A 56,448-nucleotide genomic window follows, 5' to 3' on the forward strand; every position below is an offset into this window, starting at 1 on the left:
GCTCGAACGCTACAAGACGCAGCTCAATCCATTGATTTGCTTGAGGGAGGCGCTAGGGCGAGTAGCTATGCAACAACTAACTCAGACATAGCCAAGGGGTAAGTACGAGGTACGGCGAGCGCCAGCCGCCGGGTCTTTACTTCATCGAGCGGCTGTCTGTCGGGGGCTGCGCGCGAGGCTGCCCCATACCTGGGGTGCAACCAAGCGGCTCTGCGGGGAGTCTACAGGCTTTGACGGCATGCGCCCTGAGTGCGGCTGCGAGTGGCTGAGCCCCGCAGGTCCGCACCGTGCAAGGGCGGCTGTCTTCAGTGTCTTCATATCGGGCGAATCGAGCGGGTTGCTTCGCTTAAACCCACAGGAGAAAGGATATGTCCAGCGTCGGTTATCACGAGCCCATCGAAGAGCTTTCCGCCGAAACCCGCGACATGCACCGGGCCATCGTTTCGCTGATGGAGGAACTCGAAGCCATCGACTGGTACAACCAGCGGGTCGATGCCTGCCGGGACCCGGAGCTCAAGGCCATCCTCGCGCACAACCGCGACGAGGAGAAGGAACACGCATCCATGGTGCTGGAGTGGATTCGCCGCAAGGATCCCAAGTTTTCCGGCGAGCTCAAGGAGTATCTGTTTCGCGAGGGACCGATCAACCACGAGGACGACGCTCAGGCGTCCGGTTGAGCGCGCCCGGCGTGCAGTGGCCGATCGCAGGCCGGCTCCGTCCGGGGACAGGCTCGCGGCCGCCGGAGCCGGGCCTGGCGATCCCCTGCGCCCGGTGCGCCGGGTGAGCGCTCAGTAGTAGTAGTTCGCCTTCCCCTGGCTCTCGACTTTGGCTGTCGCCTCTTCCAGCTCCTGCGAGCGCTGCTCGTAGGCTGCGCATTCGTTGGGGAGCGCCTCGGCAGTGTCTTCGGGCTGCATTCTCCGCACTTCCCTGTAGATCTCCCTAGCTTTCTGCGGATCGCTCGCGGTGAGCATGTGCACGTTGGCGGCGAGTTCCCGCGCCTTGACGGAGATGTCATCCGGGGTGCAGGCGAAACTGGACAGGGAAGCCAGCAGGGCGCTGGCTGCGGTGAGTCCGAGCAGGGCTTTCATGGGCTTTCCCTCCGTTCGACGGGTTTTTCGGTGGATTGCCAACGTGTCGAAAAAGTTCAGAAGACGGCGCCGATCGCCGTCGAGCCGGAGTTCATCGTTTCGCTCGAACTCCGCTGGAAAGGGCCGGTCACCTGATAGGAGGGACGCACGTTAAGAAGGCTGTTTTTCCGACATTGCACCACCTCCTGCGCGGGACACGGGATCGGTGGCTTGCAGAGAAATCGAGGTGGACAAGATCATGCCCAGACCTACTGAGCGCACTCCACGATCCAACGGCCGCAAAGGCTTTCCGGCAGGCAATGTTTTCCAGGAGCTGCCTGAGGAGGCAGTCGATTCGCAGCGCAGCGAAGCCAAGCGGCAGGGCAGAAGCAGGGACCCTCTGGAAACCTATACCCAAACTGCTGCGGATGAGCTGGAAAAGATTGCCGAGGGGGCCCGCGCGGCGGCCTGCGAGCTCGAGGAACAGGACGAGCCGACGCTGTCGACCTATGTGCTGGACGCCGCCGATCACCTGTTCAAATTCGCCGATCAGCTGCGCGGCAAGAGTGCCGAGCAGCTGTTCCACGAGGCTGACCGCCTGGCCAGGGACAACCCGGCGTTGTTTCTCGCCGGCAGCGTTGCCGTCGGCTTCGGCCTGACCCGTTTTGCCCGCGCTTCCGGGCGCCGCTCCCTGCAGTCCGCCCGTCCGGCGGAAGGCGGACTGTTCCGGCCGGCCTCCGGCAGCGCCCTCGACCAGGCAGGACCCGGGCTTGGGCCGAGCGCTGGCCAGGCCGCCCCGGACCTCACCGGGACCACGGTTGCCGCCACGCAGGGCGGCACCGTCAGCACCGCCAAAACCCCCGGCAGAACCACCCAGCCGTTGTCGCCCGGCGACATCGGCCAAGGTAGCCAGGGGATGACCGGCACCGCCCAGGCAGGCGCCCATGAAAGCGCAGGTCCGGCCAGCCAACAAAACGACAAAGGCCCGAACGGAGGAACGAAGCGATGAGCGAATCGACCGGCAACCGGAGCTACCCGCCGAGCCAGGCCAGACCCGACGACATGACCACGCCCGAGACATCCCGGCCGGAAACCGTCCGGCCTGAGACGGCGCAAGCCAGGCCCGCACGGCCCGAGGCGATACGGCCGGACCCGGTGCAGCCCAGTGCCACCATTCACCCCCATACCGCCCGCACCGAGGCCGAGGCGGGCGGCAACAGTATCCTGGGCCTGCTTGGCCAGCTGGGCCGGGAGCTGCCCTCGCTGGTGACCAAGGAGCTGGCCCTGGCCAAGGTCGAGATCAGCGAATCGATCAACGCCACCAAGGCCGGCATCATGTCCCTGGCCGGCGGCGGCGCGGTGCTGCTGGCCGGCTTCATCATTCTCCTGCAGGCGGCGGTCTACGCCCTGAGCCAGGTGATGGACGCCTGGCTGGCGGCGCTGATCGTCGGTGTGATCGTGATGGCGGTCGGCTATGTGATGGTCCAGGGCGGCAAGAAGAGGTTCGCCCCGTCCTCGCTCAAGCCGTCGCGCACGCTGCACAGCCTGCAGAAAGACAAAGCCGCCATCCGGGAGGCAACCCCATGAGCACGCAGAGCAGAATCGACCTTGAAGCGCAGAAGGGACCGGAAACCCTGGAGCGGGAAATCGACCAGCAGCGCGCGGAAATCAGCAACATCGTGCATGCCCTGGAAAACCAGCTGTCCCCCGGCGAGTTGCTGGACAAGGTGCTGGGCTATAGCAAGGGACATGGCGGTGAGTTCATGTCCAACCTGTCCAGCACGGTCGCCGCCAATCCGCTGCCGACCGTGCTGACCTCGGTCGGGCTGCTGTGGCTTATGGCCAGCCAGCGGCGCACGTCGACGCGTCTGGTCCATGCCGGCGAGGAAGGGATGGAGCCGGGCGCTCCTTCCCTGACGGAGAAAGCCAGGCAGCGGGCCGCCGGCCTTCGCGAGAAGGCCGGGCATCTGGGCGAGGAGGTGAGCGACACGCTGGGCTCGGCACGGCAGCACCTGAGCGACTCCAGCCAGCATGTCGCCGAATCCCTGCGCCATCGGGCACAGCAGGCACGGGGCGGCTTCGACACCCTGATGCACGAGCAGCCCCTGGTGCTGGGGGCGCTCGGCATCGCGGTCGGGGCGCTGGTCGCCGGCGTGCTGCCGACCACCCGCCAGGAGGATAAACTGCTCGGCGAGGCCAGCGACCAGTTGACCGACACGCTCAAGGTCAAGGTTGAGGAGGGACGCGAGGCAGCCACCGAACTGGGCCTGGAAATGGCCGACCGGCTGCGCGAGCGGGTCGCCACGTCTCACTCCGGAACAGGGCCGCAGCAGCCCGGGTTGAGTGGTGGAGCTGTCTAGGCCGGAGACTTCCGCGCGACAGTGGCCGACTGTTAGACCTTGGTGCAATCCCGTGTCCAGCGGACTGTCGGATATAAAGGCAAGGTCCTGGATCAGGAGATTCGATCCAAGTGTTTTGTTTGCATTCCTAGTGGAATGATGGGCGGGCGACCTCGGGTCGCCCTCTTTTTTGTCCGCTTCCGCCACATCTCTCCGTCGTCTCGCGACTTCCCTCCTTCCCGTTTCGCCGATATTCCGCCGCCGAGCTTGCGATGCGCGGGGTGGCGCGCTTTGATCGTCCGGCGCGATCCCGGCTTCGGGCATCATGCATTTCCCATAACGAGAACAAGCGAGAGACCTCCATGCATCCAGCCCCCATCCGTTCCGCCCTGTTCGTCCCGGCCAGCCGTCCGGAGCGCATTCCCAAGGCGCTGGCCAGCGGTGCCGACGCGGTCATCGTCGATCTCGAGGATGCGGTCGAGGAAGACCTCAAGGCCGAAGCCCGCGCCAGTCTGGACGCCTTTCTGAGCGACCACCCGCAGGCCCGCCTGCTGGTGCGCATCAATGCCCCGGTCCATCCCCAGCAGGCCACGGATCTGGAGCTGTGCCGCCGCCAGCCGGGCATTCTCGGCGTGGTGCTGCCCAAGGTGGAGAGCGCGGTGCAGGTCAGCCTGGTAGCGGCAGCCGGCAAGCCGGTGTGGCCGGCCGTGGAGAGCGCCGCGGGGGTGAATGCCCTGCCGGCGATCGCCCGCGTTCCGGGCGTCGAGCGGCTGACCTATGGCGGCCTCGACCTGGGACTGGATCTGGGACTGGCCGCCGGCAGCGAGGGCGGCGAGCGGATCATGGATCAGGTGCGCTACGCGCTGCTGCTGCAGTCGCGCACTGCTCGCCTGGCGCCGCCGCTGGAAACCATCTTCCCGGCCATCCAGGACTCCGCCGGACTGGCCCGGCGCGCGCGCCAGGCCTGCGACATGGGCTTCGGCGGCCTGCTGTGCATCCATCCGGGTCAGGTCGCCGTGGTCCACGAGGCCTTCATGCCCGGCGCCGAGGAGCTGGCCTGGGCCCGGCGGGTCATGATGGCCGCGGCTTCCGGCGAGGGGGTGTTCGTGGTCGACGGGCAGATGGTCGACGCCCCGGTCGTGGGCCGGGCCCGACGCCTGCTGGAGCGGGCCGGCCAGGCGCCGGCCTGAGCGCCTGCGGGCGGTGGCTTTGCCTGGGGAGGCAGGCGATGGATCGGCTTCGCGCCGATCCACCTGCGGCCCGGCAGCGCATATGCTTTTCTTGGGGAGTTCGAAGGCCCGTTTCCCGCGGGCTGGAAGCGTGGCCTTGTCCGGCCCCGGTAGCTTCTTTTGGTCAATTTGCGTTAAGACCATTGTCGAATTTTGTAGCTAATGTCAAGAAGCTAGAAGAAGCTACTGTCAAGAGGCTAGAAGTTGCAGCCAATAAAAATAATTTTGTTTTTCGCGAGGAAAACTCCTTATGTGCGCCGCTTCCCTGTATCCGGTACGTCCTGAAGTTGCTGCCCAATCCTTTACCGACGAGGCCTCCTACAAGGCCATGTATCAGCAGTCGGTGATCAACCCCGATGGCTTCTGGCGCGAGCAGGCCAGGCGTCTGGACTGGATCAAGCCGTTCACCAAGGTCAAGCAGACCTCCTTCGACGACCACCATGTCGATATCAAGTGGTTCGCCGATGGCACCCTCAACGCCTCCTACAACTGCCTGGACCGTCACCTCGAAGCGCGTGGCGATCAACTGGCGATCATCTGGGAAGGCGACGATCCGTCCGAGCAGCGCCTGATCACCTACCGCGAACTGCACGAGGAAGTCTGCAAGTTCGCCAATGCCCTGCGCGGCCAGGACGTTCATCGCGGCGACGTGGTGACCATCTACATGCCGATGATTCCGGAGGCCGTGGTGGCCATGCTGGCCTGCGCCCGCATCGGCGCGATCCATTCGGTGGTGTTCGGCGGCTTCTCTCCGGATGCACTGGCCGGGCGCATCGCCGACTGCAAGTCCAAGGTGGTGATCACCACCGACGAGGGGCTGCGTGGCGGCAAGAGGGTTCCGCTGAAGGCCAACGTCGACGAGGCGCTGACCAATCCGGATACCTACAGCGTCAACAAGGTGATCGTCTGCAAGCGCACCGGCGGCGGCATCAAGTGGCACTCGCATCGTGACATCTGGTACGAGGACCTGATAAAGGTGGCCGGCAGCGTCTGCGCACCGAAGGAAATGGGCGCCGAGGAGCCGCTGTTCCTTCTCTATACCTCGGGCTCCACCGGCAAGCCGAAGGGCGTGGTGCACACCACCGGTGGTTACCTGCTGTACGCCTCGCTGACCCATGAGCGGGTGTTCGACTACCGTCCGGGCGAAGTCTACTGGTGCACCGCCGATGTGGGCTGGGTCACCGGCCACAGCTACATCGTCTATGGTCCGCTGGCCAACGGCGCCACCACGCTGCTGTTCGAGGGCATCCCCAACTACCCGGACGTGACCCGCATTTCCAAGGTCATCGACAAGCACAAGGTGAACGTCCTCTACACCGCGCCGACCGCCATCCGCGCCATGATGGCCCAGGGCAAGGCGGCGGTGGAGGGCGCCGATGGCTCCAGCCTGCGCCTGCTCGGCTCGGTGGGCGAGCCGATCAACCCGGAAGCCTGGCAGTGGTACTACGAGAACATCGGCCAGAAGCGCTGCCCGATCGTCGACACCTGGTGGCAGACCGAAACCGGCGGCATCCTGATCAGCCCGCTGCCGGGGGCCACCGCGCTCAAGCCGGGCTCGGCGACCCGTCCGTTCTTCGGCGTGCAGCCGGCGCTGGTGGACAACCTGGGCAACCTGATCGAAGGGGCAGCCGAAGGCAACCTGGTGATCATCGACTCCTGGCCGGGCCAGGCGCGCAGCCTGTACGGCGACCATGACCGCTTCGTCGACACCTACTTCAAGACCTTCAAGGGCATGTACTTCACCGGCGACGGCGCTCGCCGCGACGAGGACGGCTACTACTGGATCACCGGTCGCGTCGACGACGTGCTGAACGTCTCCGGGCACCGCATGGGCACCGCCGAGATCGAGAGCGCCATGGTCGCCCATCCGCAGGTCGCCGAGGCGGCGGTGGTCGGTATCCCGCACGACATCAAGGGGCAGGGCATCTACGTCTACGTCACCCTGAACGACGGGGTGCCGGCTTCCGAGGCGCTGCGTCAGGAGCTGAAGGCCTGGATTCGCCGTGAAATCGGCCCGATCGCCACACCGGACGTGATCCAGTGGGCGCCCGGCCTGCCGAAGACCCGCTCGGGCAAGATCATGCGCCGCATCCTGCGCAAGATCTCCGTCGGCGAGTACGACGGACTGGGCGATATCTCCACCCTGGCCGATCCGTCGGTGGTGCAGCAACTGGTCGACATCCATCGCGACATGCGGGCCGCCTGCGCCTGACCGGCCACGCCCGCTCCAGCGACGCCCCGCCCCGGCTCCCGCCGCGGCGGGGCGTGGCGTTCGATTTTCGGGGGGTACAGGGCGGGCAGGGCCGCGCGGTCGTTCGCCCGGTCCTGCTAGAATGCCGCTCGTCTTTGCCGGAGCCTGTGCTGCCGGCGAGGCTTGTTCAATGTCCGGCCCCCGGAAGCTTCGTCGCCCGCCATGACTGTCCATCGAATCGGTATTCTCCTCTGGCCCGGGACCCGGCCCCTGACCCCGGCCCTGGTCGAGGAGGCCCTGCAACTCGCCATCCATCTGCAGCCGCAGGTGCGCTACGAGTGGTGCTTCCTGCAGGCCGAGGTGCCGCAGGAGGGCGAATGGCGCCTGCCTGGCGTGCCCTGGGAAGGCCGCCTGGGGGGCTTCGACAAGCTGTTGCTGCTGGCCGACGCGCCGCCCATCCGTGTGGCGCCGCCGCTGGCCGCGGCGCTCAGGCAGGTGGCGCGCGAGGGCTGTCAGCTCGGCGGGCTGTCTGCCGGGGTCTATCCACTGGCCCAGCTCGGGCTGCTCGACGGCTACCGGGCGGCGGTGCACTGGCGCTGGCAGGAGGATTTCGCCGAGCGCTTTCCGCGGGTGATCGCCACTGCTCATCTGTTCGACTGGGACCGCGACCGTCTCACCGCCTGCGGCGGCCTGGCGGTGCTCGATCTGCTGCTGGCGGTGCTGGCCCAGGACCACGGCGCCGAGCTGGCCTGCACCGTCAGCGAGGAGCTGGTGGTCGAGCGCATCCGCGAGGGTGGCGAGCGCCAGCGGGTGCCGCTGCAGAACCGCCTCGGCTCCAGTCATCCGAAGCTGACCCAGGCGGTGCTGCTGATGGAGGCCAATATCGAGGAGCCTTTGACCACCGACGAGATCGCCCAGCACGTCTGCGTCTCGCGGCGCCAGCTGGAGCGCATTTTCAAGCAGTACCTGAACCGGGTGCCGAGCCAGTACTACCTGGAGCTGCGCCTGAACAAGGCCCGCCAGCTGCTGCTGCAAACCGGCAAGTCGATCATCCAGATCGGCCTGTCCTGCGGCTTCTCCTCCGGGCCGCATTTTTCCAGCGCCTACCGCGGCTTCTTCGGCACCACCCCGCGGGAGGACCGCAACCAGCGGCGTGCCGGCGGCCAGTTCGAGTCGACCGCGCCGGCCGAGCCGTGATCTGGAGCGCCATCGGCTCCCGGCCGGGGGATTTTTTCTGTCGAGCCGCTTTTTCCGCGGCGTACAGCGTTTAAACTGCGCCTCCTGATGCTTTCCGCGCTGTCGCCGGAAGGCGGGGACCCTGCAAATGGCGCCGCACCAGGTTGTCGTCTGGCGAGAATACCCGCCGCAGGGGCGTTTCCAGAATCCTTCTTCGCTAGCCTACCGTGGCAGGAGTTTCCCGATGTCCGTTGAGCATGCTCAGGTGCAACGCGCCGATTTCGACCAGTTGATGGTCCCCAACTATGCCCCTGCCGCCTTCATTCCGGTGCGCGGCCAGGGCTCGCGAGTCTGGGATCAGAGCGGTCGCGAGCTGATCGACTTCACCGGCGGGATCGCGGTGAACTCCCTGGGTCACTGCCATCCGCGGCTGGTGGCGGCGCTGACCGAGCAGGCCGGGAAGATCTGGCATGTCTCGAACATATTCACCAACGAGCCGACCCTGCGCCTGGCGAAGAAGCTGGAGGACGCCACCTTCGCCGACCGGGCGTTCTTCTGCAACTCCGGCGCCGAGGCCAACGAGGCGGCCTTCAAGCTCGCCCGGCGCGTCGCCCACGACCGCTTCGGGCCGCAGAAGTGCGAGATCATCTCCGCGCTGGACAGCTTCCACGGGCGTACCTTCTTCACCGTCAGCGTCGCCGGCCAGCCCAAGTACTCCGACGGTTTCGGGCCGAGGCCCGAAGGCATCACCCATGTCCCCTACAACGACCTGGCAGCCCTGGAGGCGGCGATTTCCGAGCGGACCTGCGCGGTGGTGCTGGAGCCGATCCAGGGCGAGAGCGGCATCCTCCCGGCCCAGCAGGCCTACCTGGAAGGCGCGCGCCGGCTGTGCGACCAGTACAACGCGCTGCTGATCTTCGACGAGGTGCAGACCGGCGTCGGCCGCACCGGCGAACTCTTTGCCTACATGCACTACGGCGTGGTCCCGGACATCCTGTCCACCGCCAAGGGGCTGGGCGGCGGCTTCCCGATCGGTGCCATGCTCACTCGCACCGACCTGGCCAGGCACTTCCCGGCCGGCGTGCACGGCACTACCTTCGGCGGCAACCCGCTGGCCTGCGCGGTGGCCGAGGCGGTGATCGACGTGGTCAACACCCCGGAGGTGCTGCAGGGGGTGAAGGACAAACACCAGCGCTTCAAGACCCGTCTCGAGGCGATCGGTGCGCAGTACGGCATCTTCAGCCAAGTGCGCGGCATGGGCATGCTGATCGGCAGTGTGCTGAGCGAGCCTTGGAAGGGCAGGGCCCGCGACCTGCTGGTCGCTGCCGAGCAGGAGGCCCTGATGGTGCTGCAGGCCGGCGCCGACGTGGTGCGTTTCGCGCCGAGCCTGGTGATCGAGGATGCCGACATCGACGAAGGGCTGGAGCGTTTCGAGCGGGCCATCGCCCGGCTGGTCCGCGGCTGATCGGCGCAAGACACGGGACGCTGCGCTCCAGCCCGTCCCCAAGGAGTGACGCCCCATGCTGGTGATGCGCCCCGCGCAAATGGCCGATCTGGCCGAGGTTCAGCGTCTGGCCGCGGACAGTCCGATCGGCGTCACTTCGCTGCCCGACGATCGCGAGCGCCTGCGCGAAAAGATCGCCGTGTCCGAGTCCTCGTTCGCCGCGGAGGTCAGCTTCAGCGGCGAGGAGCGCTACTTCTTCGTCCTCGAGGAGCCGGGTAGCGGGCGTCTGCTCGGCTGCTCGGGGATCGTCGCCTCGGCCGGCTATTCCGAAGCCTTCTATAGCTTTCGCAACGAGACCTTCGTGCACGCCTCGCGCGAGCTGAAGATCCACAACAAGATCCATGTGCTGTCGATCTGTCACGACCTGACCGGCAGCAGTCTGCTGAGCAGCTTCTATATCGAGCCGACGCTGGCGCACACGCCCTGGGCCGAGCTGATCTCCCGCGGCCGCCTGCTGTTCATGGCCAGCCATCCGGAGCGCTTCGCCGACGCCGTGGTAGTGGAAGTTCTCGGGCCGAGCGACGACCGGGGCGACTCGCCGTTCTGGGACGCGGTCGGCCGGCACTTCTTCGACATGAGCTACGCGGCGGCCGAGCGCCTGTCCAGCCTGCGCAGTCGTACCTTCCTCGCCGAGCTGATGCCGCACTACCCGATCTACGTGCCGCTGCTGCCGGATGCCGCCCAGGAGGCCATGGGCCAGGTCCACCCGCGTGCGCAGATCAGCTTCGACATCATGACCCGCGAGGGTTTCGAGACCGAGCATTACATCGATATCTTCGACGGTGGGCCGATCCTCCATGCGCGCACCGCCGGCGTCCGCTCGATCGCCCGCAGCGCCGTGGCGCCGGTGGCCATCGGTGCCAGCGAGCGTGCCGCCGGCCGGACCTACCTGCTCAGCAACGGCGGCCTGCAGGATTTTCGCGCCAGCCTGGTCGAGCTGGACTGGACGCCCGGCCAGCCGCTGACGCTGAGCGCCGAGACGGCTGCGGCCCTCGGCGTCGGCGAAGGCGACAGCCTGCGCCTGGTAGCCCTGTGAGCGGCCTTGCGCTCGTGATACTGGCGGAGGAAACATGATCGTTCGTCCCGTGCGCAACGCCGACCTGCCCGCGCTGATCGACCTTGCCCGCAGCACTGGCGCAGGTACCGGCCTGACCTCGCTGCCGTCCAACGAGGAACGCCTGGCACAGCGCGTCGCGATGGCCGAGCGGAGCTTTCGCGGCGAGGCCGCGAAGGCCGACGCCGACTATCTGTTCGTGCTGGAAACCGACCAGGGGCGGATCGCCGGCATCGCCGGGCTGACCGCCGCCGTGGGGCTGCGCGAGCCCTGGTACAACTACCGGGTCGGGCTGACCGTCAGCGCCTCGCGGGAGCTGGAGCTGTACCGGGAGATTCCCACGCTGTTCCTCGCCAACGACCTGACCGGCAATTCCGAACTCTGCTCGCTGTTCCTCCAGGCCGAGCACCGCAGCGGGCTGAACGGCCGCCTGCTGGCGAAGTCGCGTCTGCTGTTTCTCGCCGAATTCCGCACTCTGTTCGCCGACAAGGTGATTGCCGAATTGCGCGGCATGTCCGATGCCAACGCCCGCTCGCCGTTCTGGGAAAGCCTCGGCCGGCACTTCTTCCGCATGGAGTTCCGCCAGGCCGACTATCTCACCGGAGTCGGCAATCGTGCCTTCATCGCCCAGCTGATGCCGAGGTTTCCGCTCTACAGCTGCTTTCTCTCCGAGGAGGCGCGTGCAGCGATCGGCCGTGTGCACCCGCACAGCGAGCCGGCGCTGGCGATGCTCCGGGCGGAGGGCTTCAGCTATCAGGGCTATGTCGACATCTTCGATGCCGGTCCGGTGGTCGAATGCGAAACGGCGAAGATCCGTGCCGTGCGCGACAGTCAGACCTTGGTGCTGGCGGTCGGTACGCCAGGGGACGAGGCCGAGCCCTACCTGATCCACAATCGACAACGCCAGGACTGTCGGATCACCGCCGCTCCGGCACGGGTGGCGGCCGGTACCCTGGTGGTCGATCCGCCGACCGCCAGGCGCCTGCAGCTCTGCGCCGGAGCCCAGGTGCGTGCGGCGCCGCTCGCTGTTGCCCAGCCGCGCGGAGACGGGCGATGAATTTCGGCAGGCTGTCCTGGAGCAGCCTGGCTTTCCTGCCCGGGCAGAGGCCTTTCGATCCGGAGGCGGCCGCCCGCCGGACCCTGGCGAAGACGAAGGTGCTGCATGGCCTGGCCGATCCCCGAGTTGTGCGCCGAGTGCCGCGGACGAGCTGACGCGGCCCCCGGGATTAGGCCCCGTCTATCCTTTTCAAATCGACCGAACCCGCCGCCTGTGGCGGTCTACCCCTGGAGCTGAACAATGACCGATGCCCTGCAACTCGTTCTCGAAGACACCGATGGTACCCAGCTGGAAACCTCCTGCACCCGTTTCGCGGTGATCTGGCAGGGCCGCGAGCTCTGGGTTCAGCAGGTCAATGGCCAGCTCCTGATCGGCGTGGATGTGGAGGAGGGCGATACCGAGTACGCCAACCTGCTGCTGCGCCCGATGGCCACCAACCTGGTCAGTCTGCAGCTGGAGATGGAGCCGGCCGAAGCCGGTGATGACGACCATGTGCATGGTCCCGAGTGCGACCACTGACCGTCCCGTCGTTCCCCGGCCTGTGGTAGTCCGAGTCCGCCGACGGCAACTTCCGCGCTGGCGCAGGGCAGGCTGCTCGAGCTGACGCCTGGAAGGCGTTCCGCCCGCCTGCAAGAGCGGAGGCTGGATGCATTGCCTCGAGCCTCCGCTCCGCGGCGTGCATGCGGTTTATCCGGGCCATGCATGCGACTGTCGCTCCTGCTCGACAAGCGCGGGGCGGTTCGTGCCGGCCGGCGTTACCTGAACCATGATCCCAACGCCTGTTCGGCGGCCGGCATCCGGGGAGCGGCTGCCTGTGGCAGCTCGGATCCGCTGATGGAAGAAAGCGCTACCGTGGTCGCACGGGGCCGATATAATGCGTCCCTTTGCCAATCTTGCCGTGGCCGCAGTTTTCTCTGGACCCATTCATTTATGAAAAGCGCAGAAATCCGTGAAGCCTTCCTCCGCTTCTTCGAAGAGAAGGGGCACACCCGTGTGGCCTCCAGTTCGCTGATTCCGGCGAACGACCCGACCCTGCTGTTCACCAACGCCGGCATGAACCAGTTCAAGGACTGTTTCCTCGGCCTGGAAAAGCGTGCCTACACCCGCGCCACCACCAGCCAGAAGTGCGTGCGTGCCGGCGGCAAGCACAACGATCTGGAGAACGTCGGCTACACCGCCCGTCATCACACTTTCTTCGAGATGCTGGGCAACTTCAGCTTCGGCGACTATTTCAAGCGCGACGCCATCGCCTATGCCTGGGAGTTCCTGACTTCGCCGAAGTGGCTGAACCTGCCCGCCGAGAAGCTCTGGGTCACCGTCTATGCCAGCGATGACGAGGCCTACGACATCTGGACCCGGGAAGTCGGCGTGCCGGCCGAGCGCATGGTGCGCATCGGCGACAACAAGGGTGCGCCCTACGCTTCCGACAACTTCTGGGCGATGGGCGACACCGGTCCCTGCGGCCCGTGCACCGAGATCTTCTACGACCACGGCGAAGGCATCTGGGGCGGCCCGCCCGGTTCCCCGGAAGAGGACGGCGACCGCTACATCGAGATCTGGAACAACGTGTTCATGCAGTTCAACCGTACTGCCGACGGTGTGCTGCACCCGCTGCCGGCGCCCTCGGTGGACACCGGCATGGGCCTCGAGCGGATCAGCGCGGTGCTGCAGCATGTCCACTCCAACTACGAGATCGACCTGTTCCAGAACCTGCTGGCCGCCTCTGCGCAGGCCATCGGCTGCGCCAACGACGGCGCACCGTCGCTCAAGGTGGTGGCCGACCACATCCGTTCCTGCGGCTTCCTGATCGCCGACGGCGTGACCCCGTCCAACGAGGGCCGTGGCTACGTGCTGCGCCGCATCATTCGTCGCGCCTGCCGCCACGGCAACAAGCTGGGCGCCAAGGGTGCCTTCTTCCACAAGATCGTCGCCGCGCTGGTCACCGAGATGGGCGATGCCTATCCGGAGCTCAGGCAGCAGCGGGCACAGATCGAGCGCGTGCTGAAGAACGAGGAAGAACAGTTCGCCAAGACCCTGGAGCAGGGCCTGAAGATCCTCGAGCAGGACCTGGTCGAACTGCAGGGCAAGGTCATTCCCGGTGACGTGGTGTTCAAGCTCTACGATACCTACGGCTTTCCGGTCGACCTGACCGCCGACATCGCCCGCGAGCGCGAGCTGTCGATCGACGAGGACGGCTTCGAGCGCGAGATGCAGGCCCAGCGCGAGCGCGCCCGTTCGGCCAGCGCCTTCGGTCTCGACTACAACAGCCTGGTTAAGGTCGACGCCGACACCCTGTTCACCGGCTACGAGGGTACCTTCGGTCAGGGCCAGGTGGTCGCCCTGTTCAGGGATGGCGCTGCCGTCGAGCAGCTCGGCGAAGGCGAGGAGGGCGTGGTGGTGCTCGACCGCACCCCGTTCTATGCCGAGTCCGGCGGCCAGGTCGGCGACTGCGGCTACCTGAGTGATGCCGGCGGCGTGCGTTTCGACGTGCGCGACACCACCAAGGTCGGCGGTGCTTACCTGCACCACGGCGTGGTCGCCGAGGGTGGCCTGCGTGTCGGCCAGACCCTGGAGGCGCAGGTCGACGGTTCGGTGCGCGGCGCCACCGCGCTCAACCACTCCGCCACTCACCTGCTGCATGCCGCGCTGCGCCAGATCCTCGGCGAGCATGTGCAGCAGAAGGGTTCGCTGGTCAACAGCCAGCGCCTGCGCTTCGACTTCAGTCACTTCGAGGCAGTGACCGCGGAGCAGATCAAGGTCCTGGAGGCGCTGGTCAATGCCGAGATCCGCAAGAACAGCACGGTGGAAACCGAAGTCACCGATATCGACTCGGCGAAGAAGAAGGGCGCCATGGCCCTGTTCGGCGAGAAATACGGCGACAGCGTGCGCGTGCTGAGCATGGGCGATTTCTCCATCGAGCTGTGCGGTGGCATCCATGCCAGGCGCACCGGCGACATCGGTCTGTTCAAGATCGTCAGCGAGGGCGGCGTGGCCGCCGGCGTGCGCCGTATCGAGGCGGTGACCGGCGCGGGTGCGCTGGACTACCTGAACGGCGCCGAGGAGCAGCTCAAGGAAGCGGCGGCGCTGGTCAAGGGCAGTCGCGACAACCTGCTGGACAAGCTGGCCGGTCTGCTGGAGCGCAATCGTCAGCTGGAGAAGGAGCTGGAACAGCTGAAAGCCAAGGCTGCCAGTGCGGCCGGCGACGATCTGGCCGCCTCGGCCATCGGAGTCGGGGGTGTACAGGTGCTGTCCGCCCGCCTCGACGATCTGGACGGCAAGGCCCTGCTGGTGCTGGTCGACCAGTTGAAGAACAAGCTGGGCAGTGCGGTGATCCTGCTCGGCGGCGAGTTCGAGGGCAAGGTCGTGCTGGTCGCTGGCGTCACCCAGGACCTGGCCGGCAAGCTCAAGGCCGGCGACCTGATGAAACAGGCGGCGGCGGCGGTCGGTGGCAAGGGCGGCGGTCGTCCGGACATGGCCCAGGGCGGTGGCACCGAGGCCGGCAAGCTGAACGAGGCGCTGGCGCTGGTCGTGCCGTTCGTCGAGCAGGCTCTGTAACGGCCCGCCTCCCGATCCCGGGCCGCGCCGGCCGGCCTTGGCAGTCGGCGCGCTGGAAATGTTTAATGGCGCCCTTCACGGGCTTAGGTGGCTTTTCAAATGGCGTTGATCGTACAGAAATTCGGGGGCACCTCTGTAGGCTCCATCGAGCGGATCGAGCAGGTAGCCGAGAAGGTCCAGAAATTCCGCGAGAACGGCGATGACATCGTGGTCGTGGTTTCCGCCATGAGCGGCGAGACCAATCGCCTGATCGGCCTGGCCAAGCAGATCAGCGAGCAGCCCGTGCCGCGCGAGCTGGATGTGATGGTCTCGACCGGCGAGCAGGTGACCATTGCCCTGCTGGCCATGGCGCTGATCAAGCGCGGCGTACCGGCGGTGTCCTACACCGGCAATCAGGTGCGCATTCTTACCGACAGCTCCTTTACAAAGGCACGAATCCTGCAAATCGATGACCAGAGGCTGCGTGCCGATCTCAAGGCCGGTCGCGTGGTGGTGGTTGCCGGTTTCCAGGGGGTCGACGAGCACGGCAACATCACCACTCTGGGGCGCGGCGGTTCCGACACCACTGGGGTGGCCCTGGCCGCGGCCCTGAAGGCCGACGAGTGCCAGATCTATACCGATGTCGACGGCGTCTACACCACCGATCCGCGTGTGGTACCCAAGGCCCAGCGTCTGGACAAGATCACCTTCGAGGAGATGCTGGAAATGGCCAGCCTGGGCTCGAAGGTGCTGCAGATCCGCTCGGTGGAGTTCGCCGGCAAATACAATGTCCCGCTGCGCGTGCTGCACAGCTTTCAGGAGGGGCCGGGCACCCTCATTACCACCGATGAAGAGGAATCCATGGAACAGCCGATCATTTCCGGCATCGCCTTCAATCGCGACGAAGCCAAGCTGACCATTCGTGGCGTGCCGGACAATCCCGGCGTGGCGTTCAAGATCCTCGGGCCGATCAGTGCGGCCAATATCGAGGTGGACATGATTGTGCAGAACATCGCGCACGACAACACCACCGACTTCACTTTCACCGTACACCGCAACGACTATTTGAGCGCCATGCGCGTGTTGGAGAACACCGCGCGCGAAATTGGTGCGCGCGAGGTCATTGGCGATACCGACATTGCCAAGGTTTCCATCGTTGGAGTAGGCATGCGTTCCCATGCCGGGGTTGCCAGCCGCATGTTCGAAGCCTTGGCCAAGGAAGGTATCAATATCCAGATGATTTCGACTTCGGAAATCAAGGTTTCCGTGGTCATCGAGGAAAAGTACCTGGAACTGGCGGTTCGTGCCCTGCATACCGCGTTCGAGTTGGATGCTCCTGCCCGCCAGGGCGAGTGAGCGAGTGACTGATGAGGGCGCGGAGTAATCCCGCGCCTTCATCGTTTTGCCCGGGTGAGGAGGGCTTTCCTTTCGCCAGCCCTGGTCAATACTTGGGTGTATATTCCTTGGGGTAGGGTGGGAATATCACCATTTTTATTTTTGCAGACTGTTGTTCTGTTGACTTCCCATAAAAGGAGAAAGGAATGCTGATTCTGACTCGTCGGGTCGGAGAGACCCTGATGGTGGGTGATGATGTGACGGTCACCGTGCTGGGTGTGAAAGGTAATCAGGTGCGCATTGGCGTCAATGCACCGAAAGAGGTCGCTGTACATCGCGAAGAAATCTACCAACGCATTCAGAAAGAAAAAGATCAAGAGCCAAGCCACTAATTTTTATCGATTTTTAGCTTGGCAAGCGGGGCAAAGGCCGGTATGATTCGCCCCGTGTTGCGGAGGGGTGGCCGAGTGGCCGAAGGCGCTCCCCTGCTAAGGGAGTACACCTCAAAAGGGTGTCGGGGGTTCGAATCCCCCCTCCTCCGCCATTCACAAGCGTTGTAGGGTTGGGTGTTCTGCGGTGGTTCGGCAAGCTGATGAAGTTGATCGAATTTTCGCTTGAACATCGAAGCGGAATCCCTATAATGCGCACGCTCAGCGCACTCATAGCTCAGCTGGATAGAGTACCCGGCTACGAACCGGGCGGTCGGAGGTTCGAATCCTCCTGAGTGCGCCATTATTTGAATCGCCTGAGAAGGCTGGTTCGAAACCAGCGGTGATCTGGTCCATCAAGCGCCATACGCACTCATAGCTCAGCTGGATAGAGTACCCGGCTACGAACCGGGCGGTCGGAGGTTCGAATCCTCCTGAGTGCGCCATATCAGAAGGGCCTGCAGCGATGCAGGCCCTTTTTCATTTTCGGCTCTTGGCGCTGACGCAGTTATGTTCGTCGAAGTCGATCTGTCTCGTGTTGCCCGCATTGTCTCGGTAGTGGTAACTGGTTCGGCCGTTGCGTCTGGAAATCCGGTCCGGCTTGCCGAGGGCGCTTTCTACGTCCGCGCGGGGCATGCCTGAGCGCACTTCCTTTTGGATCATCGCTTCGCGGCGTTCTCGGCCTGTGATCTGGTTGCCGCAGCCATCGTCTTGCTGGCCGACAATGGTCGGCTCCTGAGGCTTGTCCTGTCTCGCGGTGCGGAGCGCGCGGTCCCGAGGCTCGCTTGCCATGGGGGTGGGGCTGCCGCCCATGCCGGGCGTGGCGTTGAAGGCGCTCTGCAGCTGTTGCTGCTGGCCTGCAGGGCAGCCGTGATGGGTGAAGCTGATATGGCCGCCTGGGGCTGCGCAGCGATATACGGGCGCAGCGACGAGTGGGGGCGAAGAGCAGAGCAGAAGCGCTGTTGCCGAAGCGCGTATCAGTAATCCGTGCATGGGGCGTCCTCCTTGGCGTGGGGGCAGGGTAGCGCCTGCCTGCAGGGGGCGATGTGTCCCGGATCTCCTTGCCGGTGCTGCACGGTGAGATTGAGCGGAGGTTCGCATTGCAAGCGATTGTTCTGGCCAGCATTCTGACGAGTGCAAGGCCGTCGGGCAGTGTTATGATTACGCCTGTCAGCCCCACCGGGGCTTGTGGAAATCCACCATGGACTTACCCAGTAGTTATTTCAAAACCGATTCGTGCAATCGCGCATTGACTGATTGATGCCCTTGGCGTGCTCCGCTGCTGGGGGTGGAGTTTGCCATGACTGAAGTTGAAGCCAAGAAGCAGCAGGAAAGCCTGCAGGAACGTCTCGCCCAGGTTGTGGAGCTGCTGCATCGGCACAAGCTGGTTGAAAACCTGACGCACCGCCAGTTGGGGGCGCACCATGATCTGGTCGAGGATCTGGTGCACCGGCAAAACCTGGCGGAGCTGCAACGCAAGCTCGACGAGCTGCATCCGGCGGATATCGCCTATATCCTCGAAGCTCTTCCTCTCGGCGACCGCCTGAGCGTCTGGCAACTGGTCAAGGCCGAGCGCGACGGTGACATTCTTCTCGAAGTATCTGACGCGGTTCGCGAAACCCTGATCGCCGACATGGACGATCATGAGCTGATCGCTGCTGCCAAGGAGCTGGGGGCCGACGAGCTTGCGGACCTGGCCCACGAACTGCCGCGCGATGTGGTTCATGAGCTGATGGAGTCCCTTGACGCCCAGCAGCGTGAGAGGGTGCGCTCGGCGCTCTCCTACGAAGAGGATCAGGTTGGCGCGCTGATGGATTTCGAGATGGTTACCATCCGCGAAGACGTCAGTCTGGAGGTGGTCTTGCGCTATCTGCGGCGCTTGAAGGAGCTGCCAGGGCACACCGACAAGCTGTTCGTGGTGGATTATGACGGGATGCTGAAGGGGGTGCTGCCGATCAAGCGCCTGCTGGTCAGCGATCCCGAGCGACAGGTCGCCGAGATCATGGCGCTCGATCCGGTGCGCTTTCATCCCGACGAGGATGCCTACGATGCCGCCCAGGCCTTCGAGCGTTATGATCTGGTTTCCGCGCCCGTGGTGGACAGGGATGGCAAGCTGATCGGTCGCCTGACCATTGATGCCATGGTCGATCTGATTCGTGAGGAAGGTGAAAGTGAAGTGCTGAACATGGCCGGCTTGCGCGAAGAGGAGGATATCTTCGCCTCGGTCTGGAAGTCGGTTGGCAATCGCTGGGCATGGCTCGCGGTGAATCTGGTGACCGCCTTCGTCGCCTCCCGAGTGATCGGGTTGTTCGAGGATTCCATCGAGAAGCTGGTGGCCCTGGCGGCACTGATGCCGATCGTCGCCGGCATCGGCGGCAACTCCGGCAACCAGACTATCACCATGATCGTTCGTGCCATGGCTCTGGGGCAGGTCAGTACGGGCAACACGGCCCGTCTGCTGATCAAGGAGCTGGGGGTGGCGCTGATCAACGGCCTGGTCTGGGGAGGGGTGATCGGCATGGTGGCAGGCGTTCTTTACGGCAGCTGGTCACTGGCTGCGGTGATGACGGGCGCCATGACCCTGAATCTGCTGATGGCTGCTCTGATGGGGGTGCTGATTCCCATGACGCTGGCCAGGCTTGGGCGCGATCCGGCCATGGGGGCTAGTGTGATGATCACTGCCATGACTGACAGTGGCGGTTTCTTCATTTTCCTGGGGTTGGCCACGCTGTTTTTGCTTTGAGTCGGTGCGGATGCGGGGCGGGGACAAGCCGCTCGGCGTCTGCCTGAGGCTTGAGTTGTCATGGGGGTTTGGGAGTTTTACGGGGCCGACTTGATGGCCAGGGATGCAAGGTTCGAAGCGGGGCTGAGGTTTGGCGTCGACCTGCTGTGCGGCGAACATGCACGGCTCGTGATTAAAACAGGCCTATGGATATAGGCCTGCTCCCTGCGTCAGTCACCGACGATTCAGCCAGAACCTCCGATTGAAGGTAGCGCCTGTCGATCATGCGGCTACTGCTCGGCACTCAGGCCTTCGGTCGCGAGTTCGCTATCCTGCGCGATCAAGGCGACCAAGGCATTCTGCTGGCGTCGGGTCAGTTGCCGGAAGCGCTGCAGAAGCTCCCGTTCATGCAGGGAAAGCTCGGGACTGTCCAGGCGCAGGCTAAGGTCGTCGCCCAAGGCGTCTTCCTGAAGCAGGCTTTGCTCCAAGCGTGCAATGATCTCCGAATTCATGCTGCGATGGTGGTTGCGCGCCACATCCGCGATACGTTCACGCATGCCGTCGGGTAGACGAACGACGAATTTGTCCGCTGTGCGGCTGGAGTAGAGTGCCTGTTTCATAGGTTGCATAGTTTCGACCGGTGAGTTGTTATAGAGTGCTGGCAATTAGCTTGCAAGGGTGTTTTCGGTATGACCTCGGCTCGCTGAAGTGGTTCACTCTTCTTGATGTTTGAATCAATTAATCGGGGTGAGCCGATTTGCATGTTTGATTGGCATCAGAATTCCTTCCGTGGCCATGCTGTGCCCAGCCCAAGAGTCGACTGCGCGAATAGGCTGTTGTTCCGTGGCTCTCTCCGTTTTTATGCAGCCTGCATGACAAAAGGCATTTTCATGGCTAAAATGCCGCCCCAGCGCCGTTGGCCGATTGATCGAAGTCTTGTGGCATGTGTTCGTGGCTGAAGTGAGTCAGCAAGCACGACTACGCAAGATTCGATGATTTTCCATGTCCCCTTAGTTCAATGGATAGAACAAGCCCCTCCTAAGGGCTAGATGCTGGTTCGACTCCAGCAGGGGGCGCCATATCCCTGATCGCTCGGATTCCCGCCCTGTCGGCTTGCCATGCAAGCCTGCTGTGCCTGATCTTCGGTTGTCATGATAGCCAAAGCGTCTTGCCTTGGCTGGGGTAACGATGGACGGCTTGAACTCCCCGGTGGCGGCTGCGTACTGTGTACGGACCGCCGTGGAAGGGGAGGCCCCGTCATGATCAAGCCTCATCAGGCTCTCGCCGAACGCCTGGCTGATGTCGAGGAGGTCGAGTGCGTCACTCCCGATCTCAATGGGGTGCCGCGCGGCAAGGTGATGACCGCCGCGGGCTTTCTCGCAGGGCAGCGCTTGCAGTTGGCCCGCGGGGTGCTGTTGCAGTGCATCATGGGCGGCTATCCGCCAACCTGCTTCTATGGCAGTGACGATGGCGACCTGCTGTTGGTTCCCGACCCGCAGCAGATTCATCTGCTACCTTGGTGCGAGCGGCCTCGGGCGCTGGCGATTTGCGATGCCGAGGAGCTGAAGGGAGGCGGTTCGCCACTATCTACCCGTACTCTGCTCAAGCGGGTGCTGGCCGCCTATGCCCGCCAGGGCTGGCAGCCGGTGGTGGCCACCGAGCTGGAGTTCTTCGTCTTCGCTCCGCACGGCGATCCGCATCTGCCGTTTCAGCCGCCGATCGGACTCGATGGACGGCGCGAGGCCGGCTTCTCGGCCTTCAGCATTTCCTCCAGCAACGGCTTGCGGCCGTTCTTCGACGATGTCTATCGCTGCATGGCGGCGCTCGGGCTGCCACGCGATACCTTCATGCACGAGATGGGTGTCAGCCAATTCGAGATCAACCTGCTGCACGGCGATCCCCTACATGTGGCCGACCAGACCTTCCTGTTCAAGCACCTGCTCAGGGAGGTGGCGCTCAGGCACGGGCTGATGGTGGTGTGCATGGCCAAGCCGCTGGCCGGGGTTCCCGGCAGCTCCATGCACATCCATCAGAGCCTGGTGGCGCAGGGCAGCGGGAGGAATCTGTTCAGTGACGAATGCGGCGAACCGACGCCGGCCTTCCGTCACTTCATCGGCGGTCAGCAGCGGGCACTCGCCGACTTCACCCTGCTGTTTGCCCCGCACGTCAACTCCTACCAGCGGCTGTGCCATCCCTATGCCTCGCCGAACAATGTCTGCTGGTCGCATGACAACCGTGCGGCGGGCTTGCGCATTCCCGCCAGTCCACCGGCGGCGCGGCGGGTGGAGAACCGTCTGCCGGGCGCCGACGCCAACCCCTACCTGGCCATCACTGCCAGCCTGGCTGCCGGACTGTTCGGGCTGCAGCAGCAGGTGGAGCCGAGTGCGCCGCTGCAAGGCGAATTTCAGGTGCCGGAGGCCCTGACCCTGCCGAGCAGCATGCCGGTCGCACTGGCTAGACTCGAGCTCAGCCAGCTGGCGCGGGAGCTGTTTGGCAATGAATTCATCGAGGGTTATATCGCCAGCAAGAATCTGGAGCTGATGAGCTTTCTCGACGAGATCACCTCGTGGGAGCGGCGCGTTCTGGCAGGCCAGGCCTGAGCCCATTGCGCGCGTCTTCATTGCCCTTCCTTGCGGGAGAGAAGCGCCGTCGATCAGTACCGACCGACAACGTGCTGGGAAGGACATTCAATCAGGCGTACTGTATGGGTGATGCGGCATTTGCGCTGGGCCTTGTGAGATGACATGGCAGTCCATTGGCTGACAAGCGCGCATGAGGGGGAACCTGGCATGAGCCTGTCGATTTCCTTGCATTTGCTGGCCCATGCCCTGGCTCCCGGTCAGGTGAAGCCTCGCCTGATTCCGGCCTTGGGCGAGGATGGGGCCTGCGACCTGCAGCGCCTGCTGGTGGAGCGTGCCCTGAGGCTGCCGGTGAACGACTTCCAGGATCGCTTCCTGTGGCTCGACGAGGGCCCTGACGAGGCCTTGGCCGCCATGGCGGAGGACTGCGGCTGGGCGGTCGTCGAGCAGCCGGCGGGTGATCTGGGCGAGCGGATGCGTCGCATCGCTACGCTTGGCCTCTGCACCACCGATGCGGTCATCCTGATCGGCAATGACTGCCCGGCGCTGGACAGCGACTACCTGCATGCCGCCTGCGCGGCCCTGCACGAGCGGGATGCCGTGCTCGGGCCGGCCGAGCACGGCGACTTTGTCCTGCTGGGGCTGCGCCGGGTCGATCCGCTGCTGTTCGAGGCGATTCCCTGGGGCTGCGAGGACGTGTTGCCCATCACCTGCGAGCGCCTGCGCCAGCTCGGCTGGAGGCACTGCCTTTTGCCGCGGCTGTGGGAGGTGGAGGGTCCCGAGGATCTGTTGCGCCTGGCCGAGCTGGGCATTCGTCTGGATTAGCGCTGCGGGCGGAGGCTGCGTCCTGTCGGCGCAGCTACCGAGCGGGGGGCATCCTTTGTAGAATGCGGCCGTTCACTCAAGCATATCTGGGACGGGCTGGAGTTTTTCCAGCTGCTCGCCTCAGGTATCCAGTTTTGCCCGCTGACCGCTCGCCTGTCCGCATGCCGGAGTTCCGCCGTCGCGAGCACAGGATGCCGCGCTTTTCATTCCATCCGATGCCGTGGCAGTCTCGATCGCAGGCGGGCCGGAACGATGCTGCGGTTCGCGATGTGCCCCCTGAAGCCTTTCCAGTTCGGATATCCGACGACATGTGGCGTGACACTAAGATTCTTCTGATCGATGATGATCTCGACCGGCGTCGGGACATGTCGGTCATCCTCGATTTTCTCGACGAGCAATGCCTGGCCTGCGCCAGTGGGGAGTGGCGGGGGAAAGTCGAGGCCCTGGGCTCCAGCCGGGAGCTGCTATGCGTGCTGCTGGGAGCGGTCGAGGCGCCGGGAGGGGGGCTTGAGCTGATCAAGGCGCTTCGCGGTTGGGACGAGACGCTGCCCGTGCTGCTGCTCGGTCAGCACCCGCCGGCGGACTGGCCGAAGGAGGTGCGTCGCCAGGTACTGGCCAGCCTGGAAACGCCGCCTTCCTACAACAAGCTGCTCGACTCCCTGCACCGCGCCCAGGTCTACCGCGCGACGCCCGGCCAGGGGCGCGGCCTGTCGCGCGAGCCCAACCTGTTTCGCAGCCTGGTTGGCACCAGTCGGGCGATCCAGCAGGTGCGCCAGCTGCTGCAGCAGGTGGCCGATACCGATGCCTGCGTGCTGCTGCTGGGCGAGTCCGGAACCGGCAAGGAGGTGGTGGCGCGCAACCTGCACTATCACTCGCGGCGCCGCGAGGCGCCCTTCGTGCCCGTCAATTGCAGTGCCATCGCCGGCGAGCTGCTGGAGAGCGAGCTGTTCGGGCACGAGAAGGGAGCTTTCAGCGGTGCTCTGAACAGCCATGTCGGGCGCCTCGAACTAGCCCATGGCGGCGTCCTGTTCCTCGAGGAAATCGACGCCATGCCACTGCCGGTGCAGGCACGGCTGCTGCGCGTGCTGAAGGAGGGCGTCTTCGAGCGCCTGGGCGATACCCGGACGCAGAGCGTCGATGTACGCGTCATTGCTGCAAGTCACAAGAATCTCGAGGCAATGGTCGGGGATGGCCGCTTCCGCGAGGACCTCTACTACCGGCTCAGCGTGTTTCCCATCGAGATGTCGCCTCTGCGCGAGCGCGTGGAGGACCTCCCGCTGCTGCTGAACGAGCTGATCGCGCGACTGGAGCATGACAAGCTGGGGTCCATCCGCTTCAACTCGGCGGCGATCATGTCGCTGTGTCGGCATGACTGGCCGGGCAATCTGCGCGAGCTGGCCAATCTGGTGGAGCGCATGGCGATCATGCATCCTTACGGCGTCATCGGCGTGCAGGAGTTGCCGAAGAAATACCGCCATATCGAGGGGGAGGACGAGCAGGGTGACGAGGGCGGGGCATTCGAGGTCGGCCTGCCGGATCCGGCCACCCTGGCCCTGCTGCCGCCGGAGGGGCTGGATCTGAAGGATTACCTGGCCGCCCTCGAGCAGACGCTCATCCAGCAGGCGCTGGACGACTCTGCCGGCGTGGTGGCGCGCGCCGCCGAGCGCTTGCGCATCCGCCGCACCACGCTGGTGGAGAAGATGCGCAAGTACGGCATGGGTCGGCGCGAGGATGGCGACGATCAGCCGGATCCGGAGAGTGCGGCAGCCGCCGGTCACCGTTCAGCGGTTGCTCCGCCGGGAGCCGAGTGTTAAACCTCGCTGCACTGATGACACATACCTGAGGAGCACCGCATGGCTATCACTTCGCAGCCTTCGGCAGATGGACAAGAACTGACCATTTTCATCCAAGGGCGCTTCGATTTCGGCGCCCACCAAGAATTCCGGGATGCCTACGAGCGGGTGAACGTCACCCCCAAGCGCTATGTCGTCGACCTGCAGGGAGCGACCTATCTGGACAGCTCGGCGCTCGGCATGCTCCTGCTGCTGCGCGACCATGCCGGCGGCGAGCGGGCGCAGATCCGCCTGATCCATTGCAGTCCGGACGTGCGCAAGATCCTGTCGATCTCCAATTTCGAACAACTCTTCCACATCGCCTAGAGGCCGTCCCATGCAGCCGCCCCTGTGCATCCTGATCGCCGAGGACAGTCCCGCGGACCGGATGCTGCTGGCGACCATCGTCGGCCGTCAGGGCTATCGTGTGCTGACCGCCGGCAACGGGCTCGAAGCGATCATGATTTTTGCCCGTGAGCGCCCGCATATGGTCCTGATGGACGCCCTGATGCCGGTGATGGACGGCTTCGAGGCGGCCCGGCGGATCAAGCAGATGGCTGGCGAGGAGCTGGTGCCGATCATCTTCCTCACCTCGCTGACCGAGAGCGAGGCCCTGGCCCAGTGCCTGGATGCCGGCGGCGACGATTTTCTCGCCAAGCCCTACAACCGGGTGATCCTCGACGCCAAGATCAAGGCCATGGATCGCCTGCGCCGGCTGCAGGCCACGGTGCTGGAGCAGCGCGACCTGATCGCCCGGCACAACGAGCATCTGCTCAACGAGCAGCGGGTGGCCAAGGCGGTGTTCGACAAGGTGGCCCACTCCGGCTGTCTCGATGCGCCGAACATCCGCTACCTGCAGTCGCCCTATGCGCTGTTCAACGGCGACCTGATGCTGGCGGCCTTCAAGCCTTCCGGCGGCATGCACGTGCTGCTCGGCGACTTCACCGGACACGGCCTGCCGGCGGCGATCGGCGCGATGCCCCTGGCCGAGGTGTTCTATAGCATGACCGCCAAGGGTTATTCGCTGGCGGAAATCCTTCGCGAGATGAACGCCAAGCTCAAGCGCATCCTGCCGGTGGGGGTATTCTGCTGCGCGGTCATGCTCAACCTGAGCTTCCAGCGCCGGGTGGTGGAGGTCTGGAACGGTGGCCTGCCCGACGGCTACCTTCGGCGGGGCGGCAGTGGCGAGCGGATTCCCCTGCGTTCCCGTCACCTACCGCTGGGCATTCTCGACCCCTCGTGTTTCGACGATCGCTACGAGATCTATCCCATGGAGGCGGGCGACCGGCTCCTCCTGCTCTCCGATGGTGTGCTGGAAACCTGCAACCTGGGTAGCGAGTGTTTCGGTGAGGAGCGGCTGCTCGGGGTGTTCGCCGCCAACCAGCAGCCAGATCTGCTGTTCGACGAGATCCAGCAGGCGCTCAGTGCCTTCCGCGGCGAGGCACAGGACGACGTCAGCCTGATCGAGGTCAGCCTGATAGAGGAGGGGCAGCTGCCGCATTCACCGCTGATCTTCTCCGACTCCGGGCAGAACGCCCCGCTGGACTGGTCGATCGGCTTCGAGTTCCGCGCCGAAACCCTCAAGCGCTTCAACCCGCTGCCCTATCTGCTGCAACTGCTGCTCGAGGTGCAGGAGCTGCGCGCCCAGGGCAGCGTGCTCTACACGGTGCTCGCCGAGCTCTATTCCAATGCCCTGGAGCATGGCGTGATGGGCCTTGACTCCTCGCTCAAGCGCGATGCCCAAGGCTTTGCCGAATACTACCGGGAGCGCCGCACACGGCTGGCAAACCTGTACGAAGGCTATGTGCGCTTTCATCTCGACCTGCGTCCCGAGGGGGAGGGCGGACGCCTGAGCATCCGCGTCGAGGACAGCGGCCCGGGTTTCGATGTGCAGCGGATGCTGGAGCGGCACAGCTCCTCGGAGCACCTGAGCGGACGCGGCCTGAAGCTGGTGCGCCAGTTGGCCGATCGCTGCAGCTGGGCGCCGGACGGGCGCAGCGTGTGCGTGGAGTTTTCCTGGCCCGCTCGGCATAATCCGGCGCAATGCCCACTGGCTCAGGAGTGACCCGGCGTGTCCGAGCATCTCGACCTTGGCGTCCAGGCGTTGCTGCAGGAAGTCATGGAGGACGAGTATCCGGTCCTGCTGGATACCTTTCTGAGCGACTCCGAAGCGCGCCTGAACGCCCTGGGCCTGGCCCATGACGCCCAGGATGCCGAGGCTCTGCGGCGGGCCGCGCACAGCTTCAAGGGCAGTTGCGGCAATATGGGGGCGCCACTGCTGGCCGAACTGTGCAGCCAGCTCGAAGAGCTGGGCCGCGCCGGTGACCTGACCCCCGTGCCGGCACTGCTGGCGCAGGCGGAGCAGGAATTCGCCCTCATCCGTACCCTGATCGAATCCGAACGACAGCGTTATTAGTGACGCCCCAGCTGGAGAGAGAACATGCCCATGACGATGGATGCGGTGCTGCAGCGTGCGCGCCCCGTGCTCCCGGTGCTGGTGATCGAGGACGTCGCGCTGGCGGTAGACCTGGCGCGGGCGCTGCACGCCGGCGGCATCCAGGTGCTGGAGGTGACGCTGCGTACCCCGCGCGCCCTGGATGCGTTGGCGGCGATCCGTCAGGCGCTGCCGGACCTGCTGGTCGGCGCAGGCACTCTGATCCACAGCGAGCAGTTCCTCGAGGCCCGTGATGCCGGTGCGCAGTTCGTCGTCAGCCCCGGCTGCACTCAGCGCCTGGCAGCGGCGGCGGACGACTGCCGGCTGCCCTACCTGCCGGGCGTGATGACGCCCTCGGAAGTCCTGCAGGCCCTGGAGTTCGGCTACCGCTCGCTGAAGTTGTTCCCGGCCAACGGCACCACCAGCGTGAAGATGCTGAAAAGTTTCAAGGAGCCGTTCAGCGGCATTCGCTTCTGTCCCACCGGCGGGGTGACCCCGGACAACCTGCTGAGCTTCCTCGGCCTGCCCAACGTCGCCTGCGTGGGCGGCACCTGGGTCGCGCCCGCCAGCCTGGTCCGCGCCCGTGCCTGGGACCAGATCACCCAGCTGGCCCGCGAGGCCTGCGAGCATGCGGCCAGCCTGGAGCAGCATTCTTGAGCTGGCAGTGGCCCGCCCCTTTCGTCATCGACATCGACGTGCAGCCGGCACACATCGACGGTCTGGGCCACGTCAACAACGTGGTCTACGTCGGCTGGCTGGAGGACTGTGCCTGGCACCACTCGCAGAGCCTGGGCCTGGGGCTGGAAGAGTACCGGCGTCTGGACCGGGCAATGGCGGTACTGCGTCACGAGATCGACTATCTGGCCAGTGCCCGCCTGGGCGAGCGTCTGCAGATGGGGACCTGGATCGTCGAGTCGTCCCGCGGACTGAAAATGACCCGTCGGTTCCAACTGCTGCGGCCGGCCGACGGTGCCACCCTGCTGACTGCGCAGACCACCTTCGCCTGTATCGAGCTCTCCAGCGGCCGGCCCCGGCGGATGCCGGAAGCCTTCGTGGAGCGTTACGGCCGGGCCCTGATCGACGTCTAGCTTTCTCGCCCCTGTACCCTGCCTGAACCTTGCCGGAAACCTCTCCCATGCAAATCGCCCTGGCCCCCATGGAGGGATTGGTCGACGAACTGCTTCGCGACCTGCTGACCCGCGTCGGCGGCATCGACTGGTGCGTGACCGAATTCGTCCGGGTTTGCGACCGGCTGCTGCCGCTCGCCCAGTTCGAGAAGCTGGCCCCGGAGATGCGCCGCGGCTGGCAGACCCGGGCCGGCACGCCGGTGCATCTGCAGTTGCTCGGTTCCGATCCGGCGTGCCTGGCCGAGAACGCGGCGCTGGCCGCCGAGCTGGGGGCACCGGTGATCGACCTCAACTTCGGTTGCCCGGCGAAGACGGTGAACCGCTCGCGCGGCGGTGCGGTGCTGCTCGACGAGCCGGAGCTGCTGCACGCCATCGTCCGCGAGGTGCGCCGGGCCGTGCCGGCGCAGGTGCCGGTGACCGCCAAGATGCGCCTGGGCTACACCCGTCCCGAGGGCGCCCTGGAGTGCGCCCGTGCCCTGGTCGAGGGCGGCGTCGCGCAACTGGTGGTGCATGCGCGGACCAAGGTCGAGGGCTACCGGCCGCCGGCCCACTGGGAGTGGGTGGCGCGGGTGCAGGAGGCGGTCGCCGTGCCGGTCTATGCCAACGGCGAGATCTGGACGCTGGAAGACTGGCGGCGCTGCCGGCAGATCAGCGGGGTCGAGGACATCATGCTCGGCCGCGGACTGGTTTCGCGTCCCGACCTGGCCCGGCAGATCGCCGCGGCGCGCGCCGGGCGCATGCCCGAGCCGCTGGAGTGGCGGGACGTGCAGCCGCTGGTCAGCGAGTTCTGGCGGCGCGCCCGACAGCGGATCGCGCCGCGCTATGCCCCGGGCCGGCTCAAGCAGTGGCTGGGGATGCTGACCCGCAGCTATCCGGAGGCAGCCGCGCTGTTCGCCGAACTGCGCCGGGAGAGCGATTGCATCCGCCTGGACGCTCTGCTGGGCGTGGATCTGCACCGCGATCTTTCTCGTGTGCTGGAGCCTTGCCCGGTGCTCTCTACATAGTCATGCCCGCGGCCCGAATGATCAGGCGCAGCCCGTAGGCGAGCACGCCCAGGCAGGACACGCCGGCGGCCCAGATCATCACGAGCCAGAGGATTCGACGCAGCCATTTCGAGTCCTGGCGGTGAGTTCGGCATTTCATTGCGGGTAACTCCTTACCGGGCGGGTCTCTGCCCCGAAACACCCAGTATGGCCGGACCGTGCATACGGCAAGGCTGGGGCGCTCGAAGGCCTGCTCCTACAGTCTGGTCGGGGAAATAGCGCTGAAATCCCGTGGGAGCCTTCCTGTGCCAGGCTGGCGTTGGCCTGCAGGGCAAACTCTGAAAAAAGCGTTTTGGTCTCTTGAAATTCCCCTGGCGAACTCCATCTGGATGAGTGTGGGATGCCGAAGTCGGGTCCCGCCACGCAACACTCGCTGATTAATCGGGAGACGAACGATGACTGCTCTTTCCATGGCCCCTCTGTTCCGCCAATCCATTGGTTTCGACCGCTTCAACGACCTGTTCGAGTCCGCCCTGCGCAACGAGGCCGGTAGTTCCTATCCGCCCTACAACATCGAGAAGCACGGCGACGACCAGTACCGCATCGTGATCGCCGCAGCCGGTTTGCAGGAGTCCGATCTGGAACTGCAGGTCGAGCGCGGCGTGTTGACCGTCAGCGGCGGCAGGCGCGAGAGCGAAGCCAAGGAGGTCACCTACCTGCACCAGGGCATCGCCCAGCGCGCCTTCAAGCTGTCGTTCCGCCTGGTCGACCATATCGAGGTCAAGGGCGCCCAACTGCGCAACGGCCTGCTGAGCATCGAACTGGTCCGTGTCGTGCCGGAAGAGGCCAAGCCCAAGCGCATTCCGATCGCCAGTGAGCGGCCGGCGCTGGAGAGCTGACCGATTCAGCGACTGGGAAAGGGGCGCCATCGGCGCCCCTTTTCGTTGTTCAGGAAGGGGGCGTCTCGCGCGCGCCGTCGAGCAGCGCCATGAAGGCCCGCGCCGCGTTGGACAGGGTCCGCTCGGTGTGCAGGATGTAGCCGAGCTGGCGCGACAGGCGGATGCCTGGCAGCGTCAGGGGCTTCACCTGATCGTCCAGCATGGTGCGCGGCAGCACGCTCCAAGCGAGGCCGATGGACACCATCATCTTGATCGTCTCCAGGTAGTTGGTGCTCATGGCGATGCTCGGCGTCAGTCCCTCGCCTTCGAACAGGCGCCGGACGATGTGGTGAGTGAAGGTGTTGCCGCCGGGAAACACCGCCGGATGCCGGGCCACGTCGGCCAGGCTCACCTGGGCGTTGCGCGCCAGCGGATGTTCCGGGGCGGCGACGAAGTCCAGCGGATCGTCCCAGACTTTCACCGCCTGCACCGGCGCCGCCGTTTCCGGGGCCAGGGTGATCACCGCCAGTTCGGCGCGGCCGTGGAGAATCTCCTCGTAGGCCACTTCCGAATCGAGAAAGCGGATGTCCAGCGCCACCTGCGGATGGGCGCGGGTGAAGGCGCGCAGCAGCGGCGGCAGGCGGTGCAGGCCGATATGGTGACTGGTCGCCAGAGTCAGCCGGCCGCTGACGTCGCCATTGAGGTTGTTCAGCGCCCGCCGGGTGTCTTCCAGCACGCTGAGGATCCGGTAGGCGCGCGGCAGCAGTGCCCGTCCGGCTTCGGTCAGCCGCACCTCGCGGCCCAGGCGGTCGAACAGACGCACCTGGAGTTGCTGCTCGAGTGCGGCGATGCGCTTGCTCACTGCTGGCTGGGTCAGGTGCAGGCGTTCGCCGGCTTCGGAGAAGCTGCCGGTTTCGGCGATGGCGATGAAGGCGTTGAGATTGGCGAGGTCCATCCGGAACGGCTCCTGGGCGGGCGAGGGTGGCTTGACGCATTGCTCTTGGCATTCCTTGTTGGAATGCTGCAGATAAAAAATATGAATTTGAGTTATTCCCTGCAAGTCCCTAGCATCCCTCCATCGCGCATGGGGCGGGTTGCCCCCTGCAGGGACACTGATGAGGAAAGTCCGATGGCCGGCAAAACGCTCTACGACAAGCTCTGGGACATGCACGAGGTGAAGCGGCGCGACGATGGTTCGTCGCTGATCTACATCGACCGGCAGATTCTCCACGAAGTGACCTCGCCGCAGGCCTTCGAGGGGCTGCGCCTGGCCGGGCGCAAGCCGTGGCGCGTGGACGCCAACATCGCCACCCCCGACCACAACGTGCCGACCACCCAGGACCGCCAGTCCGGCGTCGCCGCCATCGCCGACGAGACCTCGCGCATCCAGGTGCAGACCTTGGACGAGAACTGCGACGAGTTCGGCATCGTCGAGTTCAAGATGAACGACCCGCGCCAAGGCATCGTCCACGTGGTCGGCCCGGAGCAGGGCGCCACCCTGCCGGGCATGACCGTGGTCTGCGGCGACTCGCACACCTCCACCCACGGCGCCTTCGGCGCGCTGGCCCACGGCATCGGCACCTCCGAGGTCGAGCATGTACTCGCCACCCAGTGCCTGGTGGCCAAGAAAATGAAGAACATGCAGGTGCTGGTCGAAGGCAAGCTGTCCTCCGGCGTCAGTGCCAAGGACATCGTGCTGGCGGTGATCGGCAAGATCGGCACCGCCGGCGGCACCGCCCATGCCCTGGAGTTCGCCGGCAGCGCCATTCGCGAACTGTCGATGGAGGGCCGCATGACCCTCTGCAACATGGCCATCGAGGCCGGCGCCCGGGTCGGCATGGTGGCGGTGGACGACAAGACCATCGACTACGTCAAGGGCCGCCCTTATGCGCCGCAGGGCGCCGACTGGGACAAGGCGGTCGCGCAGTGGAAGGCTCTGGTATCCGATGCCGACGCCCGGTTCGACACCGTGGTCGAACTGAAGGCCGAAGAGATCAAGCCGCAGGTCACCTGGGGCACCTCGCCGGAGATGGTCCTGCCGGTCGACGAGCGCGTGCCGGACCCGGCCCTCGAGGCCGATCCGGTCAAGCGCGATTCCATCGTCCGCGCGCTGAAGTACATGGGCCTCTCGGCCAACCAGCCGATCGGCGAGATCAAGGTCGATCGCGTGTTCATCGGTTCCTGCACCAACTCGCGGATCGAGGACCTGCGCGCCGCCGCCGAGGTGGCCAAGGGGCGCAAGGTCGCCGCAAGCGTCAAGCAGGCGCTGGTGGTGCCGGGCTCCGGCCTGGTCAAGGAGCAGGCGGAGCAGGAGGGGCTGGACAAGGTCTTCATCGAGGCCGGCTTCGAGTGGCGCGAGCCGGGCTGCTCCATGTGCCTGGCGATGAACCCGGATCGCCTGGAGAGCGGCGAGCACTGCGCCTCGACCTCCAACCGCAACTTCGAGGGCCGTCAGGGCGCCGGCGGGCGTACCCACCTGGTCAGTCCGGCCATGGCCGCCGCCGCGGCGGTCGCCGGTCACTTCGTTGATGTGCGCGAACTGCTGAACTGAGGAGCGATGAGATGAAAGCCTTTACCCAACACACCGGCCTGGTCGCTCCCCTCGATCGCGCCAACGTCGATACCGATCAGATCATTCCCAAGCAGTTCCTCAAGTCGATCAAGCGCAGCGGCTTCGGTCCCAACCTGTTCGACGAGTGGCGCTACCTGGACGTCGGCCAGCCGGGCCAGGACTGCTCGGGCCGTCCGCTGAACAAGGACTTCGTGCTGAACCTGCCGCGCTACCAGGGTGCCAGCGTGCTGCTCGCCCGCGAGAACTTCGGCTGCGGATCGAGCCGCGAGCACGCGCCCTGGGCGCTGGAGGAGTACGGTTTCCGCACGGTCATCGCGCCGAGCTTCGCCGACATCTTCTTCAACAACAGCTTTAAGAACGGCCTCTTGCCGATCATCCTGCCGGAAGTGGAAGTGGACGAGCTGTTCAAGCAGTGCGAGGCCAGCGAAGGCTATCGGCTGACCGTCGACCTGGCCGCGCAGACCGTGACTCGTCCGGACGGCAAGGTGCTCGGCTTCGACATCGATCCGTTCCGCAAGCATTGCCTGCTCAACGGCCTGGACGACATCGGCCTGACCCTGCAGGACGCCGACGCGATCAAGGCATTCGAGGCCAAGCACCAGCAGAGCAGCCCCTGGCTGTTCGGCGCGATCAAGTAAGCGGGAGTAGGGTGGAAAACCGCGCAGCGTTTTTCACCATGGATTCCGGTGGATAAGGCCATGGGCCGTTATCCACCCTACGGTTATAGAGGAAATGCAATGAGCAAGCAGATTCTGGTTCTTCCGGGCGACGGTATCGGCCCGGAAATCGTCGCCGAGGCGGTCAAGGTGCTGGAGCTGGCCAACGAGAAGTACCAGCTGGGCTTCGCGCTGAGCTACGACGAACTGGGCGGCGCCGCCGTCGACAAGTACGGTGTGCCGCTGGCCGACGAGACTCTGGAGCGCGCCCGCAAGGCCGATGCCATCCTGCTCGGCGCCGTCGGTGGTCCGAAGTGGGACACCATCGACCCGGCCATCCGTCCGGAGCGCGGCCTGCTGAAGATCCGCTCGCAACTGGGCCTGTTCGGCAACCTGCGCCCGGCGCTGCTCTACCCGCAGCTGGCTGCTGCTTCCAGCCTGAAGCCGGAAGTCGTGGCTGGTCTGGACATCCTCATCGTTCGCGAACTGACCGGCGGCATCTACTTCGGTCAGCCGCGCGAGAGCAAGGTGCTCGACAATGGCGAGCGCATGGCCTACGACACCCTGCCGTACAGCGAGAGCGAGATCCGCCGCATCGCCAAGGTCGGCTTCGACATGGCCCGCGTGCGCAACAGGAAACTGTGCTCGGTGGACAAGGCCAACGTGCTGGCCTCCAGCCAGCTGTGGCGCGCGGTGGTCGAGGAAGTCGCCAAGGACTACCCGGACGTCGAGCTGAGCCACATGTACGTCGACAACGCCGCCATGCAACTGGTCCGTGCGCCCAAGCAGTTCGACGTGATCGTCACCGACAACATGTTCGGCGACATCCTCTCCGACGAGGCTTCCATGCTCACCGGCTCGATCGGCATGCTGCCGTCGGCTTCGCTGGACGCCAACAACAAGGGCATGTACGAGCCCTGCCACGGCTCTGCGCCGGACATCGCCGGCAAGGGCATCGCCAACCCGCTGGCCACCATCCTCTCGGTGTCGATGCTGCTGCGCTACAGCTTCGGCCAGGTCGAGGCGGCCAACGCCATCGAGCAGGCGGTCAGCAACGTGCTGGACCAGGGGCTGCGTACCGGCGACATCTGGTCGGAAGGCTGCCGGAAAGTCGGCACAGTCGATATGGGCGATGCGGTAGTCGCCGCGCTCGCCAAGTTGTAAGCTTTCGGCTCGCCTTTATGCGGGCCACTTTTATACAGGTGCAGTTGCAATGAAACGTGTAGGTCTGATCGGTTGGCGCGGCATGGTCGGTTCCGTGCTCATGCAGCGGATGCTGGAAGAGCGGGACTTCGACCTGATCGAGCCGGTGTTCTTCACCACCTCAAGCGTGGGCGGCCAAGGGCCGGCGATCGGCAAGGAAATCGCGCCGCTGAAGGATGCCTACAGCATCGAGGATCTGAAGACCCTCGATGCGATCATCACCTGCCAGGGCGGCGACTACACCAGCGAAGTCTTCCCCAAGCTGCGCGAGGCCGGCTGGCAGGGCTACTGGATCGACGCGGCTTCCAGCCTGCGCATGGCGGACGATGCGGTCATCGTGCTGGACCCGGTCAACCGCCGGGTGATCGACCAGTCGCTGGACGCCGGTACCAAGAACTACATCGGCGGCAACTGCACCGTCAGTCTGATGCTGATGGCCTTGGGCGGTCTCTACGAGACCGGCCTGGTCGAGTGGATGAGTGCCATGACCTACCAGGCCGCCTCCGGCGCCGGCGCGCAGAACATGCGTGAGCTGATCCGCCAGATGGGCACGATCAACGCGGCGGTGGCCGCCGAGTTGGCCGATCCGGCCAGCGCGATTCTCGAGATCGACCGCAAGGTCGCCGAAACCCAGCGCAGTGCCGAGTTCCCGGTGGATCATTTCGGCGTGCCGCTGGCTGGCAGCCTGATCCCCTACATCGACAAGGAGCTGCCCAACGGGCAGAGCCGCGAGGAGTGGAAGGGCCAGGCCGAGACCAACAAGATCCTCGGGCGCATCAAGAGTCCGATCCCGGTCGACGGCATCTGTGTTCGCGTCGGCGCCATGCGCTGCCACAGTCAGGCGCTGACTATCAAGCTGAACAAGGACGTGCCGCTGGTCGACATCGAGGGGCTGATCAGCCAGCACAACCCCTGGGTGAAGCTGGTGCCCAACCATCGCGATGCCTGCATGCAGGAGCTGAGTCCGGCGGCCGTCACCGGTACCCTGACGGTTCCGGTCGGACGTCTGCGCAAGCTCAACATGGGCTCGCAGTACCTCGGTGCCTTCACTGTCGGTGATCAGTTGCTGTGGGGCGCGGCCGAGCCGTTGCGGCGCATGCTGCGCATCCTGCTGGAGCGTTGACGGTTTTCCGGTCTTCACGGCAGACGAAAAGCGCCGCGGCAATGCCGCGGCGCTTTTCGTTATGGCTCCCGTTTGCGGTGAGTCGCCGTCTGCCTGCTTCTCGCTCTTGATCTACGCCTAGAGTGCGCTTCCGTTTCAGGAGAGTCCCCTTATGAGTTCACCCATCGATATCGCCGTAGTCGGTGCCACCGGTACCGTCGGCACAGCGCTCGTCGAAATTCTCGAGGAGCGCGACTTCCCGATCGGCCAGCTGCACCTGCTGGCCAGTGCGGCCTCCGCTGGCAAGTCGGTATCCTTCAGGGGCCGGAACCTGCGGGTCAGGACGGTCGAGGCATTCGATTTCGCCCAGGTGCGCCTGGTCTTCTTCGCGGCCAGCGAGGCCGTGACCTGCCAGTATGCGCCGCAGGCCCGGGCTGCCGGCTGTGCGCTGATCGACCTGAGCGGCGGCTTGCCGCTGCAGCAGGCGCCGCGGGTGGTGGCAGAGGTCAATTCCCAGGTGCTGCAAGGGCTCGCCGCACCTTTCCAGCTGACCAGTCCGGCATCTCCGGCGATCGCCCTGGCGCTGGTGCTGGCTCCCTTGCGTCCGCTCATGCACTGGCAGCGTCTGAGCGTGATGGCCTGTCTGCCGGTGTCCAGCCTGGGGCGCGAAGGGGTGGCGGAACTGGCCAGACAGACCAGCGAGCTGCTCAATGGGCGCCCAGTCGAGCCACGCCTGTTCGACCGGCAGATCGCCTTCAATCTGCTGGGGCGGGTCGGTGCGATCGATGCGGCCGGACATGCCAGGCTGGAAAGGCGTCTGGCCGAAGAGTTGCGACAGGTGCTGGCGCTGCCCGAACTGAAGGTCGCCGCCAGCTGCGTGATGGCGCCGGTATTCTTCGGTGACAGCCTGAGCCTTGCCGTGCAGGCTGTGCAGGCGATCGATCTACCGGCCGTCCAGGCTGTCCTGGAACAGGCGCCAGGCATTGAACTGATCGAGCCGGACGATTGTCCGACGGTGGTCGGCGATGCGCTCGGACAGGATGTTGCCTATGTCGGGCGACTGCGGGGCGGGATGGATGACGCGCGCGAACTCAATTTGTGGATTGCGTCAGATAACGTGCGGAAAGGCTCCGCACTTAATGCCGTGCAACTGGCCGAGTTATTGATAAAACAAGGTCTCTAAAAGATACTGGCCAGAATTCGAAGACCTATTCCTGCGTGGCACAACTGACGTGGTCGGCGTGCTGTCGGGCACAATCAAAGTGCGCGGGTATCAAGTATCAGGCTCCTTTCTCTGCTCGGGAAATCACTCAAGGGATGCGTTATGGTTCGGGTTCGCAAACTGGCACTGGCAATCGCAGCGGCCTCGGCGCTGTCTTCGGGCGTAGCCCATGCGTTGGGCCTTGGAGAGGTGACCCTGCGTTCCGCGCTGAATCAGCCGCTGGTTGCTGAAATCGAACTGCTGGAGGCGCGCGATATTGGTTCCGAAGAGCTCGTCCCGGCTCTTGCCTCTCCCGAAGAGTTCAATAAGGCGGGCGTCGACCGCCAATATTTTCTGAGCGACCTGAAGTTCACTCCGATAATCAAGCCCAATGGCAAAAGTATCATCCGGGTGACCTCCACCAAGCCGGTGCGTGAGCCGTATCTGAACTTCCTCGTGGAAGTTCTCTGGCCCAATGGCCGGCTGTTGCGTGAATACACGCTGTTGCTCGACCCGCCGCTGTATTCGTCGCAGACAGCCATGTCCGCCGCGCAAAAGCCGCTGACCGAGCAGCAGGCCGGTGCGGTCTCGCGTGCTCCGGCTGCCGCCGCAGTACCGCCGGCGGCGACACCTCGCCCCATTCACCCCCGCCCGGCGGCCGCCAGCGCGCCGGCCGGCAAGGAATACAAGACCAGTACCAACGATACGCTGTGGAAAGTCGCCGAGCGTGTGCGGACCTCGGGCACGGTCCATCAGACCATGCTGGCGATTCAGGACCTGAATCCGCAAGCCTTCCTCGATGGCAACATCAACCGTCTGGTCAGTGGTCAGGTGCTGCGTCTGCCCGACGAGCAGCAGATCCGTCGTCGTTCGGAAAGCCAGGCAATGACCGAGGTCGCCACGCAAAACGCCGCCTGGCGCGAGCGTCGTGCCCGGCCGGCCATCGCCTCTGCTCGGCAGTTGGATGCGACCCATCGCACCAAGGCCGATGCCGCACCGGCGCGTGTGGAGACTGGCGACAGCCTGCGCCTGGTTGCAGCCGACAGCGGCAAGGCTGTCGCTGGCAGCGACAAGGGGGGGAGTGGTCAGGCTTCCGCCGACAAGTTGATGCTGGCCAAGGAAAATCTCGATGCGACCCAGCGTGAGAACGCCGAGCTGAAGAGCCGCATGGAGGATTTGCAGAGCCAGCTGGACAAGTTGCAGCGCCTGATCACGCTGAAGGATGAGCAGTTGGCCAAGCTGCAGGCGGATCTGGCGCAGCCGGGCCAACCTGCCGGAGCCGCTGCCGAGCCGGCTGCCAGCGTACCGGTGCAGCCGAGCGAGCCTGCCCCGGCTATGGCGCCGCAGCCTGCGGCAGCCGCCCAGCTCGAGGCCGAGAGTGCTGCTCCTGCTCCCATGCCGGTGGCGGCTGCAGCTCCGGGCGTGGAGGCCTCCGTTCCAGCGGCACCCGTCGCCCAGTCCGAGGTTGCCCCGGCCGCCCCGGGCACGCCTGTCCAGCCGGCAGCCGAGCCGGTTGCCGGCGTGCCAGTGCAGCCACAGCCCCAACCCCAGCCAGCACCAGTCAAGCCAGTGGCGCCGAAGCCCGTGCGCCCCGCTGTGGCGGCGGAGGAGCCGGTCGGACTGGTCGACTCTATTCTGGACAATCCGCTGCTGCTCCCGTCGCTGGGTGGCGGTGCTGCGGCAGCCTTGCTGCTTGGCTTGCTGGCTGCCCGTCGGCGTGCCGCGAAGAAGGCCGATCTTGTCGAGGATGATGAAGACGAGGTGGCAATGGTCGATGCGCGGCTGGACACCGGCTTGTCGCGGGCAGCCATCGAGCCCACCCTGCTGGACGTGGCGCCTAGGGCCGGACAGGTGCGTGATGTATTGGACGAGGCGGACGAGCATATTGCCCGCGGCCGCCTCGGCACGGCTGCCGAATTGCTGCAGGCTGGCTGCAGCGTCGAGCCCAAGCGCAGCGACCTGCGCCTCAAGCTGATGGAGGTCCATGCCGAGCTTGGCGACCGAGAGGGTTTTGCCCGCGAGGAGAAGGCATTGCGCGAAACCGCTGGCGCGCAGCCCCTGGTCGATCACCTGAAGATGAAGTACCCGGCCATGGCGGGCTTCGCGATTGCCCCTCTGGCAGGTACTGTCCTGGCTGCCGGATTGGAGGCTCTCGAGGAAGAGGAAACCCCGTCCGCGCTGATACAAGAGCCCGAGCCGACCCCTCCGGTTTTTGCCGCTGATATCAGCCTGAGTCTGGACGATCTGGAAGCCGAGCTGGAGAGAGATCTGCAGGGTGCCGGCCAGGCTGATGCCTCCCTGAATCTGGATGATTTGACGCTGGATGAGGCGTTGAAGCCGGCTCTTTCCTCGGCAGAGCCTTTGGCCGAGGATTTCTCCTTCGACTTGGAACTGCCCGAGGAGACTGCCACTTTCGGTCTGGAGGACGATCTGAAGGGGCTTGCCTTGGATCTGGAGATGCCGGTCGGGCTGGATCCTGTCGAGGACAAGGATTGCCTCGGCCTTGACTTGGAGTTCCACGAGGCGCCTGCCGCTGCACCGGCCGAGACCATTGCCTCGGACGATACGCTGCTGGAAGAAGGCCTGTTTGACAGTTTCGATCTGGCTGCGGGTGGCAATTTCTCCAGCGATGCGGATCTGTCTGCTCCGAAGCTCGAGCTGCCGTTGGCCGAGAATGGGCTGAAGGGAGAGGTGGCATCGGGCCTCATGACTCAGTTGGACGAGTTGGACATCGAACTCGAGCAGTTGGCTGCGGGAGTGGGCGAGCCGGGTGGCGCAGTGCAACCGGTGGTGCATTCGCTGGGCGAGTTGGTGGGAGGCGAGGACTTCGACTTCCTGGCGGACGCAGACGAGATCGCCACCAAGCTGGATCTGGCCCGCGCCTATATCGATATGGGCGACACCGAGGGTGCCCGGGATATCCTTGATGAAGTTCTGAGTGAAGGAAACGAAACCCAGCGACAGGAAGCGCGTGAAATGTCTGCCCGTCTAGCCTGATCCATGACCGAAGAAATCGTACCGAGCGCGGCAGCCGAAGTGGCTGCCGCTGGTTTTTACCGGGTGGCTATGGGAGTCGAGTACCGAGGCTCCCGCTACCATGGCTTCCAGCGTCAGAGTCCCAAGGTGGCCTCGATACAGGCGGCGCTCGAGTCGGCCTTGTCCAGGGTCGCCGGTGGCGTTCCGCTGAGCGTGGTGTGTGCCGGGCGTACCGATGCCCTGGTGCATGCCAGTGGACAGGTTGTGCATGTCGATACCCCCATCGAGCGCAGCATGCACGCCTGGACCATGGGGGCCAACATGAATCTGCCTCCTGATATCAGCGTTACCTGGGCCAGGGAAATGCCGGCGCATTTCCATGCGCGCTTCAGCGCTATGGCCCGGCGTTATCGCTATGTCATCTACAATGATCCGATCCGCCCGGCACACATGGCCGAGGAAGTTACCTGGAATCACCGACCGCTGGACATCGAGCGCATGCGCCTAGGTGCCGAGGCGTTGGTCGGTTGCCATGACTTCAGCGCCTTTCGCGCCCGCCAGTGCCAGGCCAAGTCGCCGATCAAGACGGTTCATCATCTGCAGCTGATCCAGCATGGTCGTTTGATCGTGCTGGACATCCATGCCAATGCCTTCCTGCATCACATGGTGCGAAATATCGCCGGGGTGCTGATGACCATAGGTGCAGGCGAGCGGCCTGTCGAGTGGGCGAGGGAAGTGCTGGACGGTCGCCAGCGTCGCAAGGGTGGGGTGACGGCACATCCCTACGGCCTGTATCTGGTGCAGGTCGACTATCCGGAAGAGTTCGAGTTGCCGCAGCGCTACCTGGGGCCGCATTTTCTGTCGGGCCTGCCGGACTGTCGGCAAGCCTGATCGATCGCTGAGTGGCCGATCGGGCTTGCAGCGGGTGATCCTTTTGTTACCATTCGGAACCTCTCTCTGGGTGTAAACAAATTGGCAGCCGTTCGCAGCAAAATCTGTGGGATTACCCGAGTCGAGGATGCCCTCGTGGCCGCCGAGGCAGGTGCTGATGCCATTGGTCTGGTGTTCTATCCCCACAGTCCGCGAGCAGTGACGCTGCAGCAGGCGCAGGCGATCGTTTCCGCCTTGCCGCCGTTCGTGACTACGGTCGGGCTTTTCGTCAATGCCAGCCGCCGTGACATCGGCGAGATCCTCGACGTGCTGCCGCTGGATCTCCTGCAGTTTCATGGCGATGAGACGCCAGCCGACTGCGATGGCCATCGCCGTCCCTACATCAAGGCACTGAGGGTCCGTCCTGGTGAGGATGTCGCCGCTCGCTGCCTCGAATACCGCAATGCCAGCGGGATTCTGCTGGATACTTATGTTCCTGGCGTGCCGGGCGGAACCGGCGAGGCCTTCGATTGGTCACTGGTACCGCGCGTCCTGCCCAAGCCGGTGATCCTGGCTGGCGGGCTGACCGTTCGGAACGTGCGCAGCGCAATCGCCCAAGTCGCCCCCTATGCGGTGGATGTCAGTGGCGGTGTCGAGGTGGGCAAGGGAGTGAAGGATGCCGAGAAGATTCGTGCCTTCATCCGCGAGGTGCAGAGTGCCTGAGGGGAGGGGCAGGGATTGCGTTTCCCACTTCTCGGGCTGTAGGGGGAGGGCGGCTGCTGGTCTGCAGTGTGACGGCAGACGGTTCCCAGCCGTCCATTAGCGAGCTGCCGATGCCGCGAGACTGGCTTCCGCTGCGCATTGGCTCTGCTGTTCATGACGGCGCCGCTGGGCGCCCGTCGCTCAGGTAACTGCTGGCTGGCATGACAAGGGGTTCCGGCCTGGTGGGTGATCGCCAGGGTAGGGATCCCGCCCGCGGGTGGGTATTTCGTGAATTTGCTCAAAAACAGGCATGGGGCCATGGGACGTCATGCGTCGGGTCCCCAAAGCTGCGGAGAACATCAAACATGAGCAACTGGTTGGTAGACAAGCTGATCCCCTCGATCATGCGTTCCGAGGTGAAGAAAAGCTCGGTGCCGGAAGGCCTCTGGCACAAGTGTCCGTCCTGCGACGCAGTGTTGTACAAGCCCGAGCTGGAAAAGACCCTGGAGGTCTGCCCCAAGTGTGATCACCACATGCGCATCGGCGCGCGCACTCGGCTGAACATTTTCCTCGATGCTGAGGAGCGCGAGGAGATCGGTGCGGAACTGGAGCCGGTGGATCGGCTGAAGTTCCGCGACAGCAAGAAATACAAGGATCGTCTTGCCGCAGCGCAGAAGCAGACCAGCGAGAAGGACGCGCTGATTTCCATGAGTGGCACCCTGCAGGGCATGCCGGTAGTTGCCTGCGCCTTCGAGTTTTCCTTCATGGGCGGCTCCATGGGCGCCATCGTCGGCGAGCGTTTCGTGCAGGCGGCCAACGTGGCCCTCGAGCGACGTTGTCCCTTCATCTGCTTCGCGGCATCCGGCGGAGCACGCATGCAGGAAGCGCTGATCTCGCTGATGCAGATGGCCAAGACTTCGGCGGTTCTGGCGCGTCTGCGCGAGGAGGGCATTCCGTTCATCTCGGTACTGACCGATCCCGTCTATGGTGGCGTTTCCGCCAGCCTGGCCATGCTCGGCGATGTCATCGTCGCCGAGCCTCAGGCGCTGATCGGCTTTGCCGGTCCCCGGGTGATCGAGCAGACCGTGCGCGAGAAGCTGCCCGAGGGTTTCCAGCGCAGTGAGTTCCTGCTGGAGCATGGCGCCATCGACCTGATCATTCCTCGCCAGGAGCTGCGTTCGCGCCTGGCCCGTCTGCTCGCCCAGCTGACGCATTGGTCCGCGTCCACCTTGGCAAGCACCGAGGCAACCGAGGAAACTGCTACCGATCTGGCCATGGATGTTGCCACGGCATGATCGAGCGCAGTCTCGCCGACTGGCTCGCCTATCTCGAGCGACTGCACCCCACGGCCATCGACATGGGCCTGGAGCGCTCGCGCGAGGTGGCGCTCCGGCTGGGACTGGGGCGTCCGGCGCCACGGGTAGTGACGGTTACCGGGACCAACGGCAAGGGCTCCAGCTGTGCCTTCCTCGCCTCGCTGATGGGCGCGCAGGGGCTCAAGGTCGGCGTCTACAGCTCCCCCCACCTGCTGCGCTACAACGAGCGGGTGCGGATCGATGGCCGCGAGGTCGACGATGTCGAACTGTGTCTGGCCTTTGCCGCGGTAGAGGCGGCGCGTGGCGAGATCTCCCTGACCTATTTCGAGATGGGCACCCTCGCGGCCTTCTGGCTGTTCGAGCGGGCCGGGCTGGATGCCGTCGTGCTGGAAGTGGGTCTGGGAGGGCGGCTGGACGCCGTCAATCTGGTCGACGCCGATGTGGCTGTAGTCACCAGCATTGCTCTGGATCATGCCGAATGGCTGGGCGATACCCGCGACTCGGTGGCTTTCGAGAAGGCCGGAATCTTCCGCGCCGGACGGCCGGCCGTCTGCGGTGAGCCGGACCCGCCGGCACCCCTGCTCGAGCAGGCCGCGGCGCTGGGGGTGCCGCTCTACAGGCGTGGTCCCGACTATGAGCTGACGCCCGGGGACGGTGCCTGGGACTGGCGTGGTTGCACTGCCGCAGGCGGCAGGCTCGAGTTGCAGGAGCTGCCGCAGCTCGAGCTGCCGGTGGAGAGTGCGGCTCTGGCGCTGCAGGCCTATGCCTTGCTCGATCTACCCTGGCACGCCGGGTGCCTTGCGCAGGCCTTGACTGCCACGCGCCTGAGCGGGCGTCTCGAGCGGCGCCACATTCGCTGGCAGGACAAGCGGCTGTCCTTCCTGCTGGATGTCGGGCACAACCCACATGCCGCGGCCTACCTGGCCCGGCATCTGGCCGCGCAGCCGCCAGAAGGGCAGCGCCTGGCGGTTTTCGGCCTGCTCGCCGACAAGGATCTGCCTGGTGTGCTGGAGCCCATGCTGCCGCAAGTCCGGAGCTGGGCGGTGGCGCCGCTGCCGACCCCGAGAAGCCTCTCTGCCCAGGAGCTTGCGGCTGCCCTGCAGGAGCGTGGGGCGCAGGTTGCCGTTTGCGCCGGCATCGCCGAAGCACTGCAGGAGCAGTGCCGGCGGGCCGCCGAGTGTGATGAGATTCTGGTGTTCGGCTCATTCTATTGTGTGGCCGAGGCGCTGGAGTGGTTGAGTCGGCAGGAGGAAAAACAGGATGGCCTGGCTGGATAAGAGGCTCAAGCAGCGGATGATCGGCGCCCTGGTGCTGCTGGCACTGGCAGTGATCTTCCTGCCCATGCTGTTCACCCGCGAGGACGAGGTGCGGCAGGTGGTGGTCGAGGCGCCGCCCATGCCGAAGGCACCGCCTGCGCCGCGTGTCGAGGTGGAGCCGGTCGCGGTACCGGAGCCGGTGATTCTGCCCGAGGAGCCGCCACCTTCCACGGCTGTTGCCAGCACGCCGGCCACTCCGGCCGTGCCGGCAGCTTCCACCGGTACGCGGGACAAGACCCAGGCAGCCAATCCCGCCCCGCCGCCGGCACAGGCCAAGGTAGCCGAGGCCAGCCGGCTGGATGCCAACAGTCTGCCGGCCAGCTGGTCGATCCAACTGGCCAGCCTGTCCAACAGTGCCAATGCCCAGGCCTTGCAGAAGACCCTGCGCAGCCAGGGCTACAACGCCTACATCCGTCATGTGGACGGGATGAACCGGGTTTACGTCGGGCCGGTTATCGAGCGGAGCGAAGCCAACCGCCTGCGCGATCAGCTCAAGCGGCAGCACAACCTCAGTGGTTTCGTCGTGCGTTTTCAGCCCGAGCGCGGCTGAGCGGTTGGCTTCGCCGGCCGCATCGCGGGCGCGGACTTGGCCAATGGGCTTGGGTTCCTACTCGAACAGAAGGGGCTCTGCTAGAATGCAGCGCCTTTTCCATTCATGGGTTGAGCCGTGGCATTCACCTGGGTCGATTGGGCGATCATCACGATCGTCGCCGTTTCCAGCTTGGTCAGCTTGACGCGGGGCTTCGTCAAGGAAGCCCTGTCGCTGGTCACCTGGATCATCGCCGGCGTCATTGCCTGGATGTTTGGCGGAGCGCTCTCGCAGCATCTGGTCGGCTACATTGCCACGCCCTCGCTGCAGGTCATTGCCGCCTGCGCGATTCTCTTCGTGGCGACTCTGCTGGTCGGTGCACTGGTCAACTTCCTCATCGGCGAGCTGGTGCGCGTCACCGGCCTGTCCGGCACGGATCGCGTGCTCGGCATGGTCTTCGGCGCTGCCCGGGGAGGGTTACTGGTGGTGTTGCTGGTCGGCCTGCTCAGTCTGGCGCCGGTGCAGCAGGATGCCTGGTGGCAACAGTCGACCCTGCTACCGCACTTCCTGATAGTCGCCGACTGGTCGAAAAATCTCATTCTTGGATTTTCCAGCCAGTGGTTTGCCAGCGGGATAAGCGTGCCGCGCTGAGCCTCCGAAAGACAGATGGGGCCGGCCTCGGCGGGCGCCCGGAATTAGCCTGAACTACTAGCAGGGGTTGCGTCACATGTGTGGCATCGTCGGTATTGTCGGTAAGTCCAACGTCAATCAAGCGCTGTATGACGCGCTTACCGTCCTTCAGCATCGCGGCCAGGACGCTGCCGGTATTGTCACCAGCCATGAGGGCCGGTTGTTCCTGCGCAAGGACAATGGCCTGGTTCGCGACGTGTTCCAGCAGCGGCACATGCAGCGCCTGGTCGGCCACATGGGCATCGGTCACGTGCGCTACCCCACGGCCGGCAGCTCCAGTTCGGCCGAGGCGCAGCCGTTCTACGTCAACTCTCCCTACGGGATCACCCTAGCGCACAACGGCAACCTGACCAATGTCGACCAGTTGTCCCGGGAAATCTACGAGTCCGACCTGCGTCATGTGAATACCAGCTCCGACTCCGAGGTGCTGCTCAACGTCTTCGCCCATGAGCTGGCGGTGCGCGGCAAGCTGCAGCCGACGGAGGAAGACGTGTTCGCCGCGGTTTCCGGCGTGCATCGCCGCTGCCGGGGCGGCTACGCCGTGGTGGCGATGATTACCGGCTACGGTATCGTCGGCTTCCGCGATCCCAATGCGATTCGCCCGATCGTCTTCGGCCAGCGTCAGACCGACGAGGGCGTGGAGTACATGATCGCCTCGGAAAGCGTCGCCCTCGACGTGCTCGGTTTCAGCCTGATCCGCGACCTGGCACCGGGCGAGGCGGTCTACATCACCGAGCACGGCAAGCTGTTCACCCGCCAGTGCGCGGAAAGTCCGAAGTATTCGCCGTGCATCTTCGAACATGTCTACCTGGCGCGCTCCGACTCCTTCATGGACGGCGTCTCGATCTACAAGGCGCGGCTGCGCATGGGCGAGAAGCTGGCCGAGAAGATCCTCCGCGAATGCCCCGAGCACGACATCGACGTGATCATCCCGATTCCCGACACCAGCCGTACCGCGGCGCTGGAGCTGGCCAACCACCTGGGGGTGAAGTTTCGCGAGGGCTTCGTCAAGAACCGCTACATCGGCCGTACCTTCATCATGCCGGGGCAGGCGGCGCGCAAGAAGTCCGTGCGCCAGAAGCTCAACGCCATCGACCTCGAGTTCCGCGGCAAGAACGTCATGCTGGTGGACGACTCCATCGTGCGCGGCACCACCTGCAAGCAGATCATCCAGATGGCCCGCGAGGCTGGCGCCAAGAAGGTCTACTTCTGCTCGGCGGCGCCGGCGGTGCGCTATCCCAACGTGTACGGCATCGACATGCCTAGTGCTCACGAGCTGATCGCCCATGGCCGCAGCACCGAGGAGGTGGCCGAACTGATTGGCGCCGACTGGCTGGTCTACCAGGATCTGTCCGACCTGATCGATGCGGTAGGCGGCGGCAAGGTGAAAATCGACAACTTCGACTGTGCCGTCTTCGACGGCAAGTACGTCACCGGCGACATCGACGCGGCTTATCTGGAGCGCATCGAGAAGGCCCGCAACGATGCCAGCAAGGTCCGCAACACTGCGGTCAGTGCAATCATCGACCTGTACAACAACTGAGCGGCAAGCGAGCAGGCTTGGGGCTCCGAGCGGCAACGGCCGCTCTCATGCGAGGGGAAAGGATATGACGACCGAGTGGGATGCCGGGCGGCTGGACAGCAACCTGGAGGGGGCCAGCTTCGACACCCTGGCCGTGCGTGCCGGCCAGCGCCGTACTCCCGAGGGTGAGCACGGCGAAGCCCTGTTCATGACCTCCAGTTACGTGTTCCGCAGCGCCGCCGATGCGGCTGCCCGCTTTGCCGGCGAGCAGCCCGGCAACGTCTACTCTCGCTATACCAACCCTACGGTGCGCACCTTCGAGGAGCGCATCGCTGCGTTGGAGGGCGCCGAGCAGGCAGTTGCCGCGGCGTCCGGCATGGGCGCCATCCTGGCCATGGTGATGAGCCTGTGCAGCGCCGGTGACCATGTGCTGGTATCGCGCAGCGTATTCGGCTCGACCATCAGCCTGTTCGACAAGTACTTCAAGCGCTTCGGCATCGAGGTCGACTATCCGCCGCTGGCTGACCTGGACGCCTGGGCCGCGGCCTGCAAGTCGAACACCAAGCTGTTCATCGTCGAGTCGCCGTCCAATCCGCTGGCCGAGCTGGTCGACATCGCTGCATTGGCCGAGATCGCTCACAGCAAGGGTGCATTGCTGGCGGTAGACAACTGTTTCTGCACCCCGGTGCTACAGAAGCCGCTGGCCCTCGGCGCCGATATCGTCATCCACTCGGCGACCAAGTACATCGATGGCCAGGGGCGCTGTCTCGGCGGCGTGGTGGCCGGCAGCGCCAAGCTGATGCAGGAGGTGGTCGGCTTCCTGCGTACCGCCGGTCCGACCCTCAGCCCGTTCAACGCCTGGCTGTTCCTCAAGGGGCTGGAGACCCTCAAGGTGCGCATGTTGGCCCACTGCGCCAGTGCCCAGACGCTGGCCGAGTGGCTGGAGCAGCAGCCGCAGGTGGCCAGGGTCTACTACGCTGGCCTGCCCAGCCACCCGCAGCACGAATTGGCCAAGTGCCAGCAGGGCGGTTTTGGCGCGGTGGTGAGCTTCGAGGTCAAAGGCGACAGGGCGGCTGCCTGGCGGGTCATCGACAACACCCGGATGATCTCCATTACCACCAATCTGGGCGACACCAAGACCACCATCGCTCATCCGGCCACCACTTCCCACGGTCGTCTGACTCCAGAAGCGCGGGCGGCGGCCGGGATCAGCGACAGCCTGATTCGCGTGGCGGTCGGTCTGGAGGACATCGAAGACATCAAGGCTGACCTCGCCCGCGGGCTGGCCGCGTTGTGATCGACCTGAGCCTGGAGGCCGGCAAGCCGCAGAGCAACGGCAAGGTCGCCTTGGTCACCGGGGCGGTGCGTGGCATCGGACTGGGCATCTCCGCTTGGCTGATCGCAGAAGGCTGGCAGGTGGTGCTGGCCGACATCGACCGCAAGCGCGGCGCCAAGGTGGCCCGAGCGCTGGGCAGCAGTGCCTGGTTTGTCGGTATGGACGTCGCTCAGGAAAGCCAGGTGGCAATGGGGGTGGCCGAGGTGCTCGGGCAATTCGGCCGTCTCGACGCGCTGGTCTGCAATGCCGCCGTCGCCGATCCCCGCAATCCTCCGCTGGCAGAACTGAAACTCAGCTACTGGAATCAGGTGCTGGGGGTCAACCTGACCGGTCCGCTGCTGCTGGCCAAGCACTGTTCCGCCTATCTGCAGGCGCATCGTGGCGCCATGGTCAACATCGCCTCGACCCGTGCACACCAGACCGAGCCGAACTCCGAGGCCTGCGCGGCCAGCAAGGGAGGGCTGCTGGGGCTTACTCATGCCCTGGCGATCAGCCTTGGGCCGGATGTCCGGGTGAACGCCGTCAGTCCCGGCTGGATCGATTCGCGCAGCCCCGGCGAACGCCGGCAGGCGCCGCTGTCTGCGCAGAGTCATGCCCAGCATCCTGCCGGCCGGGTAGGGACGGTCGAGGATGTCGCCGCCCTGGTCGCCTGGCTGCTGTCGGATCGGGCTGGCTTCGTCACCGGCCAGGAGTTCATTGTCGACGGCGGCATGACGCGCAAGATGATCTATCTGGATTGATTGTTCGGTCAGTCAGGACTTCTTTTGCTTCGGAAGATGTGCGCCCCGTTTTGGTGCTGTTGCGGAGCGTCTTGTGCCATGGTGTGTCTTTCCTTCGCCGAGGCATGAGCGGGGCTGCCTTATACTTCTTGATTCGTCCTTGCGAAGAAAAAATCAGGCGGGCTGTTGACTTAGCGCTGATTGGTGGGTAAATTGCGCGCCACCTCGCAAGGCGATGGCTGATTAGCTCAGCTGGGAGAGCACCTGCATCACACGCAGGGGGTCGGCGGTTCGATCCCGTCATCAGCCACCAGAGCTTGCGAAAATGGACGAAAGTCCAGCCGACACGCAGCGGTAGTTCAGTCGGTTAGAATACCGGCCTGTCACGCCGGGGGTCGCGGGTTCGAGTCCCGTCCGCTGCGCCATACATGAAAGCCTCCAGACAGCAATGTCTGGAGGCTTTTTCATTGAGCTTGCTTTTAATTCAATGGTCATCTGATTCGTCTAGGCTTTTTGGCATGGACTTTGTTTATTGTCTTTCCAAATAACCAGTCGATCAGGAGCGATCCCTATGGATGACTATCAAGAAGAACTTCTCGAATTCCACGCTGCCGAGCGAGATCCCGCGGAGCCGGCGGAAGATGCCACTGAAATGTGAGTGTGCGGCCGATCACTGGCCCTCTTCTGCTGGCAAGTCTGTCGAGGGTTCCGGGGTACTCCGGATAGTCAGCAGATGGCTGCCAGGCGCCACCCTTTCCTGTTCGGGGGCTGATTGCCCGCAACACTCCGTCAAGTCTTCGAGTGGCCACAGTCGGCCTCGCAGAAACAGCGCTATCCCGGTCTGCATGCCGGCCGATCTCACCAGGCTGGGTGACCGGCATCCTTGGCGGCTGACCAGCACCTTCAGCTTTTCCGTGTGAACCTCCTGTACCGTGGCCTGCCCGGTAGCCTTTGCCGGGCAGGCCTGTGTTTGGGCCGTGTCGAGCAGGTTGCCATCCGGGCCGAAAACCGGGGCGAAGTTGTAGAGCGGCCCTTTGCCGGTATGCAGCGTGCCGTTCTCTAGGCGCGGCTCGGGCAGGAGCAGGGAGCCTGCCAGCAGGGTGATGCGGTATTCCCGGGCCAGGGAGCCGAACAGCTGCTGATAGTCACGGGCGGTCTTTTCCGCCTTCATGCGCAGCAGGGTTTCCCCCATTCTGGGAAAACCCTCGCTCTGCAGCCAGGTCCAGGCCAACTGGTATGAATTGTCCAGAACCAGCCATGCCTGCGCTTCGGAAAGGCTCCGGGCGCTATAGAGCTCGCTTCTTTCGCCGCCGAGTAGCAGCCAGGTTCCGATCTGGTCGGGCAGGGCGACCACGCTGTGCTCGTTGAGCAGGCCCTTGTCACGCGCTTTGTCCAGAATGGCGGCGAGCTTCAGACGCAGATGCTCCGGGCTGCGGTAGTCGCTGGGAAACAGTTCGGGGCGAACGACCAGCAGATTGGCTTTGGCCTCCAGCGTTCCCTCTTCATAAATGAGCGTACTGCGCAGGTCGGCCAGGTAATGTCCGGCCGAGCCGGGGGCGCTCCAGTTCGCATAAGTGCCGAGGAGGGCGGCGAGGATCAGCAAGGCCGGGATGAGCTGGAGTTTGCGCATGAGCTGGGTGGCAGCGAGAAAGTCTGTTCAGGGTAGGGAGGGGCGCCGGGAATGCCAAGGCGGCACTGTCGCTTGTGGAACTGAGCTGGCAATTGTGTGTCAAAAGGCTATCACTGAGTACTTCACAGTTTCCTCTTGCGCTCATCGGGCGTGGGCGTCGCTCGGGGTGACTGCCGATTGCTTCACGTTGCTGTCAGGCTTCTTTTACCTAGACTTGGCGTGCCTTGTGGAGCAGCCGATGCGGCAGGCTGAAGCCATGAATCAGGAAAACACGATAAGGGACCAAGAGCGTGCAGAAAAAACTGAAAATGGTTGAGGCCGTGATGTTCTTCAATGAGCACGGCGTGTGCCGGGAGATGCTCCTTCCGGAGTTCGAGGCCGTACTCGATGGTGTCGTCGGACTGCCGGATCTGGCCGATCAGCAGGTGCGTCTCGCCTATGTGCTGATTTCTCCCAGGCTCGCAGTGCGGGCCGCGGTCTTCTTCCACCTGGATTTCGACGAAGACGGTGCAGCCGATCCCAACTGGAATATCCCCTTGCGACAACTGTCCGAGCGTGCCGGCCCGGGGGCCGATCTCGGTGCCGGACCGATTCGTCTGGTCTGCCGCAGCCAATGCTCCGTGCCTTGGCATCAGATGCATCTGTGGGATCCCGAGCCGCAGGATCTCCTGTCGCTGCGTGATGCAGCCAGGCGCAACCAGCTTGGCCTGCTCAGTGAAGAGGAGGGCATGGCGACAGCAGGTGGATTGACCCCCTCCTTGCCGGCGACTCGGAGCCGGGGAGTGGCCGCCAATGCCCGTGCCTTGCCTGGCAAGAACTGGAATGACGAACAGCGGCGGAAGACCGCCCGTCTGATCAAGCGACAGCGCCTGCATATTCGCGATCTGAACCGCTATCAGGAGGAGGCGCTGGGAAGACTGAAGCAGGCCGCCGAGCGTCAGGCCGGAGCCCTGCAGGCCGAGGTGCAGCAACTGCGCGAACAGCTGCACCGACAACAGGCGCTGAATGCCAGCCTTGAGGCACAACGGCAAGCCCTGTCCGAGTCTCTGGCGCGGGCGGAGGCCGAGGTAGCCGGCCTGCTCGCCGAGCAGACGCGCGAGCGTGGCGTGCAGGCGGACGAGCAGCTTCATACCGAGCAGGCGCTGCAGAGCCGAGTCGGCGAGCTCGAAACCGAGCTGGCCGCCCGCGCAGAACGCGAAAGGCAGGGGCAGGAGGAAATGCTCAGGCTCCAGCATGAACATGCGCAGCTGGCGGCCCGGGGTGTCGAGCAGGCCCTCGAGAGGCTGGCCGGCCTGGGCCTGACCTTCGTGGTCTATCACCCCGGCGCGGGTCACCTGACCATTCCGCTGCAGGACATCGCCCGCTATCAGGAGAACCCCATGGCCTACGCTGCAGGCAAGTGCTCGGTCAGCGAAGAGCGGTATCGCCAGTGGCTGGACCACTTCCAGCAACCGCTCTGCGAGGCCGAGCTGCCTGGCGGCCGGCGTTGCGCGCTGCCGATCGATCGGGTCGACAGTCCCCAGCGTTTCGTCGCGGGCGAATCCAACTGTTGTTCGCGACACAAGTCGGGCAGCCGCCTGCGCAACGCCAGCTGACCCCCGTGCGGGCTATTCGCTGGTCGCCGCAGGCGCCACTGCAGCCCCTTGCGCTGGGCTGGCTGGCCGCTGCCGGCGTCGAGGTCGGCGTATTGCGGCTCGACCTGATCGACCCGCTGATCTCCGGCAACAAGTGGTACAAGCTGGCGCCCCACCTGACGGAAGCTGCGCGTCAGGAAGCAACGGGGCTGATCAGCCTGGGCGGTCCCCATTCCAATCACCTGCATGCACTGGCTGCGGCCGGGAAGCGCTTCGCCTTCCCCACGGTCGGGCTGCTGCGCGGCGAGCCCTGCGAAACCCCGACCGTGCGTGATCTGCAGGCCTTCGGCATGCGCTTGCACTGGCTCGGCTACGGCGGTTATCGGGCGCGCCACCGGGACGGCTTCTGGGATACCTGGCGCGAGCGCTATCCCCAGCTGCATCCGGTCCCGGAGGGCGGCGGGGGGCTGACCGGCGCGCGGGGCTGCACTGTGCTGCGGGACATGCTGTCGCCCCAGCTGGAGAGGCTCGGCTGGTCCGACTACCACGGCTGGTGGCTGGCCGCCGGTACCGGAACCACATTGGCTGGCCTGGTCCTTGCCGAAGCTGGAGCCCATCCGGTGCATGGCGCCCTGGCGGTGCCGGCGAGCCACGGCGTGGCGCCGCAGGTCCGGGCGATTCTTGCCGATGCCGGGATGGCCGATGCCGGCTATCGTCTGCTGGACGCCAGTCGCGGTGGCTTTGCCCGGCTCGACGCGGCGCTGGCGCGCTTCATTCTCGACAGCGAGCGGGAGGGGGGCATTCCCCTGGATCCCGTCTATACCGGCAAGGCTCTGCTGGCGCTGCGCGAGCAGGTCGCGTGCGGCAGCATTCCCCGTGGCAGCCGGCTGGTTTTCGTGCACACCGGCGGGCTGCAGGGGCGGAGGGCGCTGGCCGGGCACCTGCAGGCGCTGGGAACCCGCGGCTGACGCCAGGTTAGCGTGGGGCCGGCCAGCTGTCGCCGACCAGAAATACCCGTTCCGCCTCGAGCCATTCGCCGGCTGAATCCGCCGTCAGTCGAGCCAGCAGCTGTGCTGGTGCGTCAGGGGCCAGCCCTGCGTACCAGTCTTGCAGGATGGCTTGCGGCCAGAGATCCGCTGCCTCGATGCGAGCTGGGGCCAGCCAGGCATGGCGGGGGAGGGGCTGCCAGTGGCCTGCGGAAGCGCCGGCCAGAAAGTTCGGCCAGTCGCGCCGCGCCAGCCAGCGACCGCGCAGGTGCGCCGGGTTGGCACCGGCAGGGGGCGGGCATCCATCCGGCCAGGGATAGAACAGATAGCCGCCGAGCCAGCAGCCGGCCTGCAGGTCGGCAACGCCGAGTTGGTTCAGGATCGCCCGGGCCGCCGGACTGCTCGACAGCGGCAGCTGATGCCGCTCGAGGTGCTCCAGTTTGAGGTCGAGCCGGTCATGCCGGCCGGGACCGATCCAGCGGGCCGGATGCTGCTCAGGGCTTCCTGCCGGACCGAGATAGAGCTTGATCGCCAGCTCCAGGTGATGCACCCCTTCGGCATCCTGCAGCAGCAGGTCCAGCTCACCCAGGGTGCTGCTGCCCAGGCGGATCGGCAGATTGGCGGCGAGCAGGCGGACTCCAGGCGCCTGGTTCAGGGCGAACTGCCAGAGCCGCTCGTAATAGAGGCCCAGGCGGCGCGTCGGGTGCTGCGCCAGCCAGGTATCCAGCGGGGTGCTGCAGGCGTCCAGCGCCCGCAGCCAGTCGGCCAGGCCGGCCGGATTGTAGGCCCAGTCGCTGGCCGCCAGTGGATGGCGCTGCGGCCAGGCGGTGCCGGCGAGCAGGGGGGGCGACAGCAGGGTCCAGGCCAGGTCGCGGATCTGGGGCTGACGAAGGCGCGCAGGGAGGTCGGCGAGGCTGCCGAAAGGCCCCGCTTCCCCCCCATTGGAGGTGGTTTGCCGCTCTGCCCGGCTTTCCCGCATAATCGCCTCTTGCCTGTAACGCAGCCCCGCAGGAGCCCCATGGAGCACTTTCGCAATATTGGCATCATCGGTCGCCTGGGTAGTACCCAGGTGGTGGACACCATCCGCCGACTGAAGAGATTTCTGCTCGACCGACACCTCCATGTGATCCTCGACGAGAGTATTGCCGAACTCCTGCCCGGGCATGGTCTCCAAGTATCCTCGCGTAAGCAACTGGGCGAGGTCTGCGATATGGTCATCGTCGTCGGCGGCGACGGCAGCATGCTCGGCGCGGCGCGCGCCCTGGCCCGCTACAAGGTGCCGGTGCTGGGCATCAACCGCGGCAGTCTGGGCTTTCTCACCGACATCCGCCCCGACGAGCTGGAAACCCGGGTCGCCGAGGTGCTCGACGGCCAGTACACCGTGGAGAGCCGCTTCCTGCTGGAGACCCAGGTGCGCCGCAAGCTCGAGCCGATTGGCCAGGGCGATGCGCTGAACGATGTGGTGCTGCATCCGGGCAAGTCGACGCGGATGATCGAGTTCGAGCTGTACATCGACGGGCAGTTCGTCAGCAGCCAGAAGTCCGACGGCCTGATCGTCTCCACGCCGACCGGCTCCACCGCCTATGCCCTGTCGGCCGGCGGGCCGATCATGCATCCCAAGCTGGACGCCATCGTCATCGTGCCCATGTATCCGCACACCCTGTCGAGCCGGCCGATCGTGGTCGCCGGCAACAGCGAGCTGAAGATCGTGGTGTCGCCGAAGATGGACATCTATCCCCAGGTTTCCTGCGACGGGCAGAACCATTTCACCTGTTCGCCCGGCGATATCGTCACCATCAGCAAGAAGCCGCAGCGGCTGCAGTTGATCCATCCGCTGGACCACAACTATTACGAGGTGTGCCGGACCAAGTTGGGCTGGGGCAGCCGTCTGGGCGGTGGCAACTGATGATGATCGATCCGCTGCGCAGCTACGACCTGATCGGCGATGTGCATGGCTGCGGTCATAGCTTGGAGGCCCTGCTCGAGCGCCTCGGCTACCGGCGTCAGGGCGGTGTGTGGCGTCATCCGTGGCGAATGGCGCTGTTCGTCGGCGACATCGTCGATCGCGGCCCACGTATCCGCGAGGCCCTGCACCTGGTGCACGACATGGTCGCGGCGGGCCAGGCGCTGTGCATCATGGGCAACCACGAGTACAACCTGCTGGGCTGGTCCACCGAGGCGCCGCCCGACAGCGGCCTGCAGTACGTGCGCGAGCATACCGCGCGCAACGAGCACCTGATCCACGAGACCCTCACGCAGCTCGCCAATCATCCGGGCGACTGGCGAGCCTTTCTCGACTGGTTCTACGAGCTGCCGCTGTTCATCGATGCCGGCCGTTTCCGGGTCGTGCACGCCTGCTGGGACAGCAGCCTGATCGAGCCCTTGCGCCAGCAATACCCGGAAGGCCTGATCGACGAGTCCTTTCTGAAGGCTTCCGCACTGCCCGACAGCTTCGCCCACCAGGTCTTCGAGCGCCTGCTGCGCGGCATCAACATGCGCCTGCCCCATGGCATGACGCTGACCGGCCGGGACGGCCTGGTCCGCGAGACCTTCCGTACCAAGTTCTGGGCGGACGAGCCGCAGACCTACGGCGATATCGTCTTCCAGCCGGATGCCTTGCCCGAGCCCGTCGCGCAGATGCCGATTTCCCGCGCGCACCGGGCGGAGCTGCCCTTTTACGACGCCGACCAGCCGCCGCTGTTCGTCGGCCACTACTGGCGCCGCGGGCAGCCGGCGCTGATTCGTCCCAACCTGGCCTGTCTCGACTACAGTGCGGTGATGTTCGGCAAGCTGGTGGCCTACCGCCTGGACCAGGAGACCCGGCTCGATCCCGACAAGTTCGCCTGGGTCGAGGTGGAGCGTCCGGAGGCTCCCCATGAATACAGCGATTGAGGCCCTGCGCCTGCCGCTGGGGACCGATCTCAGCGGCTTCGTCGCCCTCTTGCAGCGTCTGGGCGTGCCCCACCGGGTCAGCGAGGAGGGCGGCGAGCAGGTGCTCTGGGTGCCCGATTCCCGCCTGGTCCGGGAAGTGGGCCTGCTCTATGCGCGCTTTCCCGAGGGTGATCCGCAGGGCACGCTGCCGGCACCACCGCGCCGCAGTACTTCCGGCATTTTCCGTCAACTGCGCCGCAGTCCCCTGACCTCCCTGATGCTGCTGGCGACCCTGCTGGTGGCGGCCCTGACCCTGCTCGGGGACAACCTCGCCGCCGTCGGCTGGCTGACCTTCCAGGAATTCCACATCCAGGGCGACTACC

52 protein-coding genes and 6 tRNA genes (1 of these 58 only partly in view) are annotated in these 56,448 nt (G+C 65.1%); 51 read left to right on the forward strand and 7 right to left on the reverse strand.

Features of this window, described 5'->3' with window-relative positions:
* Positions 1–368: 368 nt before the first annotated feature.
* On the forward strand, positions 369–677 hold the full coding sequence (locus EV691_RS12575) for an encapsulin-associated ferritin-like protein (RefSeq protein WP_131297295.1): 309 nt from the start codon (positions 369–371) through the stop codon (positions 675–677).
* A 111-nt stretch (positions 678–788) separates the two neighbouring features.
* On the opposite strand, the gene EV691_RS12580 is transcribed toward EV691_RS12575, so the two are convergent.
* Positions 789–1,088, reverse strand: coding sequence for a hypothetical protein (locus EV691_RS12580; protein ID WP_131297296.1), 300 nt, complete (start codon positions 1,086–1,088; stop codon positions 789–791).
* Positions 1,089–1,314: 226 nt separating this feature from the next.
* Here EV691_RS12580 and EV691_RS12585 point away from each other — a divergent pair, with 226 nt between their 5' ends.
* The 16 genes from EV691_RS12585 (at position 1,315) to EV691_RS12665 (ending at position 17,360) form a co-directional block, all read left to right on the forward strand.
* Complete coding sequence (locus EV691_RS12585) at positions 1,315–2,076, forward strand: hypothetical protein (protein ID WP_232487114.1); 762 nt, start codon at positions 1,315–1,317, stop codon at positions 2,074–2,076.
* 215 nt (positions 2,077–2,291) lie between these two features.
* Entirely contained in the window at positions 2,292–2,654 is a 363-nt protein-coding gene (locus EV691_RS12590) for a phage holin family protein (RefSeq protein ID WP_039807590.1), read from the forward strand.
* The gene (locus EV691_RS12595; RefSeq protein WP_039803044.1) at positions 2,651–3,427 is read left to right on the forward strand and encodes a DUF3618 domain-containing protein; all 777 of its coding nucleotides are present in this window, start codon (positions 2,651–2,653) and stop codon (positions 3,425–3,427) included. The genes EV691_RS12590 and EV691_RS12595 overlap by 4 nt, the downstream gene beginning before the upstream one ends.
* A gap of 341 nt (positions 3,428–3,768) precedes the next feature.
* Entirely contained in the window at positions 3,769–4,596 is an 828-nt protein-coding gene (locus tag EV691_RS12605) for an HpcH/HpaI aldolase/citrate lyase family protein (RefSeq protein WP_131297297.1), read from the forward strand.
* A gap of 289 nt (positions 4,597–4,885) precedes the next feature.
* Positions 4,886–6,847 carry an acetate--CoA ligase gene (gene acs / locus EV691_RS12610; RefSeq protein ID WP_131297298.1) on the forward strand — a complete coding sequence of 654 codons (1,962 nt, stop codon included), beginning with the start codon at positions 4,886–4,888 and terminating at the stop codon, positions 6,845–6,847.
* Between the two features lie 201 nt (positions 6,848–7,048).
* Entirely contained in the window at positions 7,049–8,023 is a 975-nt protein-coding gene (locus tag EV691_RS12615) for a GlxA family transcriptional regulator (protein WP_131297299.1), read from the forward strand.
* Between the two features lie 223 nt (positions 8,024–8,246).
* Positions 8,247–9,467 (forward strand): aspartate aminotransferase family protein, encoded by a 1,221-nt coding sequence (locus EV691_RS12620; RefSeq protein WP_131297300.1) that lies wholly within the window; start codon positions 8,247–8,249, stop codon positions 9,465–9,467.
* A gap of 55 nt (positions 9,468–9,522) precedes the next feature.
* Positions 9,523–10,542: an arginine/ornithine succinyltransferase subunit alpha gene (gene aruF / locus EV691_RS12625; RefSeq protein WP_131297301.1), complete on the forward strand. Its 1,020-nt coding sequence runs from the start codon at positions 9,523–9,525 to the stop codon at positions 10,540–10,542.
* A 34-nt stretch (positions 10,543–10,576) separates the two neighbouring features.
* Positions 10,577–11,617, forward strand: coding sequence for an arginine N-succinyltransferase (astA, locus tag EV691_RS12630; RefSeq protein WP_131297302.1), 1,041 nt, complete (start codon positions 10,577–10,579; stop codon positions 11,615–11,617).
* Between the two features lie 240 nt (positions 11,618–11,857).
* Positions 11,858–12,136 (forward strand): topoisomerase II, encoded by a 279-nt coding sequence (locus tag EV691_RS12635; RefSeq protein ID WP_039803059.1) that lies wholly within the window; start codon positions 11,858–11,860, stop codon positions 12,134–12,136.
* 411 nt (positions 12,137–12,547) lie between these two features.
* Positions 12,548–15,172, forward strand: a complete 2,625-nt coding sequence (alaS, locus tag EV691_RS12640) for an alanine--tRNA ligase (RefSeq protein WP_131297303.1) — start codon at positions 12,548–12,550, stop codon at positions 15,170–15,172.
* A gap of 99 nt (positions 15,173–15,271) precedes the next feature.
* The gene (locus tag EV691_RS12645; RefSeq protein ID WP_089168679.1) at positions 15,272–16,507 is read left to right on the forward strand and encodes an aspartate kinase; all 1,236 of its coding nucleotides are present in this window, start codon (positions 15,272–15,274) and stop codon (positions 16,505–16,507) included.
* Positions 16,508–16,692: 185 nt separating this feature from the next.
* Positions 16,693–16,878: a carbon storage regulator CsrA gene (gene csrA, locus EV691_RS12650; protein WP_003283978.1), complete on the forward strand. Its 186-nt coding sequence runs from the start codon at positions 16,693–16,695 to the stop codon at positions 16,876–16,878.
* A gap of 61 nt (positions 16,879–16,939) precedes the next feature.
* A tRNA-Ser gene (locus EV691_RS12655) sits at positions 16,940–17,030 on the forward strand.
* Between the two features lie 111 nt (positions 17,031–17,141).
* Positions 17,142–17,218, forward strand: a tRNA-Arg gene (locus tag EV691_RS12660).
* 65 nt (positions 17,219–17,283) lie between these two features.
* Positions 17,284–17,360: transfer RNA gene (locus EV691_RS12665), tRNA-Arg, on the forward strand.
* A 34-nt stretch (positions 17,361–17,394) separates the two neighbouring features.
* Here EV691_RS12665 and EV691_RS12670 read toward each other — a convergent pair.
* Positions 17,395–17,907 carry a DUF4124 domain-containing protein gene (locus EV691_RS12670; RefSeq protein ID WP_165496509.1) on the reverse strand — a complete coding sequence of 171 codons (513 nt, stop codon included), beginning with the start codon at positions 17,905–17,907 and terminating at the stop codon, positions 17,395–17,397.
* A gap of 307 nt (positions 17,908–18,214) precedes the next feature.
* Here EV691_RS12670 and mgtE point away from each other — a divergent pair, with 307 nt between their 5' ends.
* Positions 18,215–19,657 carry a magnesium transporter gene (gene mgtE, locus EV691_RS12675; RefSeq protein WP_089168677.1) on the forward strand — a complete coding sequence of 481 codons (1,443 nt, stop codon included), beginning with the start codon at positions 18,215–18,217 and terminating at the stop codon, positions 19,655–19,657.
* Positions 19,658–19,926: 269 nt separating this feature from the next.
* On the opposite strand, the gene EV691_RS12680 is transcribed toward mgtE, so the two are convergent.
* Entirely contained in the window at positions 19,927–20,265 is a 339-nt protein-coding gene (locus EV691_RS12680) for an Arc family DNA-binding protein (RefSeq protein ID WP_039803067.1), read from the reverse strand.
* 375 nt (positions 20,266–20,640) lie between these two features.
* Here EV691_RS12680 and EV691_RS12685 point away from each other — a divergent pair.
* The 10 genes from EV691_RS12685 (at position 20,641) to EV691_RS12730 (ending at position 29,437) form a co-directional block, all read left to right on the forward strand.
* Positions 20,641–20,715: transfer RNA gene (locus EV691_RS12685), tRNA-Arg, on the forward strand.
* A 180-nt stretch (positions 20,716–20,895) separates the two neighbouring features.
* Positions 20,896–22,236 carry a glutamine synthetase family protein gene (locus tag EV691_RS12690; protein ID WP_131297305.1) on the forward strand — a complete coding sequence of 447 codons (1,341 nt, stop codon included), beginning with the start codon at positions 20,896–20,898 and terminating at the stop codon, positions 22,234–22,236.
* A 189-nt stretch (positions 22,237–22,425) separates the two neighbouring features.
* Positions 22,426–23,040, forward strand: a complete 615-nt coding sequence (locus EV691_RS12695; RefSeq protein ID WP_039803070.1) for a TIGR04282 family arsenosugar biosynthesis glycosyltransferase — start codon at positions 22,426–22,428, stop codon at positions 23,038–23,040.
* Positions 23,041–23,348: 308 nt separating this feature from the next.
* The gene (locus EV691_RS12700) at positions 23,349–24,854 is read left to right on the forward strand and encodes a sigma-54 dependent transcriptional regulator (RefSeq protein WP_131297306.1); all 1,506 of its coding nucleotides are present in this window, start codon (positions 23,349–23,351) and stop codon (positions 24,852–24,854) included.
* Positions 24,855–24,893: 39 nt separating this feature from the next.
* A complete protein-coding gene (locus tag EV691_RS12705; RefSeq protein WP_012701966.1) occupies positions 24,894–25,199 on the forward strand; it encodes an STAS domain-containing protein in 306 nt (101 codons plus the stop codon).
* Positions 25,200–25,209: 10 nt separating this feature from the next.
* Entirely contained in the window at positions 25,210–26,937 is a 1,728-nt protein-coding gene (locus EV691_RS12710; RefSeq protein ID WP_131297307.1) for an ATP-binding SpoIIE family protein phosphatase, read from the forward strand.
* A 54-nt stretch (positions 26,938–26,991) separates the two neighbouring features.
* A complete protein-coding gene (locus EV691_RS12715) occupies positions 26,992–27,288 on the forward strand; it encodes an Hpt domain-containing protein (RefSeq protein ID WP_207390134.1) in 297 nt (98 codons plus the stop codon).
* A gap of 24 nt (positions 27,289–27,312) precedes the next feature.
* A complete protein-coding gene (locus EV691_RS12720) occupies positions 27,313–27,963 on the forward strand; it encodes a bifunctional 4-hydroxy-2-oxoglutarate aldolase/2-dehydro-3-deoxy-phosphogluconate aldolase (RefSeq protein WP_131297309.1) in 651 nt (216 codons plus the stop codon).
* Positions 27,960–28,394, forward strand: a complete 435-nt coding sequence (locus tag EV691_RS12725) for an acyl-CoA thioesterase (protein ID WP_165496510.1) — start codon at positions 27,960–27,962, stop codon at positions 28,392–28,394. The genes EV691_RS12720 and EV691_RS12725 overlap by 4 nt, the downstream gene beginning before the upstream one ends.
* Positions 28,395–28,441: 47 nt before the next feature.
* Positions 28,442–29,437 carry a tRNA dihydrouridine synthase gene (locus tag EV691_RS12730; protein ID WP_131297310.1) on the forward strand — a complete coding sequence of 332 codons (996 nt, stop codon included), beginning with the start codon at positions 28,442–28,444 and terminating at the stop codon, positions 29,435–29,437.
* Here the strand turns inward: EV691_RS12730 and EV691_RS12735 are convergent.
* Positions 29,430–29,576, reverse strand: coding sequence for a DUF2474 domain-containing protein (locus tag EV691_RS12735; protein WP_131297311.1), 147 nt, complete (start codon positions 29,574–29,576; stop codon positions 29,430–29,432). The genes EV691_RS12730 and EV691_RS12735 overlap by 8 nt on opposite strands.
* Positions 29,577–29,871: 295 nt before the next feature.
* Here EV691_RS12735 and EV691_RS12740 point away from each other — a divergent pair, with 295 nt between their 5' ends.
* Positions 29,872–30,315 carry an Hsp20 family protein gene (locus EV691_RS12740; RefSeq protein WP_039803087.1) on the forward strand — a complete coding sequence of 148 codons (444 nt, stop codon included), beginning with the start codon at positions 29,872–29,874 and terminating at the stop codon, positions 30,313–30,315.
* A gap of 49 nt (positions 30,316–30,364) precedes the next feature.
* Here the strand turns inward: EV691_RS12740 and EV691_RS12745 are convergent, their stop codons facing one another.
* Positions 30,365–31,249 (reverse strand): LysR family transcriptional regulator, encoded by an 885-nt coding sequence (locus tag EV691_RS12745; RefSeq protein ID WP_131297312.1) that lies wholly within the window; start codon positions 31,247–31,249, stop codon positions 30,365–30,367.
* Between the two features lie 174 nt (positions 31,250–31,423).
* On the opposite strand from EV691_RS12745, the gene leuC reads away from it, so the two are divergent.
* The 17 genes from leuC (at position 31,424) to EV691_RS12830 (ending at position 49,429) form a co-directional block, all read left to right on the forward strand.
* Positions 31,424–32,845 (forward strand): 3-isopropylmalate dehydratase large subunit, encoded by a 1,422-nt coding sequence (gene leuC, locus EV691_RS12750; protein WP_039803091.1) that lies wholly within the window; start codon positions 31,424–31,426, stop codon positions 32,843–32,845.
* A gap of 11 nt (positions 32,846–32,856) precedes the next feature.
* Positions 32,857–33,504 (forward strand): 3-isopropylmalate dehydratase small subunit, encoded by a 648-nt coding sequence (gene leuD, locus EV691_RS12755; RefSeq protein WP_131297313.1) that lies wholly within the window; start codon positions 32,857–32,859, stop codon positions 33,502–33,504.
* 99 nt (positions 33,505–33,603) lie between these two features.
* Positions 33,604–34,686 (forward strand): 3-isopropylmalate dehydrogenase, encoded by a 1,083-nt coding sequence (gene leuB, locus EV691_RS12760; RefSeq protein WP_131297314.1) that lies wholly within the window; start codon positions 33,604–33,606, stop codon positions 34,684–34,686.
* Between the two features lie 49 nt (positions 34,687–34,735).
* A complete protein-coding gene (asd, locus tag EV691_RS12765) occupies positions 34,736–35,848 on the forward strand; it encodes an aspartate-semialdehyde dehydrogenase (RefSeq protein ID WP_131297315.1) in 1,113 nt (370 codons plus the stop codon).
* 151 nt (positions 35,849–35,999) lie between these two features.
* Positions 36,000–37,010: an aspartate-semialdehyde dehydrogenase gene (locus EV691_RS12770; RefSeq protein ID WP_131297316.1), complete on the forward strand. Its 1,011-nt coding sequence runs from the start codon at positions 36,000–36,002 to the stop codon at positions 37,008–37,010.
* Between the two features lie 141 nt (positions 37,011–37,151).
* Positions 37,152–40,025 (forward strand): FimV/HubP family polar landmark protein, encoded by a 2,874-nt coding sequence (locus tag EV691_RS12775; protein WP_131297317.1) that lies wholly within the window; start codon positions 37,152–37,154, stop codon positions 40,023–40,025.
* A 3-nt stretch (positions 40,026–40,028) separates the two neighbouring features.
* Positions 40,029–40,895 carry a tRNA pseudouridine(38-40) synthase TruA gene (gene truA, locus EV691_RS12780; protein ID WP_131297318.1) on the forward strand — a complete coding sequence of 289 codons (867 nt, stop codon included), beginning with the start codon at positions 40,029–40,031 and terminating at the stop codon, positions 40,893–40,895.
* 81 nt (positions 40,896–40,976) lie between these two features.
* Positions 40,977–41,597 (forward strand): phosphoribosylanthranilate isomerase, encoded by a 621-nt coding sequence (locus tag EV691_RS12785; protein WP_089168664.1) that lies wholly within the window; start codon positions 40,977–40,979, stop codon positions 41,595–41,597.
* Between the two features lie 344 nt (positions 41,598–41,941).
* The gene (gene accD, locus EV691_RS12790; RefSeq protein ID WP_131297319.1) at positions 41,942–42,871 is read left to right on the forward strand and encodes an acetyl-CoA carboxylase, carboxyltransferase subunit beta; all 930 of its coding nucleotides are present in this window, start codon (positions 41,942–41,944) and stop codon (positions 42,869–42,871) included.
* Entirely contained in the window at positions 42,868–44,169 is a 1,302-nt protein-coding gene (gene folC / locus EV691_RS12795; protein ID WP_131297320.1) for a bifunctional tetrahydrofolate synthase/dihydrofolate synthase, read from the forward strand. The genes accD and folC overlap by 4 nt, the downstream gene beginning before the upstream one ends.
* A complete protein-coding gene (locus EV691_RS12800; protein WP_207390130.1) occupies positions 44,153–44,758 on the forward strand; it encodes an SPOR domain-containing protein in 606 nt (201 codons plus the stop codon). Before folC ends, EV691_RS12800 begins: the two co-directional genes overlap by 17 nt.
* Before the next feature lie 117 nt (positions 44,759–44,875).
* Positions 44,876–45,388: a CvpA family protein gene (locus EV691_RS12805; RefSeq protein WP_131297321.1), complete on the forward strand. Its 513-nt coding sequence runs from the start codon at positions 44,876–44,878 to the stop codon at positions 45,386–45,388.
* A gap of 76 nt (positions 45,389–45,464) precedes the next feature.
* Positions 45,465–46,970, forward strand: a complete 1,506-nt coding sequence (purF, locus tag EV691_RS12810; RefSeq protein WP_131297322.1) for an amidophosphoribosyltransferase — start codon at positions 45,465–45,467, stop codon at positions 46,968–46,970.
* 64 nt (positions 46,971–47,034) lie between these two features.
* The gene (locus tag EV691_RS12815) at positions 47,035–48,246 is read left to right on the forward strand and encodes an O-succinylhomoserine sulfhydrylase (protein ID WP_131297323.1); all 1,212 of its coding nucleotides are present in this window, start codon (positions 47,035–47,037) and stop codon (positions 48,244–48,246) included.
* On the forward strand, positions 48,243–49,025 hold the full coding sequence (locus EV691_RS12820; protein WP_131297324.1) for an SDR family oxidoreductase: 783 nt from the start codon (positions 48,243–48,245) through the stop codon (positions 49,023–49,025). Before EV691_RS12815 ends, EV691_RS12820 begins: the two co-directional genes overlap by 4 nt.
* Positions 49,026–49,241: 216 nt before the next feature.
* A tRNA-Val gene (locus EV691_RS12825) sits at positions 49,242–49,317 on the forward strand.
* Between the two features lie 35 nt (positions 49,318–49,352).
* Positions 49,353–49,429 (forward strand) — tRNA-Asp (locus EV691_RS12830).
* Positions 49,430–49,674: 245 nt separating this feature from the next.
* Here EV691_RS12830 and EV691_RS12835 read toward each other — a convergent pair.
* Complete coding sequence (locus EV691_RS12835) at positions 49,675–50,634, reverse strand: hypothetical protein (RefSeq protein ID WP_131297325.1); 960 nt, start codon at positions 50,632–50,634, stop codon at positions 49,675–49,677.
* 308 nt (positions 50,635–50,942) lie between these two features.
* On the opposite strand from EV691_RS12835, the gene EV691_RS12840 reads away from it, so the two are divergent.
* Together EV691_RS12840 and EV691_RS12845 are read left to right on the forward strand one after the other, a co-directional pair.
* A complete protein-coding gene (locus tag EV691_RS12840) occupies positions 50,943–52,229 on the forward strand; it encodes a chromosome partitioning protein ParA (protein ID WP_131297373.1) in 1,287 nt (428 codons plus the stop codon).
* Positions 52,230–52,234: 5 nt separating this feature from the next.
* Positions 52,235–53,176, forward strand: coding sequence for a 1-aminocyclopropane-1-carboxylate deaminase/D-cysteine desulfhydrase (locus EV691_RS12845; protein ID WP_131297326.1), 942 nt, complete (start codon positions 52,235–52,237; stop codon positions 53,174–53,176).
* Positions 53,177–53,183: 7 nt separating this feature from the next.
* Here the strand turns inward: EV691_RS12845 and EV691_RS12850 are convergent, their stop codons facing one another.
* Positions 53,184–54,173 carry a DUF1853 family protein gene (locus tag EV691_RS12850; RefSeq protein ID WP_131297327.1) on the reverse strand — a complete coding sequence of 330 codons (990 nt, stop codon included), beginning with the start codon at positions 54,171–54,173 and terminating at the stop codon, positions 53,184–53,186.
* Positions 54,174–54,212: 39 nt separating this feature from the next.
* On the opposite strand from EV691_RS12850, the gene EV691_RS12855 reads away from it, so the two are divergent.
* The 3 genes in view from EV691_RS12855 to EV691_RS12865 are tightly spaced (at most 2 nt apart) and all read left to right on the forward strand, a layout consistent with a single transcriptional unit that may run on beyond the window.
* Positions 54,213–55,100: an NAD(+) kinase gene (locus EV691_RS12855; protein ID WP_131297328.1), complete on the forward strand. Its 888-nt coding sequence runs from the start codon at positions 54,213–54,215 to the stop codon at positions 55,098–55,100.
* Positions 55,101–55,102: 2 nt separating this feature from the next.
* On the forward strand, positions 55,103–56,086 hold the full coding sequence (locus EV691_RS12860; RefSeq protein WP_165496512.1) for a metallophosphoesterase: 984 nt from the start codon (positions 55,103–55,105) through the stop codon (positions 56,084–56,086).
* On the forward strand, positions 56,070–56,448 hold the 5' end (the start) of the coding sequence (locus EV691_RS12865; protein ID WP_207390131.1) for a rhomboid family intramembrane serine protease. It continues 485 nt past the right edge of the window; only the first 379 of its 864 coding nucleotides appear in the window; it begins with the start codon at positions 56,070–56,072; its stop codon lies off the right edge, out of view. The genes EV691_RS12860 and EV691_RS12865 overlap by 17 nt, the downstream gene beginning before the upstream one ends.

Origin of the sequence: Azotobacter chroococcum, assembly GCF_004339665.1 — a bacterium.
GTDB classification, from domain to species: Bacteria; Pseudomonadota; Gammaproteobacteria; order Pseudomonadales; family Pseudomonadaceae; genus Azotobacter; species Azotobacter chroococcum.

Bases quoted from the DNA above. Each gene is read 5' to 3' on its own strand.
- aruF (WP_131297301.1), top strand. From the start codon at position 9,523: ATGCTGGTGATGCGCCCCGCGCAAATGGCCGATCTGGCCGAGGTTCAG.
- EV691_RS12690 (WP_131297305.1), top strand. From the start codon at position 20,896: ATGATCAAGCCTCATCAGGCTCTCGCCGAACGCCTGGCTGATGTCGAG.
- EV691_RS12770 (WP_131297316.1), top strand. From the start codon at position 36,000: ATGAGTTCACCCATCGATATCGCCGTAGTCGGTGCCACCGGTACCGTC.
- purF (WP_131297322.1), top strand. From the start codon at position 45,465: ATGTGTGGCATCGTCGGTATTGTCGGTAAGTCCAACGTCAATCAAGCG.
- alaS (WP_131297303.1), top strand. From the start codon at position 12,548: ATGAAAAGCGCAGAAATCCGTGAAGCCTTCCTCCGCTTCTTCGAAGAG.
- EV691_RS12680 (WP_039803067.1), bottom strand. From the start codon at position 20,265: ATGCAACCTATGAAACAGGCACTCTACTCCAGCCGCACAGCGGACAAA.
- EV691_RS12835 (WP_131297325.1), bottom strand. From the start codon at position 50,634: ATGCGCAAACTCCAGCTCATCCCGGCCTTGCTGATCCTCGCCGCCCTC.
- EV691_RS12775 (WP_131297317.1), top strand. From the start codon at position 37,152: ATGGTTCGGGTTCGCAAACTGGCACTGGCAATCGCAGCGGCCTCGGCG.
- EV691_RS12605 (WP_131297297.1), top strand. From the start codon at position 3,769: ATGCATCCAGCCCCCATCCGTTCCGCCCTGTTCGTCCCGGCCAGCCGT.
- acs (WP_131297298.1), top strand. From the start codon at position 4,886: ATGTGCGCCGCTTCCCTGTATCCGGTACGTCCTGAAGTTGCTGCCCAA.
- EV691_RS12745 (WP_131297312.1), bottom strand. From the start codon at position 31,249: ATGGACCTCGCCAATCTCAACGCCTTCATCGCCATCGCCGAAACCGGC.
- EV691_RS12580 (WP_131297296.1), bottom strand. From the start codon at position 1,088: ATGAAAGCCCTGCTCGGACTCACCGCAGCCAGCGCCCTGCTGGCTTCC.
- EV691_RS12840 (WP_131297373.1), top strand. From the start codon at position 50,943: ATGGTTGAGGCCGTGATGTTCTTCAATGAGCACGGCGTGTGCCGGGAG.
- EV691_RS12700 (WP_131297306.1), top strand. From the start codon at position 23,349: ATGTGGCGTGACACTAAGATTCTTCTGATCGATGATGATCTCGACCGG.
- astA (WP_131297302.1), top strand. From the start codon at position 10,577: ATGATCGTTCGTCCCGTGCGCAACGCCGACCTGCCCGCGCTGATCGAC.
- asd (WP_131297315.1), top strand. From the start codon at position 34,736: ATGAAACGTGTAGGTCTGATCGGTTGGCGCGGCATGGTCGGTTCCGTG.
- EV691_RS12740 (WP_039803087.1), top strand. From the start codon at position 29,872: ATGACTGCTCTTTCCATGGCCCCTCTGTTCCGCCAATCCATTGGTTTC.
- leuC (WP_039803091.1), top strand. From the start codon at position 31,424: ATGGCCGGCAAAACGCTCTACGACAAGCTCTGGGACATGCACGAGGTG.
- accD (WP_131297319.1), top strand. From the start codon at position 41,942: ATGAGCAACTGGTTGGTAGACAAGCTGATCCCCTCGATCATGCGTTCC.
- leuD (WP_131297313.1), top strand. From the start codon at position 32,857: ATGAAAGCCTTTACCCAACACACCGGCCTGGTCGCTCCCCTCGATCGC.
- EV691_RS12645 (WP_089168679.1), top strand. From the start codon at position 15,272: ATGGCGTTGATCGTACAGAAATTCGGGGGCACCTCTGTAGGCTCCATC.
- EV691_RS12615 (WP_131297299.1), top strand. From the start codon at position 7,049: ATGACTGTCCATCGAATCGGTATTCTCCTCTGGCCCGGGACCCGGCCC.
- csrA (WP_003283978.1), top strand. From the start codon at position 16,693: ATGCTGATTCTGACTCGTCGGGTCGGAGAGACCCTGATGGTGGGTGAT.
- EV691_RS12620 (WP_131297300.1), top strand. From the start codon at position 8,247: ATGTCCGTTGAGCATGCTCAGGTGCAACGCGCCGATTTCGACCAGTTG.
- EV691_RS12705 (WP_012701966.1), top strand. From the start codon at position 24,894: ATGGCTATCACTTCGCAGCCTTCGGCAGATGGACAAGAACTGACCATT.
- EV691_RS12715 (WP_207390134.1), top strand. From the start codon at position 26,992: ATGGAGGACGAGTATCCGGTCCTGCTGGATACCTTTCTGAGCGACTCC.
- EV691_RS12575 (WP_131297295.1), top strand. From the start codon at position 369: ATGTCCAGCGTCGGTTATCACGAGCCCATCGAAGAGCTTTCCGCCGAA.
- leuB (WP_131297314.1), top strand. From the start codon at position 33,604: ATGAGCAAGCAGATTCTGGTTCTTCCGGGCGACGGTATCGGCCCGGAA.
- EV691_RS12735 (WP_131297311.1), bottom strand. From the start codon at position 29,576: ATGAAATGCCGAACTCACCGCCAGGACTCGAAATGGCTGCGTCGAATC.
- EV691_RS12595 (WP_039803044.1), top strand. From the start codon at position 2,651: ATGAGCACGCAGAGCAGAATCGACCTTGAAGCGCAGAAGGGACCGGAA.
- EV691_RS12695 (WP_039803070.1), top strand. From the start codon at position 22,426: ATGAGCCTGTCGATTTCCTTGCATTTGCTGGCCCATGCCCTGGCTCCC.
- EV691_RS12850 (WP_131297327.1), bottom strand. From the start codon at position 54,173: ATGCGGGAAAGCCGGGCAGAGCGGCAAACCACCTCCAATGGGGGGGAA.
- EV691_RS12860 (WP_165496512.1), top strand. From the start codon at position 55,103: ATGATCGATCCGCTGCGCAGCTACGACCTGATCGGCGATGTGCATGGC.
- mgtE (WP_089168677.1), top strand. From the start codon at position 18,215: ATGACTGAAGTTGAAGCCAAGAAGCAGCAGGAAAGCCTGCAGGAACGT.
- EV691_RS12815 (WP_131297323.1), top strand. From the start codon at position 47,035: ATGACGACCGAGTGGGATGCCGGGCGGCTGGACAGCAACCTGGAGGGG.
- EV691_RS12855 (WP_131297328.1), top strand. From the start codon at position 54,213: ATGGAGCACTTTCGCAATATTGGCATCATCGGTCGCCTGGGTAGTACC.
- EV691_RS12710 (WP_131297307.1), top strand. From the start codon at position 25,210: ATGCAGCCGCCCCTGTGCATCCTGATCGCCGAGGACAGTCCCGCGGAC.
- EV691_RS12720 (WP_131297309.1), top strand. From the start codon at position 27,313: ATGCCCATGACGATGGATGCGGTGCTGCAGCGTGCGCGCCCCGTGCTC.
- EV691_RS12800 (WP_207390130.1), top strand. From the start codon at position 44,153: ATGGCCTGGCTGGATAAGAGGCTCAAGCAGCGGATGATCGGCGCCCTG.
- folC (WP_131297320.1), top strand. From the start codon at position 42,868: ATGATCGAGCGCAGTCTCGCCGACTGGCTCGCCTATCTCGAGCGACTG.
- EV691_RS12635 (WP_039803059.1), top strand. From the start codon at position 11,858: ATGACCGATGCCCTGCAACTCGTTCTCGAAGACACCGATGGTACCCAG.
- EV691_RS12670 (WP_165496509.1), bottom strand. From the start codon at position 17,907: ATGCACGGATTACTGATACGCGCTTCGGCAACAGCGCTTCTGCTCTGC.
- EV691_RS12730 (WP_131297310.1), top strand. From the start codon at position 28,442: ATGCAAATCGCCCTGGCCCCCATGGAGGGATTGGTCGACGAACTGCTT.
- truA (WP_131297318.1), top strand. From the start codon at position 40,029: ATGACCGAAGAAATCGTACCGAGCGCGGCAGCCGAAGTGGCTGCCGCT.